This window comes from Bacterioplanoides sp. SCSIO 12839, assembly GCF_024397975.1.
Taxonomy (GTDB): Bacteria; Pseudomonadota; Gammaproteobacteria; order Pseudomonadales; family Oceanobacteraceae; genus Bacterioplanoides.
The window spans coordinates 832,501-890,171 of sequence record NZ_CP073745.1 but is presented as its reverse complement, the minus strand read 5'-3'; the positions used below and the strand labels follow the sequence as shown (position 1 = coordinate 890,171).

General features: G+C 48.0%; 52 protein-coding genes and 2 rRNA genes (2 of these 54 only partly in view). 17 read left to right on the top strand and 37 right to left on the bottom strand.

The window, feature by feature from the left end:
- A protein-coding gene (locus KFF03_RS04145; RefSeq protein ID WP_255859078.1) for a methyl-accepting chemotaxis protein crosses the window boundary here: on the bottom strand, positions 1–1,039 show its 5' portion. The gene continues 905 nt to the left of window position 1, outside the view; only the first 1,039 of its 1,944 coding nucleotides appear in the window; its start codon is at positions 1,037–1,039; the stop codon falls past the left edge of the window.
- A gap of 194 nt (positions 1,040–1,233) precedes the next feature.
- On the opposite strand from KFF03_RS04145, the gene KFF03_RS04140 reads away from it, so the two are divergent.
- The 3 genes from KFF03_RS04140 (at position 1,234) to KFF03_RS04130 (ending at position 5,633) form a co-directional block, all read left to right on the top strand.
- On the top strand, positions 1,234–2,427 hold the full coding sequence (locus KFF03_RS04140; RefSeq protein WP_255859077.1) for an aspartate aminotransferase family protein: 1,194 nt from the start codon (positions 1,234–1,236) through the stop codon (positions 2,425–2,427).
- A 9-nt stretch (positions 2,428–2,436) separates the two neighbouring features.
- Positions 2,437–3,345: an ornithine carbamoyltransferase gene (gene argF / locus KFF03_RS04135; protein WP_255859076.1), complete on the top strand. Its 909-nt coding sequence runs from the start codon at positions 2,437–2,439 to the stop codon at positions 3,343–3,345.
- Between the two features lie 164 nt (positions 3,346–3,509).
- Positions 3,510–5,633 carry a methyl-accepting chemotaxis protein gene (locus KFF03_RS04130; RefSeq protein WP_255859075.1) on the top strand — a complete coding sequence of 708 codons (2,124 nt, stop codon included), beginning with the start codon at positions 3,510–3,512 and terminating at the stop codon, positions 5,631–5,633.
- A 75-nt stretch (positions 5,634–5,708) separates the two neighbouring features.
- Here KFF03_RS04130 and KFF03_RS04125 read toward each other — a convergent pair whose 3' ends face one another.
- Positions 5,709–7,610: an acyl-CoA synthetase gene (locus KFF03_RS04125; protein WP_255859074.1), complete on the bottom strand. Its 1,902-nt coding sequence runs from the start codon at positions 7,608–7,610 to the stop codon at positions 5,709–5,711.
- Between the two features lie 118 nt (positions 7,611–7,728).
- Here KFF03_RS04125 and KFF03_RS04120 point away from each other — a divergent pair, with 118 nt between their 5' ends.
- Together KFF03_RS04120 and KFF03_RS04115 are read left to right on the top strand one after the other, a co-directional pair.
- A complete protein-coding gene (locus KFF03_RS04120) occupies positions 7,729–8,613 on the top strand; it encodes a LysR family transcriptional regulator (RefSeq protein ID WP_255859073.1) in 885 nt (294 codons plus the stop codon).
- Positions 8,614–8,742: 129 nt separating this feature from the next.
- On the top strand, positions 8,743–10,341 hold the full coding sequence (locus KFF03_RS04115; RefSeq protein ID WP_255859072.1) for a sterol desaturase family protein: 1,599 nt from the start codon (positions 8,743–8,745) through the stop codon (positions 10,339–10,341).
- 51 nt (positions 10,342–10,392) lie between these two features.
- On the opposite strand, the gene KFF03_RS04110 is transcribed toward KFF03_RS04115, so the two are convergent.
- The 4 genes from KFF03_RS04110 to KFF03_RS04095 form a co-directional block, all read right to left on the bottom strand.
- Positions 10,393–11,412, bottom strand: a complete 1,020-nt coding sequence (locus tag KFF03_RS04110) for an AraC family transcriptional regulator (RefSeq protein WP_255859071.1) — start codon at positions 11,410–11,412, stop codon at positions 10,393–10,395.
- Between the two features lie 163 nt (positions 11,413–11,575).
- The gene (locus tag KFF03_RS04105; protein WP_255859070.1) at positions 11,576–11,962 is read right to left on the bottom strand and encodes a hypothetical protein; all 387 of its coding nucleotides are present in this window, start codon (positions 11,960–11,962) and stop codon (positions 11,576–11,578) included.
- Between the two features lie 12 nt (positions 11,963–11,974).
- Positions 11,975–12,445 (bottom strand): hypothetical protein, encoded by a 471-nt coding sequence (locus KFF03_RS04100; protein ID WP_255859069.1) that lies wholly within the window; start codon positions 12,443–12,445, stop codon positions 11,975–11,977.
- 13 nt (positions 12,446–12,458) lie between these two features.
- Positions 12,459–13,688, bottom strand: a complete 1,230-nt coding sequence (locus tag KFF03_RS04095; RefSeq protein ID WP_255859067.1) for an NADH:flavin oxidoreductase/NADH oxidase family protein — start codon at positions 13,686–13,688, stop codon at positions 12,459–12,461.
- Between the two features lie 212 nt (positions 13,689–13,900).
- On the opposite strand from KFF03_RS04095, the gene KFF03_RS04090 reads away from it, so the two are divergent.
- Complete coding sequence (locus KFF03_RS04090) at positions 13,901–15,364, top strand: coniferyl aldehyde dehydrogenase (protein ID WP_255859065.1); 1,464 nt, start codon at positions 13,901–13,903, stop codon at positions 15,362–15,364.
- A 118-nt stretch (positions 15,365–15,482) separates the two neighbouring features.
- The gene (locus KFF03_RS04085) at positions 15,483–16,406 is read left to right on the top strand and encodes a LysR family transcriptional regulator (protein ID WP_255859064.1); all 924 of its coding nucleotides are present in this window, start codon (positions 15,483–15,485) and stop codon (positions 16,404–16,406) included.
- 18 nt (positions 16,407–16,424) lie between these two features.
- Here KFF03_RS04085 and KFF03_RS04080 read toward each other — a convergent pair whose 3' ends face one another.
- Complete coding sequence (locus tag KFF03_RS04080; RefSeq protein ID WP_255859063.1) at positions 16,425–16,925, bottom strand: peroxiredoxin; 501 nt, start codon at positions 16,923–16,925, stop codon at positions 16,425–16,427.
- A gap of 126 nt (positions 16,926–17,051) precedes the next feature.
- Between KFF03_RS04080 and KFF03_RS04075 the strand changes: the two genes are divergently transcribed.
- Genes KFF03_RS04075 through gloA form a run of 3 tightly spaced genes read left to right on the top strand, consistent with a single transcriptional unit; the run spans position 17,052 to position 18,886 of the window.
- On the top strand, positions 17,052–17,753 hold the full coding sequence (locus tag KFF03_RS04075; protein WP_255859061.1) for a DNA-3-methyladenine glycosylase I: 702 nt from the start codon (positions 17,052–17,054) through the stop codon (positions 17,751–17,753).
- A gap of 50 nt (positions 17,754–17,803) precedes the next feature.
- Positions 17,804–18,439 (top strand): endonuclease III, encoded by a 636-nt coding sequence (nth, locus tag KFF03_RS04070; protein ID WP_255859060.1) that lies wholly within the window; start codon positions 17,804–17,806, stop codon positions 18,437–18,439.
- A gap of 54 nt (positions 18,440–18,493) precedes the next feature.
- Positions 18,494–18,886, top strand: a complete 393-nt coding sequence (gloA, locus tag KFF03_RS04065) for a lactoylglutathione lyase (protein WP_255859059.1) — start codon at positions 18,494–18,496, stop codon at positions 18,884–18,886.
- 14 nt (positions 18,887–18,900) lie between these two features.
- Here gloA and KFF03_RS04060 read toward each other — a convergent pair whose 3' ends face one another.
- The 9 genes from KFF03_RS04060 to KFF03_RS04020 all read right to left on the bottom strand — a co-directional run bounded on the left by KFF03_RS04060 (position 18,901) and on the right by KFF03_RS04020 (position 26,373).
- Positions 18,901–19,419, bottom strand: coding sequence for a cytochrome b (locus KFF03_RS04060; protein WP_255859057.1), 519 nt, complete (start codon positions 19,417–19,419; stop codon positions 18,901–18,903).
- 75 nt (positions 19,420–19,494) lie between these two features.
- Positions 19,495–20,355, bottom strand: coding sequence for a Pnap_2097 family protein (locus tag KFF03_RS04055; RefSeq protein WP_255859056.1), 861 nt, complete (start codon positions 20,353–20,355; stop codon positions 19,495–19,497).
- A gap of 39 nt (positions 20,356–20,394) precedes the next feature.
- The gene (locus tag KFF03_RS04050) at positions 20,395–21,663 is read right to left on the bottom strand and encodes an MSMEG_0569 family flavin-dependent oxidoreductase (RefSeq protein ID WP_255859055.1); all 1,269 of its coding nucleotides are present in this window, start codon (positions 21,661–21,663) and stop codon (positions 20,395–20,397) included.
- Between the two features lie 62 nt (positions 21,664–21,725).
- Complete coding sequence (locus tag KFF03_RS04045; RefSeq protein ID WP_255859054.1) at positions 21,726–22,019, bottom strand: MSMEG_0570 family nitrogen starvation response protein; 294 nt, start codon at positions 22,017–22,019, stop codon at positions 21,726–21,728.
- Positions 22,012–23,046 (bottom strand): sll0787 family AIR synthase-like protein, encoded by a 1,035-nt coding sequence (locus KFF03_RS04040; RefSeq protein WP_255859053.1) that lies wholly within the window; start codon positions 23,044–23,046, stop codon positions 22,012–22,014. Before KFF03_RS04040 ends, KFF03_RS04045 begins: the two co-directional genes overlap by 8 nt.
- Positions 23,037–23,696 (bottom strand): MSMEG_0567/Sll0786 family nitrogen starvation N-acetyltransferase, encoded by a 660-nt coding sequence (locus KFF03_RS04035; protein ID WP_255859052.1) that lies wholly within the window; start codon positions 23,694–23,696, stop codon positions 23,037–23,039. The genes KFF03_RS04040 and KFF03_RS04035 overlap by 10 nt, the downstream gene beginning before the upstream one ends.
- The gene (locus KFF03_RS04030) at positions 23,693–24,817 is read right to left on the bottom strand and encodes an MSMEG_0568 family radical SAM protein (RefSeq protein ID WP_255859050.1); all 1,125 of its coding nucleotides are present in this window, start codon (positions 24,815–24,817) and stop codon (positions 23,693–23,695) included. Before KFF03_RS04030 ends, KFF03_RS04035 begins: the two co-directional genes overlap by 4 nt.
- Before the next feature lie 4 nt (positions 24,818–24,821).
- Positions 24,822–25,874 (bottom strand): Nit6803 family nitrilase, encoded by a 1,053-nt coding sequence (locus tag KFF03_RS04025; protein ID WP_255859049.1) that lies wholly within the window; start codon positions 25,872–25,874, stop codon positions 24,822–24,824.
- Positions 25,875–25,890: 16 nt separating this feature from the next.
- A complete protein-coding gene (locus KFF03_RS04020; RefSeq protein WP_255859048.1) occupies positions 25,891–26,373 on the bottom strand; it encodes an MSMEG_0572/Sll0783 family nitrogen starvation response protein in 483 nt (160 codons plus the stop codon).
- Between the two features lie 263 nt (positions 26,374–26,636).
- Between KFF03_RS04020 and KFF03_RS04015 the strand changes: the two genes are divergently transcribed.
- A complete protein-coding gene (locus tag KFF03_RS04015; protein WP_255859047.1) occupies positions 26,637–28,037 on the top strand; it encodes a PLP-dependent aminotransferase family protein in 1,401 nt (466 codons plus the stop codon).
- A gap of 14 nt (positions 28,038–28,051) precedes the next feature.
- Here KFF03_RS04015 and KFF03_RS04010 read toward each other — a convergent pair whose 3' ends face one another.
- Together KFF03_RS04010 and KFF03_RS04005 are read right to left on the bottom strand one after the other, a co-directional pair.
- The gene (locus KFF03_RS04010) at positions 28,052–30,028 is read right to left on the bottom strand and encodes a methyl-accepting chemotaxis protein (protein ID WP_255859046.1); all 1,977 of its coding nucleotides are present in this window, start codon (positions 30,026–30,028) and stop codon (positions 28,052–28,054) included.
- A 230-nt stretch (positions 30,029–30,258) separates the two neighbouring features.
- A complete protein-coding gene (locus KFF03_RS04005) occupies positions 30,259–31,464 on the bottom strand; it encodes an NAD(P)/FAD-dependent oxidoreductase (protein WP_255859045.1) in 1,206 nt (401 codons plus the stop codon).
- 92 nt (positions 31,465–31,556) lie between these two features.
- On the opposite strand from KFF03_RS04005, the gene KFF03_RS04000 reads away from it, so the two are divergent.
- Positions 31,557–32,384: a 1-acyl-sn-glycerol-3-phosphate acyltransferase gene (locus tag KFF03_RS04000; RefSeq protein WP_255859044.1), complete on the top strand. Its 828-nt coding sequence runs from the start codon at positions 31,557–31,559 to the stop codon at positions 32,382–32,384.
- A 47-nt stretch (positions 32,385–32,431) separates the two neighbouring features.
- On the opposite strand, the gene rnhB is transcribed toward KFF03_RS04000, so the two are convergent.
- The 15 genes from rnhB to rpsB all read right to left on the bottom strand — a co-directional run bounded on the left by rnhB (position 32,432) and on the right by rpsB (position 46,982).
- Positions 32,432–33,055, bottom strand: coding sequence for a ribonuclease HII (rnhB, locus tag KFF03_RS03995; protein ID WP_255859043.1), 624 nt, complete (start codon positions 33,053–33,055; stop codon positions 32,432–32,434).
- Positions 33,052–34,185: a lipid-A-disaccharide synthase gene (lpxB, locus tag KFF03_RS03990; protein WP_255859041.1), complete on the bottom strand. Its 1,134-nt coding sequence runs from the start codon at positions 34,183–34,185 to the stop codon at positions 33,052–33,054. Before lpxB ends, rnhB begins: the two co-directional genes overlap by 4 nt.
- A 23-nt stretch (positions 34,186–34,208) precedes the next feature.
- Positions 34,209–34,979 carry an acyl-ACP--UDP-N-acetylglucosamine O-acyltransferase gene (gene lpxA, locus KFF03_RS03985; protein WP_255859040.1) on the bottom strand — a complete coding sequence of 257 codons (771 nt, stop codon included), beginning with the start codon at positions 34,977–34,979 and terminating at the stop codon, positions 34,209–34,211.
- Positions 34,976–35,440 carry a 3-hydroxyacyl-ACP dehydratase FabZ gene (gene fabZ, locus KFF03_RS03980; protein WP_370647449.1) on the bottom strand — a complete coding sequence of 155 codons (465 nt, stop codon included), beginning with the start codon at positions 35,438–35,440 and terminating at the stop codon, positions 34,976–34,978. The genes lpxA and fabZ overlap by 4 nt, the downstream gene beginning before the upstream one ends.
- Positions 35,440–36,462: a UDP-3-O-(3-hydroxymyristoyl)glucosamine N-acyltransferase gene (lpxD, locus tag KFF03_RS03975; RefSeq protein WP_255859039.1), complete on the bottom strand. Its 1,023-nt coding sequence runs from the start codon at positions 36,460–36,462 to the stop codon at positions 35,440–35,442. The genes fabZ and lpxD overlap by 1 nt, the downstream gene beginning before the upstream one ends.
- Positions 36,463–36,474: 12 nt before the next feature.
- A complete protein-coding gene (locus tag KFF03_RS03970) occupies positions 36,475–36,972 on the bottom strand; it encodes an OmpH family outer membrane protein (RefSeq protein ID WP_255859038.1) in 498 nt (165 codons plus the stop codon).
- Positions 36,973–37,017: 45 nt separating this feature from the next.
- Positions 37,018–39,585, bottom strand: a complete 2,568-nt coding sequence (gene bamA, locus KFF03_RS03965) for an outer membrane protein assembly factor BamA (protein WP_255859037.1) — start codon at positions 39,583–39,585, stop codon at positions 37,018–37,020.
- Between the two features lie 27 nt (positions 39,586–39,612).
- Positions 39,613–40,953: an RIP metalloprotease RseP gene (rseP, locus tag KFF03_RS03960; RefSeq protein ID WP_255859036.1), complete on the bottom strand. Its 1,341-nt coding sequence runs from the start codon at positions 40,951–40,953 to the stop codon at positions 39,613–39,615.
- On the bottom strand, positions 40,950–42,140 hold the full coding sequence (gene ispC / locus KFF03_RS03955; protein WP_255859035.1) for a 1-deoxy-D-xylulose-5-phosphate reductoisomerase: 1,191 nt from the start codon (positions 42,138–42,140) through the stop codon (positions 40,950–40,952). The genes rseP and ispC overlap by 4 nt, the downstream gene beginning before the upstream one ends.
- A 14-nt stretch (positions 42,141–42,154) precedes the next feature.
- The gene (locus KFF03_RS03950; protein WP_255859034.1) at positions 42,155–43,000 is read right to left on the bottom strand and encodes a CDP-archaeol synthase; all 846 of its coding nucleotides are present in this window, start codon (positions 42,998–43,000) and stop codon (positions 42,155–42,157) included.
- A complete protein-coding gene (locus tag KFF03_RS03945; protein WP_255859033.1) occupies positions 42,993–43,757 on the bottom strand; it encodes an isoprenyl transferase in 765 nt (254 codons plus the stop codon). The genes KFF03_RS03950 and KFF03_RS03945 overlap by 8 nt, the downstream gene beginning before the upstream one ends.
- A gap of 28 nt (positions 43,758–43,785) precedes the next feature.
- Entirely contained in the window at positions 43,786–44,343 is a 558-nt protein-coding gene (gene frr, locus KFF03_RS03940; protein WP_255859031.1) for a ribosome recycling factor, read from the bottom strand.
- Complete coding sequence (gene pyrH, locus KFF03_RS03935) at positions 44,340–45,080, bottom strand: UMP kinase (RefSeq protein WP_255859030.1); 741 nt, start codon at positions 45,078–45,080, stop codon at positions 44,340–44,342. The genes frr and pyrH overlap by 4 nt, the downstream gene beginning before the upstream one ends.
- Positions 45,081–45,283: 203 nt before the next feature.
- A complete protein-coding gene (gene tsf, locus KFF03_RS03930; RefSeq protein WP_255859029.1) occupies positions 45,284–46,135 on the bottom strand; it encodes a translation elongation factor Ts in 852 nt (283 codons plus the stop codon).
- Positions 46,136–46,232: 97 nt separating this feature from the next.
- Positions 46,233–46,982, bottom strand: a complete 750-nt coding sequence (gene rpsB / locus KFF03_RS03925) for a 30S ribosomal protein S2 (protein ID WP_255859028.1) — start codon at positions 46,980–46,982, stop codon at positions 46,233–46,235.
- A gap of 270 nt (positions 46,983–47,252) precedes the next feature.
- Here rpsB and map point away from each other — a divergent pair, with 270 nt between their 5' ends.
- Positions 47,253–48,116: a type I methionyl aminopeptidase gene (gene map, locus KFF03_RS03920; RefSeq protein ID WP_255859027.1), complete on the top strand. Its 864-nt coding sequence runs from the start codon at positions 47,253–47,255 to the stop codon at positions 48,114–48,116.
- An 11-nt stretch (positions 48,117–48,127) separates the two neighbouring features.
- Complete coding sequence (gene glnD, locus KFF03_RS03915; protein WP_255859026.1) at positions 48,128–50,854, top strand: [protein-PII] uridylyltransferase; 2,727 nt, start codon at positions 48,128–48,130, stop codon at positions 50,852–50,854.
- 139 nt (positions 50,855–50,993) lie between these two features.
- Here the strand turns inward: glnD and KFF03_RS03910 are convergent, their stop codons facing one another.
- Entirely contained in the window at positions 50,994–52,337 is a 1,344-nt protein-coding gene (locus KFF03_RS03910) for a DEAD/DEAH box helicase (RefSeq protein ID WP_255859025.1), read from the bottom strand.
- A 78-nt stretch (positions 52,338–52,415) separates the two neighbouring features.
- A complete protein-coding gene (locus KFF03_RS03905; protein ID WP_255859024.1) occupies positions 52,416–53,048 on the bottom strand; it encodes a nucleoside deaminase in 633 nt (210 codons plus the stop codon).
- Between KFF03_RS03905 and KFF03_RS03900 the strand changes: the two genes are divergently transcribed.
- The 3 genes from KFF03_RS03900 (at position 53,035) to KFF03_RS03890 (ending at position 56,424) form a co-directional block, all read left to right on the top strand.
- On the top strand, positions 53,035–54,063 hold the full coding sequence (locus tag KFF03_RS03900) for a hypothetical protein (protein ID WP_255859022.1): 1,029 nt from the start codon (positions 53,035–53,037) through the stop codon (positions 54,061–54,063). The two genes, KFF03_RS03905 and KFF03_RS03900, sit on opposite strands and share 14 nt — an antisense overlap.
- 226 nt (positions 54,064–54,289) lie before the next feature.
- The gene (locus KFF03_RS03895) at positions 54,290–55,372 is read left to right on the top strand and encodes a BMP family ABC transporter substrate-binding protein (protein ID WP_255859020.1); all 1,083 of its coding nucleotides are present in this window, start codon (positions 54,290–54,292) and stop codon (positions 55,370–55,372) included.
- A gap of 86 nt (positions 55,373–55,458) precedes the next feature.
- Positions 55,459–56,424 (top strand): isopenicillin N synthase family oxygenase, encoded by a 966-nt coding sequence (locus KFF03_RS03890; RefSeq protein WP_255859018.1) that lies wholly within the window; start codon positions 55,459–55,461, stop codon positions 56,422–56,424.
- Positions 56,425–56,492: 68 nt separating this feature from the next.
- On the opposite strand, the gene rrf is transcribed toward KFF03_RS03890, so the two are convergent.
- Together rrf and KFF03_RS03880 are read right to left on the bottom strand one after the other, a co-directional pair.
- Positions 56,493–56,608, bottom strand: a 5S ribosomal RNA gene (gene rrf / locus KFF03_RS03885).
- A 165-nt stretch (positions 56,609–56,773) separates the two neighbouring features.
- A 23S ribosomal RNA gene (locus KFF03_RS03880) occupies positions 56,774–57,671 on the bottom strand; it runs 1,990 nt beyond the window's last position.

Here is a 57,671-nt window from a genome sequence, read left to right as displayed (position 1 = left end):
TGACTACTTTCAGGCGGCGCGTCAGGTCTCCTTCCCCAGAAGCAACTTCTTCCAGGCCTTTGGTCACAGCCTGAATCGGGCGAGAAATCAGGTTACTGGTCCACATTGCCAGCACCGCAAAAGCCGCCAGCAGCACCAGTGCAATAACAATAATGGTATTACGCAAACGAGCCGCACTGGCAAAAACCTCGTGCTCTGGAATAACACCAACAAATTTCCATCCCAGCTCTGGTGAGGTGTAAACCGTTGCAAACCATAATTCGCCATTCAAAGTCACTTCAAGCAGCCCACTGGCGTTAAATAGTTGCTGATAAACGTCGCTCACCTCATTCACTTTTTTAAAGTTATTTTCTGGAGCACCACCATCAGCTAAAACAGCACCGGTTTCTTCTATCAGAATCAGATATCCCTGCTCTCCAAACTGCACCGATGTCACCATTTCAGTCAGCTTTGCCAGTGTGACATCCACACCCACAACCCCCGTCAAACCGCTGTCAGTCGTGAAGGTATGCAAATAGTCCAATAAAGGGGCACCGGTATTCACATCTTTATAGGCCGGTGCACGAACGGGCACACCAGGCTTTTCTTTTGCCGCAAGATACCAAGGGCGCTTGCGCGGGTCGTAGTTACCCAGTTCATTTGTCGGATATTGAATATAAGCACCATCATCCAGCCCGAGAAAAACATACGCTAAATCAGGGCGGCTGTTGCCAAACTTTTTAAATAAAGCAAAGGCATCGGCTTCAGGGCTACCGTTCTCCTTCTCCGGCATTGCCTTTGCGTTATCAAAGTATTTTGTTGCAGAGCCATCCAGAGCCTGAACTTCGCGGGCTGTTGCTAAAAAGACAGCATCTTCCGCCAGACCATTCAGATAAAGACTGAATGCCTTATCGATATGGCGAATTTCTGCGCTACTGCGATTTTCAAACTCTTTGACCGCACTGTCCTGCAACTCAAGCACGGCCAGCACGGTAATGACCGCCAACGGGATAATAACCGCTGACAACATGGCAGCAGTTAAACGGGTACGAATATTCATAGTGATCTCTCACACACAGCATTTCGATTAAGATTAGTCTGTTTTTCGACCAATAAAATTATCAATACTGATAAATATTCGACCTCTGGCGTATATTTACAAAGCCCCTTGCCTTCCGTATTATTTATCCTCCGAGGGCAGCAACAGCTGCCTTTTTGCGTTTTTAAGGATTCAACGAATTAGGATTTGAACCTATGTCCAACACTACGCCTAGCGCCGGGCATGCCATCATGAACACCTACGGGCGTTTACCGGTGACTTTCACTTCTGGCCAGGGCAGCTGGCTGAACGGTGAAGATGGAAAGCAGTATTTGGATGCACTCAGCGGAATTGCTGTATGTGGTCTGGGCCATGCTCATCCTGCAGTTACCAAAGCGCTGTGCGAACAAGCAGATAAGCTTATTCATACCTCCAACCTATACGGTATTGAACGTCAGCAAGCGCTGGCGGAAGCACTGCAACGCGTGTCTGGCATGGATAATGTGTTTTTCTCCAATTCGGGTGCTGAGGCAAACGAAGCGGCGATTAAAATCGCCCGTAAATACGGCCACGATAAAGGCATTCATGAAGCCAAAATTGTGGTCATGACTCAGTCATTCCATGGCCGTACTCTGGCGACGTTGTCGGCCACCGGCAATGCTAAGGTTCACGAAGGTTTTGGCCCACTGGTCAGCGGTTTTGTCCGTGTCCCCTACAACGATATTGCAGCGCTGGAATCAGTGATCAAAGCCGATCCACAAATTGTTGCGGTATTAATCGAACCGGTTCAGGGCGAAGGTGGTTTAGCGACAGCGTCTGCCGACTACCTGCATGCGGTACGTGCACTGTGTGATCAGCACGAACTGTTAATGATGCTGGATGAAATTCAGACCGGTAACGGTCGTACCGGCAGCTACTTCTGCTACCAGCAATTTGGCTTTATGCCGGATGTATTAACCACCGCCAAAGGCCTGGGTAATGGCGTACCGATTGGTGCCTGTTTAGCGCGCGGTAAAGCCGCAGAGGTTTTACAGCCTGGTAATCATGGCTCTACCTACGGCGGTAACCCGCTGGCCTGTGCCGCGGCCTTTGCTGTGGTTCAAACCATCGAACAGGACAAGCTGAGCGAACACGCCGCTGAAATGGGCGACTATTTACGCGCTCAATTTACGGAAAAACTGCAAGGCACCGGCAAATTAAAAGAAATCCGTGGTCGTGGTCTGATGATTGGTCTGGTGATGGATCAGGATTGCCCACAGCTGATGGCTCAGGCCGTTACCGAACAACAATTATTAATTAACGTCACGGCAGGCAATGTGATTCGTTTATTGCCGCCATTAAATCTGAATAAAGAAGAAGCCGATCAGATTGTTGAGCGTGTCGCTGCCCTGGTAGCAACGCTTAACTGAGTAAAGAATATGAGACACTTTTTAACCTTATTAGATCTCTCTCCAGAAGAACTGAATTGGGTCATTAATCGCGCCATTGAGCTGAAAAAAATTCACCGCTCTGGCGAGATTCATGAGCCATTAAAAAATAAAGTACTGGGTATGATTTTCGAAAAATCATCGACCCGTACCCGTGTATCCTTTGAAGCGGGCATGGCACAGCTGGGCGGCAGCGCGATTTTCTTATCGCCACGCGACACTCAGTTAGGCCGTGGTGAGCCAATCGAAGACAGCGCACGCGTTTTATCCCGTATGGTCGACGTGGTAATGATCCGTACCTTCGATCACGAAACCGTCGAGCGTTTTGCCGCGTTTTCTCAGGTACCGGTTATTAACGCCTTAACCGATGATTTCCACCCATGTCAGCTGCTGGCCGATGTACAGGCCTATGTTGAACACCGTGGCAGCATCAAAGGTAAAACCGTTGCCTGGATTGGTGATGGCAACAACATGTGCCATTCCTACATCAATGCCGCACGCCAGTTTGGCTTCACCTTAAATGTGGCTTGTCCGGAAGGTTTTGAACCTGCCGAGCACCTGGTGAACGAAAACGCGGCTCGTGTAAACGTAATGCGCGATCCGAAAGAAGCGGTTAAAAACGCTGACCTGGTGGTTACCGACGTTTGGGCCTCTATGGGTCAGGAAGACGAGCAAGATGATCGTCTGGCTAAGTTCCAGGATTATCAGGTTTCTCCTGCTCTGCTGGATCTGGCGAACGACGATGTTGTCTTTATGCACTGCTTACCAGCGCATCGTGGTGAAGAAGTCAGCGAAGACCTGCTGGACGACAAACGCTCGGTTGTTTGGGATGAAGCGGAAAACCGCTTGCACGCTCAGAAAGCACTGCTGGAATTCCTGCTGTGCCAGGAAGAGGAATAAAACGCCTTTTGCTGCACTAGCTAATAAAAAACCGGGCTCTTTAGCCCGGTTTTTTATTTCATCACTGTTTACAAAATTATCGACACACTCAACGTATAAACCATGCACAACTTCCCGAATCGTCTACGCTCAATTAAGACGATTAACCTACTTCGGGCAAGTTCATGAAAGCGCTTCCTCTAAAAACCAAGCTTCTGGCTATCACCATATCGATTATTGTTCTGATGTCTCTGGTACTGACCTGGCAAACCAGCCGTGGTATCTCAGCACTAAGCGGCGATATTTCCGATCAGGCCGAAAACACGCTATCGACTGCAGCAGTCAGCCATATCCAGGCTTCTGCACAGGCCTACAGTGAACTGATGTCTGGTTATATTAATTCTGCCTTCCGTATTCCGGTATCCCTTGGCGGAGTGATCGAAGGCAGCCCCAAAACCCCTTACCCCATGACTCGTGAGCAGGTGAACCAAATGATGGCGGATGCCCTGGCCGCCAATAAAGACGTCAGCTCACTGTATGCCCAGTTCGAACCTAATGGCTATGACAGCGGAGACGCCAGCTATATCAATTCAGGGTTAATACACTCCGTCGAAGAGTCTGGCTCGCTGGAGATTTATTGGGTCAGAAACCCGGATGGTAGTTTAGAACAGCAGAAAATTGACGACTCACAAGCAAAGTATGCTGATACCAAAAATGAATTTGGTATTCGTGAGTCGGAGTGGTACCTGTGCTCAATGGATACGCTACGTCCTTGCATCATGGAGCCTTATCTTTATGAAATCCGTCCGGGATACAGTGAGCTAATGACCAGCCTGACGGTTCCTGTGGTTATCAACGGGACTTTTCGAGGCCTAGTGGGCACTGACGTAAACCTGCCTCTGTTCCAGACCCTGGTCGATGAACTGGCGGCATCGCTCTACGGTGGCCAGGCTAAGGTCACCCTGTTGTCATCCATGGGTTTTGTGGCTGCATCCAGTTTTTACAAAGACAAATTGACACGACCACTGAGCGAATCGATGCCTCAGCTGGGCTCTAAACTGCAGCAACTTCATAACACAGGTGGCGTATTACAAACCGAAGATCATATCTTTGTTGCCGCTCCAATGACGATTAAAGCGGCTAACACACAATGGTCGCTGGTGATTGAATTGCCAAAAGCCGTCGCGTTAGCCAGTCTCGCAGATCTGCAACAACTGATCAGCGATAAAGAAACCTCAGTGGTCAGCGCTCAATTGATCGTAGCCGCCGTACTGACGCTGGTTGCATTTGGGTTAGTTTGGGTACTGGTGCAAAGCATTGTCACCCCTCTGCAGCAGTTAAACCGCCAGGTAAACCAGCTCGCCAGTAATGATGGTGACCTGACTCAGATGTTAACGCTCGATACTCATGCGGAGCTGATTGAGCTGAGCAATGGCTTCAATGGCTTTATGCAGAAACTGCGCGACATGATTGAAGCCCTGAAGGGTGTCAGCCGTGAAGTTCACCAGGCGTCCGAAACCAACCGGGGCATTAGTCAGACCACCCGCGAAAATACCAACAGCCAACAACATGAAGTGGATAATGTAGTAACAGCCACCCAGGAGATGTCGGCCACCGCTCTGGAGGTTTCACGGATTGCACAACAGACTTCTGGCCAGACTCAGGACATACAAAACACCGTTGTCGAGTCGCAACGTAACTTGTCGACCGCCGTTGATAGCGTGTTGGAATTATCAACCAATATGAACACTGCCAGTGAATCCATCACTCAGGTAGCTGCGCGTTCCGATGACATCAACCGCATCATGGTAGTGATTCGCTCTATCGCTGAACAAACCAACCTGCTGGCATTAAATGCGGCCATTGAAGCCGCACGGGCGGGTGAACAGGGCCGAGGGTTTGCGGTGGTTGCCGATGAAGTGCGTACGCTGGCTTCAAAGACCCAGGAGTCCACCGAGGAAATTGATGGCATGATCGTTAACTTACAGGATGAAGTCAGCAAGGCCGTCAGCATTATTGAAAGTGGCACCGAACAGGCAACCGGCAGTATGGAAACCACACGCCAGGCACACCAGTCGCTGCATCAAGTGGTCGAAGCGATCAATGGCATTACCGACCAGATCAGCCAGGTGGCGACAGCCGCTGAAGAACAAAGCGCCGTCAGTGAGGAAATTTCCAAACACCTGACCAATATCGGTGATGCCACTCAGGTATTGGCGAGCCTGGCTCAGGATGCCAACAGCAGTAGCCATCACGTAACCAACCAGTTGAATGTGCTGGACCAGCAGTTGAATGCGCTGAGAACCTGAGCAGCGATAAGGCAGAAAACAAAAGGCCCTGATGTTGACGAAACATCAGGGCCTTTTAGTTTGCATCAGTTCTGATCAGACAATGTCGTACTCAAACGCATACTGATCCAGTGCATGCAGCAACTCAGAAGATGCCTGAGCCAGTTTCACCTCGGCCAACAAACCACGCTGAGCATGTTGCTTGACCTCCAGCGACTGAATCGACGCGCCTTTAGACGATGCTTCTGCCCGAATGACGTGCTCAATTTCCAGCATCTGCAATGCGGGTTTGAAGATTTTACCTACCGGGGTCACTGGCATCATTTCCAGTACCTGAATGGCTTTTGGCCAGGCGGCTTTTTCTGAAATATTGTCTTTAGCAAATGCCACCAGCTCATCAACAGTGCATTTAGCACCGTCTTCCAACTCCACATACACCACGGGTAGCTCACCGGCGTATGCATCCGGACGGCCCACGGCAGCGGCTAAACGTACTTTCGGATGTTCGTGCATGGCTTCTTCGATAGTTTTTGGATCAATATTATGACCGCCTCGAATAATCAGCTCCTTCTTACGGCCAGTCAGCCAGAAATAGCCATCCGCATCCTGACGACCTAAGTCACCGGTGTTAAGCCAGGTTTCGCCGTTACGCTCAATCCAGATACCTTTGTTATGGGAAGGTTCCATATAACCCGCGAATACATTCGGGCCTTTAATGGATACAGCGCCCACTTCGTTCACGTCAGCATCACGCAGGTAGTTGCCGTCATCATCCAGCACAATACACATCATGTCCTGATAGGGCAGACGAATACCAATCGAGCCAATGGTGTTTTCAGACAAGCCTGGGTTCAGACTGGAAGCACAGGTTCCTTCCGTCAGACCATAACCTTCAATAATCGGAATACCAGTACGGTCCTGGAACTGACGGAACAGCTCTTTGGGCATGGGCGCTGCGCCACAGAATGCCGCCTCCAGACTGGAAAGATCACGTCCTTCCATTGGCTGATTCAGCAATGCCGCATACAAGGTTGGTACCCCGGAAAACGCCGCAACATTGAAGCGCTCAACAATTTCCCAGAAACGTGGAATCACCCCTTCCCCACGATACCCCTGTGGTGTTCCCAAAATGACTTTTGCGCCACGCATCCAGCTGGCTAAACCAGTCACAATCTGACCGTTAACATGGAACAGTGGTAAACCACAGAAAACACTCACACCTTCGGTGAGTTGAGCTGAAATCATCCGACCAACCGCCCAGGCGTCATACACTTCAGCGCTGTGGGGGCGTCTGGCAATTTTCGGCAAGCCAGTCGTTCCACCCGTACAGAAGCATGAAGCAATGTCATTACCCCCGGGCATGCTGAACTCAAGTCGATCAGCCCGGTATTTTTGTAGCTCTTTATTGAAGTTTTTCACTTTTACGGAGCTTTTCAGGCGGGAAATTGCAGCGCTGCCAGAAATAAAGGCACTTTTGAAGCCACTCAGGTAAGTGGATAAATTGATCTGGAAGATACCTTCCAGCGTATCCACACCCTCACAAGCCTGCAGACTTTTTTCCCAGATATCACTACCCGGAGTCGGTCCCAGCGTTACCAGCCAACGAACACCAGCGGTTTTTAATAACGACGAAAGCTGTTCGGCTTCCAGCAGCGGGTTCAGGCTCAAAACGGTTCCGGCAGCTTCACCACCCCAAATCGCATAATGAGTCTCTGGCAGGTTCGGCAGAATCAGTGCCACCATATTATTCTGATCAATGCCGTGTGCGCGGAACATGTTGGCACAACGGGTAATATTACCGAATAACTCGTTGTAACTGATGCTGACAAAGTCATCCATATTGTCGGCAGACAGGAAAAAATCCATGGCTGCATTACTGCCGTATCGGGCAGCACTCTGCTTCAGTACTTCATAGGTCGAGTCTGGCAAAGACAGGGTGTGATACGGGGCCAGTTCTACTTCTTCTACGGCACTCAGCGATTCAAGGTTATTATTCATATAGTTACCTGTTAATCGTAAAATTCAGCTCAGCTGAGCTTACTGATTTCAAAGCACTCTCAAAATTGATAGTTTTTTGGTAGGGTTCACTAATATACGAATAGCCTGGAATGGAACAATGCTCGAGTCGTACGATATTCACATCATCAGAACCATCACCGATAACGGCAGCCTGAGCAAAGCCGCAGATGTTCTCTGCATGTCACAGTCGACTCTGAGCAAGCGTTTATCAAGACTGGAAAGCACTCTGGGGGTGTCGTTATTTTACCGCCATAACGGCGGTATGAATCCCACTCCCGCGGCTCAGTATATGATTGAACAGGGTGATAATATCCGTGATCGCCTGAGCAGCATCGATCGCCACGTCAAAATGCTGGGATCACTCACCAGCGGTGATCTGAATGTTGGTATCGGGCCAATTATCGAACAGGTGTTATTTCCGGAACTGTTAATCCGCTTCTCCGAGGTGACCCGCAACATTCGAGTCAAACTGATCACTGGCTCCACCGAGCGTCTGACCAAACTGCTATTAAGCGGTGAGATTGATGTCGCTATTGGCCCATTTGTGCCTGATCATATCAATGAAAACCTGAGTTTTTCACCGGTCACTCAGGATCAGATCGTCTTTGTTGCCCGATCTGAACACCCGATTTTTCAGCAGGACAAACCATTTTTACCGCAGCAATTGAAAAACTACTCATCCATTGGCCCTGAAATTCCACCCAATGTACAAGTCAACGTACCGGAAGAAATGCTGGCCAACATTCCAACCATTACCTGCGGTAATTACAACACAGCCAAATCACTGACCATGCGCTCTGATTACATCACTGGTGGCCCTCAGGTGCTGTTTCAGCAGGAAATTGACTCCGGTGCACTGAAGACGATTCCTGGTATGCCAACTCCCCTATGGGAGTCGTACCTGCTGTTCAAACCTGAATCAGAGCACATCCCATCGGTGGCAAAATTTATCGAGGTAGTGAATTCTCTGAATCAGGCCTGAAGCACACATTTGTCGTAACCATCCACTTTTTGTCATCGCTCGCCAAAGACATTTACTCAGATTACGCCAGACTGATGGTCTGAGTCTGAGCCCTTCAGGTTCTGAACATATAACAAGAAGGATAATAATATGGTTGAGTTTGATTATAACCTTGGCGCCATCGGCATCCCCCTGTTTCTGATACTGATGCTGGCCGAGTACCTGGCATTAAAGGCCAAAGGGAAAAGCCTGCACACTTACAGCGACAGCATCACTAGCGGCTCGATGGGGGCCTGCTTATTAATCTCAGAGGCATTGCTGAAAGTTTATACCTTTGGCGTTTTTATCTGGATCTGGGAAAACTTCCGTCTGTTTGACTTCAGCAGCACCAGTATCATTACCTGGGTTATTTTCTTTTTTGGCGTCGATTTCTTTTATTACTGGTTTCATCGCATCGCCCACGAACGCAATATCTTATGGGGTGCACACGAAGGGCATCATCAGGGTGAAGAATTTAATTACACAACGGCCATTCGCCAAAGCGCTTTTCAATATGGATTTTCATGGATTTTTTATCTGCCACTGGCCTTTATGGGATGCCCGCCAGAAGTGTTCCTGGGCCAGTTCCTGATTCTTAAAGGTTATCAGTTCTGGATTCATACTCAGGGAATTAACCGCATTCCGCTTCTCGAAGGTGTTTTTTCAACGCCATCCAGCCACCGTGTACACCATGCCAAAAACCCGATTTATATCGACCGTAATTATGGTGGCACCATGGTCATCTGGGATCGTATGTTTGGAACCTGGCAACCTGAACTGGCAACAGAAGCTTGCCATTATGGTACAACCAACCCGACTCATACGCTGAGTCCGGTAAAATTAAACCTGCGTCATTGGGCGACCATGATCAATGATTCCCGTCATACGCAAAAGTGGTCTGATAAAATTGGTTTGTGGTTTAAACCAACGGGCTGGCGACCACAGGATTGTGTGGGTGCCGACCACCACCTGCAGCAAGAAGGCACTGCTGACCGCGAAAAATACGATCCATATACCACAACCGGTAAGAAAATTTATGCCGGTATCGCCAGCCTGTTAACCTTCCTTGCCGGTACGATGTTTATATTTTTATCACCACAACTGGAGTTGTGGCTGAAAATTTCAGGAGCGCTTATTCTGGTGAGCGGTGTCATTGTCACCAGTAGTTTATTAGAAAATAAATCCAATCTGATTCCTATTGAAATGATTCGCTTACCGGCCATGTTATGGTTCATCGCGACACTCTGGTCTTACCCCGTCACGACAACCGTTGTGAATACCATTGTGATGAATAAATCGCCGCAACAAACATTGGCCTATGCCGGAAATGTAAGCCGTTGGCCTGAATGGCATCCACAATCGGAAAAGGTAGTCACTCAACAAAGCAGTACTTTAGCGGCGGGTGATCAATTTGCCGAGCAAGTCAGCACCCCAATTGGCCAGAACGACTTAAGCTGGACGGTTGAACAATATCAACCCGGAATAATCTGGCAGGCCAGTGCCAAAAATCAAACCAATGGCAGCATCATCAATCTGACCTATACCGTTGCAGCAACCGATAATAATGAAACACAGTTTGAAAGAAGACTGGAATATACGCTGCCAAACTTTGTGTTAGTGGCAGCCAATGCGATGTACTTTAAAGAAATTATTGAAGAAAAATCTGAGAGGTCGCTACAGCGCTTGCAAACCGCCGTTAATAATCTGTGATCACACCCAGAGCCTGTTAACAGGCTCTCGCAAAAAGTAACGAAAACATCGTTACTTTTTGCTGTTTAAAACGCCTTCTTTTAAAGCTTTTTTGGGCGTGATTCCGAACCACCCTTTGAATATACGATAAAAACCACTTAATTCGGTATAACCCAATTGTTCAGCAATGGTTTTAATATCAGTGGCCTGATTGATTGCCGATAACGCATGCTCTTTTAACACTTCATCCTTTAATTTTCTGAAGCTGGTTCCGGCGTTTTCAAGTTGACGCTGTAACGCCCGGGGGTGAATGCATAATGCCTCAGCACAGCCTGTCACCTCTGCCCGCAACATACCATGATTCGATACATATCGGCGTATCTGCTGAATCATTGCCATGCCTTTATCTTTTTCCGCCAGTAAAGTATTCGCATACTCGAGGCACATACGGTACAAAGCGTCATCACAACCGGGAATCGCTTGTTTCAGCTCAGCTTCATTCAGTTGCAATTCAAACCCAACCTGCTTTCCCTCACTGACGACATGCAGTGATAACAAGCCGGATAGGCCATTAACAGGCGTGCCTTCAGGCACAATCAGTTTATTAATACGGGCTTTTTTACCAGACAGTGTTTTGATCACCATAATGCTGGCAACAGTGACCGATAAAATTTGTTGTATGGAAGCTGGCAACGCCGCTGGTGTTTCTTCATATAAGCAACGAATGCAACCTTCCGTGGTATTCTCATAACGGAACGCACCGTTTTCGCTGATTAAAGACTGGTATTTCGAGATATTATGTAATGCCGTGAGTAAATTCTCCGAATGCCAGATTAATGGTGCCAACACACCCACGCTACGATAATTAGGGCTCAAACCAATACGAGCACCCAACAAAGGATCATTTGATAAACGTGCCGCCCGATGCCATAAAATCCGTGCCGACAATAAATCAAGGCGGTCGTTTTCAGAAAAGCTCCCTTGATGAAAACCCGGTAACCCATGGGTGATCTGACTAACATCCAAACCGTGTTCAGAAAATTCATCCGTCAGCGCATTAATCCAGCTACTGGCGATGCATAAATATTTCATTACTGTTTACGTTTTGAAAATAATCAGGATCGTAGCAGAAAATTATCGACAGGGCTTTTGCTTATTTACAATAGTGTTCCAGGCTTGGAGCAATAAAAAAGCGCGCCACAACAGTCAGGGAGGTTGTTGATGCAGCGCGCTAAAGGGGAGATAAACTTAACAGTTAGTGTTGAGCGTTCTGCAACCACTCACACTGATCTTCTTCACCCGGTTCAGGCAGGATGTTACCTCCTTCCATTACCCAGGCTGCCGGCATCTCATAGATAGATAACTTCAGTAACTGTGGAGAGGTGTTCAGCAGTTTTACAATCTGACGACACATCTCATTTTTCAGTTCATTGTTCATATCTTTGGTGCGGCCTTTACGAACCGTTGCGAGAATGTGGTAAGCCATGTCATCCGACATCGGCACACCCTCAGAATAAACAACATTTACAAAGGTTTCCGGGGCACCCGTGATGCCACAATGAACATCCATAATCAGCTTAGCCAGCTGTTGTTTAACCGGAGCAGGAATCGGTGTTTTGGTCGATACAGTATATAACGGCATATCAAAGTCTCCTTACTGATTCAGGTTCATATTCATGGAAAAGTAACCATTAATAAGTTTTGACTTAAACATTTTCAGAAGCATACGTGCCATCTGCAGTTTCTTAATCTTTGGATTAATACGCTCCAGCTGCGCCGCTACCATGCCATCCGATACCGACATATCCGGAACCGTCAGGATAATTTCGTTAATATGGCACTGGGTTACATTCATCCACATTTCGCAGAATTCTGACATAAATGCATGACGCATTTTATCATCCGTACCGTCATCTACTGGCAAGGTCACCGTAGTGCTGGTTGACGCCTGTGCAGCCAGAAATGCCTGGCCGCGTGGAATCACAACCCAAATCGGCATAATGCGATATTTATTACCGAAGTGCTTTTTGTACAGAGCCTTTGCATTGGCTTCCAGCAGCAGCATTTCCTGCTTGCTTAAACCATTTTCCTGCATCATGCCCATCATTCTTATTGTTTTTGCCATATTACTGCTCTCCTTATGCGCGGACCTTTTTCACTTTCTGGCCACGACGCCAGAACTGATAGAACACGTTAATGACCGATAACAAACCACGTACTTTAGTCGCTGGCTTGCGGCCTTCACTGATACGATGGATCTGGTTGGTGTACCAGCTGATTTCCATAATCGCCATCGCATCTACTTTTTTAATACCAGTGGTGATTGGCTTAACCGGAGAAACATTGTTACTGGAGGTCAGCAGCTTATTGGCAAAGTCAGGCTCAACCACAAACGGGCGTGCCATCCCTACTACATCAATCGCACCGGATTCCAGCGCGTCTTCCATCGAAGACTGTGAACGGAAACCACCAGTTACCATCAGTGGTACCTTAATTTCTTTACGCAGCTTCTCAGCGTAATCCAGGAAGTAAGCTTCACGTGCCTTGGTGCTGGCTTTCTGCTCACCACGACGGTTAACCGGGTTTTCCCAGCTACCACCAGAGATTTCCAGCAGATCGATGCCAAGGCCATCCAGAACCTTAGCCACTTCGATAGATTCTTCTTCGGTGAAACCACCTTTCTGGAAGTCAGAAGAGTTCAGCTTAACGGAGATGTTGAACTTCTTACCCAGAGACTTACGAATGCCTTTATAAATTTCAGTAATAAAGCGCATGCGATTTTCCAGGCTACCACCCCACTGATCCTGACGCTGATTGTGTTTTGGCGACAGGAATTGGCTGATCAGGTAACCGTGTGCGGCGTGCAGCTGGATACCAGTGAAACCGGCTTTGCCCAGCACTTCAGCGGTTTTGATGAAGCGTGCAATGATGTCCAGAATTTCTGCTTCGGTCAGTTCGCGTGGCGGAATAAACATATCGCTCGCCAGCGGGATAGCAGATGGCGCAACTGGCGCATCATTCAGGAACTTAGGAGACTGCTTGCCCGGGTGGTTCAGCTGAGGCCAGATTTCAACACCCTGAGCGGTTGCAGATTTTGCCCACTGCTCCAGCAGGAATATATCTTTTTCATCTTCAACTGCAGCGGCCAATGGCTCATTTGCATGGCGCTTATCGACCATCACATTACCTGTAATCAGCACGGAACAGCCACCAGCCGCCCAGGTAGAGTAAAGAGTACGGAAGGCATTGGTCACAGAGCCATCGGCTTCCGCCAGTGCTTCATTCATCGAAGACTTACAAATTCGGTTTTTCAGCACGGTCCCGGAACGTAACTTCAGGGTTTGCGCGAGCGGGGTTTGACTTGTCATAAGAAGTCTCTCGTGTTGGATTTATTCTGTTGTTACAGACTAACGAAAGCACTCAAGGGGCAGAATTGAATTTATTTGAGCGGTGCACCACAAATTCTGGATAGCCTGCATCACGCCATTCCAAAACCCAAGTGCACCACCCCAATTTAATCAATTGTGAGGGGCCCATGGCGGCAGTACCCTGATGAAAAAAGAATACGATGGTGATCTCTATGAATCAGGCTGTATCGACCCTTCCAAGTCATGACACTGCCGGGCTGGAATATTTACTGGCAACTCAGAAAAAAGCGTTTCTAGCGGCGCCAATGCCTGAAGCCAAGCAGCGCATCCGTAATCTGGATAAGCTGCACAATGCGCTGCTGGATCACAAAGAACAACTGTTGAAAGCTGTCAGCCAGGACTTCAGCAACCGCAGTGAAGCTGAAACCTTACTGGCTGAGTTCTATGCCACCATGGATGGCATTGCGTACAACCGCAAACGCCTGAAAAAGTGGATGAAACCACAGCGCCGCCACGTACCATTAACGGTGATGCCCGCATCTGTAAAAGTCATCTATCAGCCGCTGGGTGTTGTTGGCATTGTGGTTCCCTGGAACTTCCCCATCTTCCTGGGATTATCGCCATTGATCGGAGCTCTGGCAGCAGGCAACCGGGCAATGATCAAAACCTCTGAATTTGCTCCGGCGACCTCCAGAGTCATGAAACAATTATTAGCCTCTGCTTTTAACGAATCTGAAGTTGCTGTTGTCGAAGGCGGCGTAGAAACCAGTATTGCTTTCACTAACCTGCCGTTTGATCACCTGGTATTCACCGGTGCCACGGAGGTGGGCAAACAGGTTATGTCTGCTGCAGCAAAAAATCTGACCCCCGTCACTCTGGAATTAGGCGGTAAATCACCAGCGATTATTCATGATGATTTCCCGCTGAAAGAAGCGGCCAGCCGTATTGCATTTGGTAAGGGCATTAATTGTGGTCAGGTATGTGTGTCACCCGATTATATTCTGGTTCCACGTGGCAAAGTCGATAGTTTTGCCAAAGAGCTGAGCGAGGTACTGGCTAAGCGATACCCTTCCATTAAAAACAATCCGGATTACACCGCGATTATTAATGATCGCCAGCATCTGCGTCTGCAAAGCTACCTCGAAGATGCACAAGCCAAAGGTGCAAAATTACACACGGTTAACCCGGCCAATGAGTCGCTGGATGGCAGTCGTAAGATGCCGTTTACAATTGTCACCGATGTGACAGACGACATGCTGGTGATGCAGGAAGAATTATTTGGCCCGATTATCCCAATACTGCCCTACAGCAGCATGAATGAAGCCATTCATTATGTGAATTCCAAACCACGTCCATTAGCACTGTATTATTTTGATTGGAACACTCAACGCTCCGATGAGATTTTGTCTCAGACTCATTCCGGTGGAGTCTGCATTAATGACACCATGAGCCATGTGATGGCGGATGATATTCCGTTTGGAGGCATCGGCCCATCTGGCATTGGCCATTACCATGGCCATGAAGGTTTCCTCAATTTCAGCAAAGCAAAAGGCGTGGTTCGCAAAGGCCGGATTGATGCAGCCTCTTTTGTTGCCCCTCCCTGGAATAACAGCATGTTTAAAGGGCTGAAAAAGTATATGGATTTCCGCTTCCGTAAACGCAAAATTCATAACTGATCAGCCGTTAAAAATCGACACGATCAAGAACCCTTGTGTTATTTTAAACAAGGATTTCTCTGTTATTGCCAGCCCGCATATTGCTGGCCTGGCAATAACCGTTTTACAAGGCCTGTTCATGATCGATTCGTCTGAAATTATTCTGATAAAAACCATTGCGGATTGCGGCAGTCTCAACAAAGCAGCCGATGTATTGTTCCTTTCTCAACCCACCATCAGCAAACGTTTAAGCCGACTTGAAGACACACTGAAAGTCACCCTGTTTCATCGCCACAATGGTGGTATGACGCCAACTCAGGCAGCCAGTTACCTGATTCAGAAAGGTAAAACCATCGAAAGCCAACTGAATGCCATGACCCGCCATATTCAGTTATTGGCACAACTGGACAGCGGTACGTTGAATATTGGTGTGGGTCCGATTATTGAGCAGATTTTTATTCCCACACTGCTGAAACATTTCTCGGAACAAACCGGCTGCATTCGTACGCGGTTAATCACGGGCTCGAACCAGAAACTGACCGAGTTATTGCTGAAAGGTGAAATTGATCTGGCCATTGGGCCTTTTGTCGAAGCCGACGTTCCGGATGAGCTGATCTGCCACCTGGTTAAACAAGATGAGATTATTTTTGTCGCCAGAAATGAGCACCCTGTGTTTGCGCAAGCAACACCCTATTCCATCAACCAGTTGACGGAATACCCTTCGATTGGGCCGGATATTCCCTCCGATATCATTCCGAATCTGCCTTCCCAATTGCTGGAACGCTTTCCGACCATTGCCTGCGATAATTATGCGACCACCAAATCGCTGGTATTAACCTCCGATCACATCACGGGTGGCCCAAGAGCTTTATTTACTGAAGAAATTAAACGACAACAGCTGCGGGAGATTTCAGGTCTGATCGGCCCGGTTTGGAAATCCTATTGTGTATTGCGTCCCGAGACGCAACATATTCCCACCGTCAGGCACTTTCTTACAATGGTGAATGAGCATATTTGTCACGAGCGGCCACTCACCATACTGACGGAAACCCCTGGTTTGTGACCGGCCACCATGTTGCGGTTATTTCTCAGCTAATAAGGTTTCCGCCATGTGTTTCAAACCAGGTTCTTCCGGGTCTGATGTCATGGTCACCGCCCGTAAACGCCCCTGACGATCAATAAAGAAGGTCGTTGGTGTGCCTCGCACCTGGTACATAGCCGCAACACGACCGCCTTTGACCAGTGTCATAAAATCCGAGCCACGACGTTTCAGAACTTCCTGCGGCTTGGCATCCACATCTTCGTTAAAACTGATGCCTAATACTTCTAAACCTTGCGCCTGATAGTCATCCAACAAGGCATCCAGACCCGGTTGTAAGCGTTTGCAGTACGGGCACCAAGTCGCCCAGAAGTGCAGCACCACGACTTTGCCACGATAGTCACTGAGAGAAACGGCTTCACCAGCGGCATTCTGCAACGTGAACTCAGGCGCAGGCTGAGGTTCCGCACGTGTAACTGCAGCCAGAACCGTCAGAACCAGAATGACCAAAGCCTGAGCCATCGACAGTTTAGATTTCATCATCGTACTCCAAAGAATCGTTTCCCATCAGACTAACCCTATGGTCAGAAGTTCCGTTCGATGCATGACTCCACTATCATGACAAGCAATCATGGCCTATTAGCCATACATTCACTATGGATATGTAAGATGGAAAACTACCAGGACATCTATCAGCGTGCCGCCCAGCGCAAAGGCGGTGAAGCCGTGGTCGAAAGCCTGTTGTCTCAACCTGCGACTCCCACGCAACTGAAAAAGCTCAGTGGCGATGATTGGCTGGAAGAATTTACCCGCAAAATTTTTCAGAGTGGTTTTTACTGGCAAGTGATCAATAACAAATGGCCAGGATTCCGCGAAGTTTTCTGGGATTTTAATATCGACAAACTGCTGCGTATGCCGCCGGAAATGCTGGAAGAAAAATCCTCAGATGAACGTATTGTGCGTAACTACACCAAGGTCAAAACAGTACCCGTTAATGCGGCAATGATTTATTACCATCAGCAGGATCACGGTGAGCCCTTCAGCCAGTTTGTGGCAGATTTTCCCAGCGATCGCATCATTGAACTGTGGGCGCATCTGAAAAAACATGGCGCACGTTTGGGCGGTAACACCGGCGTTTATGCACTGCGTGCATTGGGTAAAGATACTTTTGTTTTATCACGAGATGTCGAGGCCCACCTGCGCGCCAATCAGATTATTGATGGCGGTTTACAAACCAAAAAATCATTAACAGCCGCCCAACATTATTTTAATGAACTGCAACAACAAAGTGGCCGCTCGCTACAGGAGCTCAGTTATCTGATTGCACTAAGCGTAGGCGATAACTATGTAGGCCTGGAACCCGCCTCATAACATTAAAAATAGCAACACTAAAAATATAACGATACATAAAACCGATTAGCATGAATAAACAAAAACGTACGGAGATTTTTACCCGCCTACGGGATGAAAATCCAAATCCGGAAACTGAACTGGAATACAACTCGCCGTTTGAGTTGTTATTAGCGGTTGCCCTGTCGGCACAAGCGACCGATGTTAGTGTGAATAAAGCCACACGAAAGTTATTCCCGGTGGCCAATACGCCTCAGGCGATTCTCGACCTGGGTGAAGATGGATTAAAGGAATACATCAAAACCATCGGTCTGTTTAACAGCAAAGCCAAAAATGCCATCAAAATGTGTGACATGCTGGTGACGTTACACAACAGCGAAGTTCCACAAGACCGTAAAGCACTCGAAGCCTTACCCGGCGTTGGCCGAAAAACCGCCAACGTGGTGTTAAACACCGCCTTTCGAATTCCGGTGATGGCAGTTGATACCCATATTTTCCGGGTATCCAATCGTACTAAAATTGCACCAGGTAAAAATGTGGATGAGGTCGAAGACAAACTGATGCGTTTTGTACCAAAAGAATTTTTGATGGATGCGCATCACTGGTTAATTCTACACGGTCGTTATACTTGCGTGGCACGCAAGCCGAAGTGTGGGTCGTGTTTGATTGAGGACCTATGTGAGTTTAAAGACAAAACCGAAGATTAAATTGTTCTGACGGCTTCGTTTACGCTTCAGATAATAATTTAGAATGAGAGAAAAATGAGAATTTTACACACCATGCTGCGCGTCGGTAATTTAGAACAGTCCATTGCCTTTTATACCGAAGTAATGGGCATGAATTTAATTCGCCAACGTGATAACGAACAGTACCGTTATACTCTGGCTTTTGTTGGCTACGGCGATGAAAGTGATGGCGCTGTATTAGAATTGACCTATAACTGGGATACCACAGAGTACGATTTGGGTAACGCTTATGGTCATATTGCCATCGAAGTGGATAACGCTGCCGCTACCTGCGATGCCATTCGTGATAACGGCGGCAAGGTTAGCCGCGAAGCTGGGCCGGTTAAAGGCGGTACCACGGTGATTGCGTTTGTAGAGGACCCGGATGGTTACAAGATTGAATTGATTGAGAAAAAAGCCGCTCAATAGAGCGGCTTTTGGGGTTAATTTTTAAATAACATACGTTTTAAGGTGTCATCTTTCATTTTGAAGTGATGCAACAAAGCAGCGCCAATATGCGCAAGCAATAAAAACATCAGCGCCCAGGCTGTTAGGCCATGTAACGCTTCACCGACCTCATGTAAATCATGGTTTTCAGCAAACACCATCGGCAACTCTAACCCAAATAGTGCAACCTCGTGTCCACCGGCCTGCGACATAATCAGTCCACTGATTGGCATCACCAGCATACATACGTACATTAACCCCTGCACAGCTTTTGCCTTGATCACATCACCACGTGGCGTACCTGATAATGGCGCAACCGGGTTACTGATCCGCACAGGTATGCGAAGTAAAATCAGCAACAAGGCAATCACGCCGAATGATTTATGCAGATCGTAGATTTCCCACTTTTGTGGACTATTTTCCATATCTTCCATCACAATTCCCACGACCAACAGGGTTAAAATAACCGCTGCAGATGACCAGTGAATCAATTTTGTCGGTAGGTTATAGCTCATCAGGAACCCCTCTCATATTCCTTAATAATTATAGGGTTAAGAGTATATGAGGCAATTGTTAAAGCTATAGGGGGTTTACGCTTCTTTGCGATAAATAGGTAGTTGTTTAGCAAGTACTGCCTGAGATTTTTGGTAAATAATATCCATTAACACAAAGCCATCAGAATTACGTTTTATTCTCATTTCGACAGCCATGGTATTCGCCTTCATGGTACAGCTCGACAATTCAACGATTAAGCTATCACCGATGTTAATATTGCCGTAATAGAACAAAGAGCGCCGCTGAGTTATCCACAATGAGGCATGATTCCCCATCTCAGAAATAAATGCCTGCTCTGCTCTGTCTGCAACTTGTTGAAACGCGGCAAAGTATAAAAAATCAGCACCATTAAAATCGCTATAAGGACAGGGTTGATAAATAAAGCGCCCAACAATCGCAGGTTGATAGTGCCGAAGTTGTTTATGCTGCTTTAATAACAAAAATGCCTGTGCTGATAATGAAGGATTATCCGCTGATGCTGACATCACTATTTCCGTTTTTGCCACACTCTGGTTATTACCACACTCCTCCCGATAAACAAACGTTGATAACATCATGACCCGGGCGACGACCCGATCAGCTTTCATGATGACATGGCTGGATATATTACGGCTGGCAGATAAACGTGTTAGCTCTGTTGCCATCTCCAGCTCGTCATTTTCCTGAACCGCATCCAGGCGAGCGTTATTGACCTCCACACACACAAACGCGGCATACACCTTATTACCACGACGATCATAAAATTCGGGCACCAATTTGCCACAAGCCTGGGCCAACGCTAACCAGTGCTGATGGCCACATTCTTTTAATAACCACTGTTCACTGAGCCCCACTGCCGATAAGTGAGGCATGCCAATCAAATAACGCGACAACAAATGATTACTCGTGATCGTCATAAGCACACCTCACTTCAATCTATGGGTTAACAACAAAGATCAGGCACAAACACTCTGGTCTGCATCCGCTAACGCGGACTCAATGGCTTCGCTTAAATACAGTGAGTCTTCGGCAATACCGGAGAAACGACCCGATCCCCAGGTGTGTAACCAAGGCAAGCCAATAAAATAAACACCCGCCGCCTGAGTAATACCACGTTGATGCACCGGTGCGCCTTTACCGTTAAATACCGGTGCATCCAACCAGGTAAAATCAGGGCGAAAACCAATACACCAAACAATGGAGGTAATACCTGAGGCGGCTAAATCCAGTTGTTCACGTTCGGTTTCTGGTTGCCAAACGGGTTCATACTGATAACCCTCCGGTGCATCAATATTGTTCTCGGCGATGTAACTATCCACACGACTATTAATATTGTTGTAAACCGAGTCAGCAAACTCTAAGTTCTCGTTTAAATCAGCTTGAAAGGTTAAGTTCTGGCCATCAAAATTATCCAGCGTGCCAAATAATTCCATGCCTTCTAAGGCGAATTTACGCAAATCAATTTCACGCCCGCCGTCACGTCCAGTAACGTAATGATTGGTGTTATCACGCACGCCTTCACGTAGTGGATGCTGATCGACTGAGGTGCGGTAATAACCCATTTCATCCAACCACTCGACCACATCCTTACCACGATATTGGCGTGCAACCCGAGGGGCATTGCCCACCGCCAAAAAGACTTTTTTACCTTCCAGATGTAAGTCTTCTGCAATCTGCGCACCCGACTGACCCGAGCCCACCACCAGCACACTACCTTCTGGTAACTGGCCTGCATTTTTATATTGGTTCGAATGAATCTGCACCACAGTTTCCGGTAAACGTTCGGCCATACGTGGAATAATGGGTTGATGATAACCACCACTGGCAACCACGAGCTGATCACAACTGAATTCACCTTTGCTGGTGACTACCTGATAATCACCCGATTCATTTTTAGAAACTCGCTGAACTTCCACCCCTTCCATCACTGGCGCTTTTACTTTGTCGGCAAAACGCTGCAAATAACCGATGGTTTGTTCACGATTCATAAAACCTTTTGGATCATCACCATCATAAGGGTGATCAGGCAAATCACACTGCCAGTTTGGCGTTACCAGCGTAAAAGAATCCCAGCGCTGGGTTTTCCAACTGTTCATTAGCTGATTTTTTTCCAGCACCAAGTGCTCAATATTTTTTTTCTGCAAACGATAGCTCATGGACAAACCAGCCTGACCACCGCCGACAATTACAACTGGGTAATGTTGTTTAATCATTTCAATACTCATTATTTTTTACCTACTGCTGTTTAGTTTTTAAATTCTGATTTTCAAAAATAAGTTTTAAGAAATTAATTAATATCGCAGACAATCACGCTGTCAGACGCGAGATCATCTTGCTGTTGAAAGTGCTGACAACGCCGTTTAATCGTACCCAGCTGATCCATCGCACTGGAGCAGGCATAACCGTATTTGGCTCTGACCCGTTCACTGGCTGCACTTAATGCCCGCTCGGCGACCTGTTCAAATTCGCTCACGCTATAAGCGTGATTAATCTGAAAAAATTCGTGAATAACGGATGACGGTGAATAACAGGATTCTTTGGCACCATCCGGCCATTGCACGTTAAATCGGGTTTCAGGCATAGCTGCACTCCTTATTGTCATATTCGTGAATTTTTGAAAGCTGATCTGAAGAACGGTTATCTGGTACCGGCACCAGATACGCCTGTTGGATTAAGTTCCAGAATTCGGCCTGTTGCTGCTGATAAGACACAGTCACTGATGAGGAATCATTAATTTCACCAATCACGGCGGCATCGATATCGCGCTGTTGAAACAACGCCAGTACCGCTTCGACGCAATGTGGCTCACAACTGATCAGATAACCAAAACTTGGGAAGCTGCATAACCAACCTTCCCAACTGACTGCTGCTGGTTTGGGAATGGCTTCTAGCTGAATATCCACACCACGCCGAGAGCAATCCATAAACATGGTGGCCGTGCCTAATAATCCGGCCTGGGAAATATCTTTTGCCCCGGTCACACCTGCCATCGCGGCAACTTCAGGCAAGAGCGCAATATCCTGTTGCAGCTGACCCGGTGGTGCTGTGGTGGCGGCATTCCAGTTTAAAAAGGGCGCTTGGTATTGGCCGCGCAAATCCACCGCACACAGCAGCACGTCCCCAGGCTTGGCGGCAAAGCTGGACAACACATGCTGCGCTTGGCCGACAATCGCCACCGATAACTGATCGGATGAGGTGTTCTGACAGGTATGCCCTCCAACCACTGGCACACCATAGGCTGCAGCCGCATCCGCGATGCCTTGCATCAGTAATTGCAATGACGCATCGTTTTGCGCCCAAATGGCATTGGTAACAGCAACGGGTTTGCCACCCATCGCAGCAATATCACTGCAATTCACCATCACTCCACACCAGCCGGCAAACCAGGGATCGTGGGCGACAAATTCGGGAATAAAACCTTCCATCGCAAACAGGTTAAAACCAGAATCAGTGGCGATAACCGCCGCGTCGTCGCCGTTGGGGTGAACGGCATCGCCATTTGGATGAGAATCGGAAAAGCGATCCAACACTGGCTGTAAGGCCAGTTTGGATTGCACCCCTGAATCCTTACGGACATGGGCTAATAGTTGTTGCAGATTTAATTCCATAACGTGGTCCCCCGATAATGCTGAGGCATGCCTTCGCCATAAGAGCCTTCTATATAAGGCAGATGAAGCGGGCTTTTCTGACGGCGGCCTTCAACCCAAAAACCCTGAGCCGGATCGTCTAATGCGGGATAACACGCCAGCTGTGCCTGCATCTGCACATGCTCAACGCCCTGTACCTGCTGATTCCCGACAGAGAGCCAGTTAAGACGCTGAAAGAATTTTTCATTCTGTGGTTGCACCAAGGCATTAAACTGCTGACAACCCAAAGCGCTTGCGCTACGCACCGCCAACTTAATCAGGCCACTGCCCAGCACAATCTGACGGCGCGCCTGCGGTTCTACCGCCAGCCGCCCACCCCACCAGACTCCGGGCTGAGACTGATAAATACGCACCGTACCGACCACCTGCTCTGACATACCAGCCACTTGCTGAATCGCCACCAGCACCTGAGCGTCACGGTCAATCACGTCGATATCATGGTCTTCGAACAACCCTTGTTCGTCACAAAACACTTGTCGGCGTAAGCGTCGCGCCTGTTCGATTTCCCAATCGTTCTCAGCCCATTTGATGCGGAAATGGTCTTGTTTAACCGTCATCCACTGATCATCAGCTGACAACTCGTGGGCCGATAAATCGTGAATCACACTCATGCCGAAAGCTCCTTCTCATAGCGCGAGAGCGGACTACAAGCACCACACTTCACACATCCGGCGTTGGATTTTTCTGAGGTGATGCCCGCTTCCACCAGCATGGCGGCTAACGGCTTGAGCAGACTTTCCATAAAGGCTTTACTTGGTGCAGGGTGATCTTCCAGTGGGGTGCCTCGAATCGGCACAAACGGCACCACAAACGGGTAAACCCCCATCTCCACTAACTCCTGGCAAAGGTCGAGGATGGCGTCTTTGCTATCCCCTAGTCCGGCCAGAATGTAAGTGCTGACTTGGCCACGACCAAAGACTTCGACGGCGGCGGCAAAGGCCGCCATATATTCTTCCAGCGACACTTCGGCTTTACCGGGTGTGATCGCTTTACGGACTTCGGGCGTAACCACTTCCAGATGCATACCCAGCGAATCAATACCGGCCTGCTTCATTCGGGCAAACCAGCTGTGGTCTTTTGGCGGCTCACACTGGCCCTGAATCGGCACATCCACTTCGGCTTTGATGGCAACGGCGCTGTCGCACATCACTTTGGCGCCTCTATCGGGTGTGGCGGGTGTGCCTGTGGTCATCACAATGTGTTTGATGCCATCCAGCTCCACGGCGGCTTTAGCTACTTCCGCCAATTGTTGTGGCGTTTTTTCGGCAATGGTGCGCCCGGCGTTAAGCGATTGACCAATGGAACAAAAACGGCACGCTTTGCGGCGGCTTTCATAACGAATGCAGGTTTGCAGCACAGTAGTCGCCAATACATCGGTGCTGTGCAGCGTGGCAATTTGCTGATACGGAATACCGTCGGCGGTGCTCAGGCTGTAGAAATTTGGTGTATCCGCAAAGGTAATATCCGTCAGGGCAATACGCTCACCGCCGGGCTGTTGTTTCACCAGCGTGTTGTCTTCCAGCACATAAGGCGATTGCCATGCGGTTTGGGTATAAACCGGCACCATCAGTGTGGTGCCATCCATCGTCAGCGCCTGATGATCAGACGGCCCGGCACCACCCCGGCGGCTCACATGAGTGTTATCCGGTGCTACCAGACGCACGCCGTGAGTCTGAATATCGGTTAATAATTCAGAGCTAAGATCCGTTTTCAGTGCTGACAAGGCGCTCATAGGATTACTCCTGGGGTTCTGGTTGGAGTTGGGATTGAGGTTGGTAAGAAATCGGCTGTACGGCTTCTGCTTCATGAGCAGCTTCGGCAAACAACGATTCTGATAATGAAGTTGAAGGCGGTGAGTACATCGGCTCGCTATAACGCGCCGGTGCATCCTGAATACGCAGGCTGAGCAATTCCGGGCGGGCGTAATGACCAACGGAGTCCATCATGCGCTTACGCTTATCAATCAGCGCCATATCCAGATCGGCAACAATAAAACCTTCGCCTTCGGTCATGGGTTCACATAAGTGTTTGCCTTCCGGGGAAATAATGGCGGTGTTACAGCCGTGGCGCAGAGACTTCTGCAGATCCGGATCGTCGGTCAGGCTGTTAATCTGTTCATCGGTCAACCAACCGGTGGCATTCACCACAAAACAGCCAGATTCCAGCGCGTGATGGCGAATGGTCACATCCATTTGTTCGCCAAAAATAGGCCCCACTAACGAACCGGGAAATTGTGCACAATGAATCTGCTCGTGCTGAGTCATCAGGCTGTAACGCGCTAATGGGTTGTAATGTTCCCAACACGCCAGTGCGCCTAAACGCCCGACCTGAGTGTCGACCACTTTCAGGCCTGAGGCATCGCCCTGCCCCCAGATCATGCGCTCGTGGTAAGTTGGGGTAATTTTGCGGCGTTTTAATACCAGTTCACCATTGGCATCAAACACCAGTTGGGTGTTGTATAAGGTGCCGTGATCGCGTTCATTCACACCCATCACAATCACCATCTGATGTTGGCGGGCTTTATCACTTAACGCTCGGGTAGTATCGCTGGGAACCTCGACGGCCTGCTCATACAGTTTTAAATGCGGCTTTCCCTGTTTGACCGGCGGCAAAATAAACGAAAAGTAGGGGTAATACGGCATAAAGGTTTCGGGGAACACAATCAGTTCCACTCCTTTTGCCGCGGCATCGTCAATCACCTTCAGTACTCTGGACAGCGTACCGCTCAGACTCTCCAGATCGGGAGCAATCTGAACGGCAGCAGCGCGAATAATCGATTTATTTAACATCGCTGCTGCCTCCCGATTACATGGTCCAGGTATCAACAATTACCGCGTTATCACGGATGTGTAGCAACTTGATATCCAGTACATCGAGCGGGTTGATTGGGCGAATACCTTCAATCAGATTGTGCTCGCCATGGCCGTACAAAGCTTGCAGTGCAAAACGACAGGCGTAAACCTTGCCGCCTTCGGCCATAAACTTCTTCAACTGGTTGTTAAAGTTCATATGACCCGGAAACGCTTCATCACCAATGGTTGGGAAACCACGCTGCACTCCCAGATTCACACCCGGGCCATACAACACAATCGAGGTTTCGTAACCTTTACGTTGCAAACGAGTCGCTTGCAGCATATTGACGAAGCCAATTGAGCCTTCAAACGCAACCGTGTGGAAAGTGACCAGCGCTTTTTCGCCAGGCTGGGCTTTTACGTCTTCAAAGACTTTTTCTTCGTAATCAACAAAAAAATCACCGTCTTTATTTAATGGGAAATCAACTTGAGGCATTTCATATTCTCCGCTGGTTATTATGTAGAAATCGATGTTGTTCGATTTCCAAACGGATATTGCACAGCGAGTGCCAATGATTGCTTTTTAAAAAGCAATCAATTTGCAATAAAGCTCTACCTGACTCTTTTACAACTGACAAAAATTTTTAAATCTTGTGATTTACCGCCATTTTTGTCAGGATTCAGCTCAAAATTGATCGCACTAAATGATTGCATAAACACAGGCAGACTCACTATTTAAGTGCATGAGTGGTAAAGAAGATGTACAAGACACACATTGAACGCTGGAAAAAAGCGGTTGCCGAAAAGGGCAAATACCCAACCTATAAGTTGCTCGCGGATCTGATTGAACAAGACATCGAAAGTGGCAGCCTGCAGCCACAAGACAAAATTCCAACCATGCGCGATCTGGCCGAAGCCCTGGCAGTGAATTATTCCACCGTGTCACGCGCCTATACCGAAGCACGCAAGCGTGGCCTGATTGAAACCGTAACCGGCGCCGGCACGTTTGCTAAAGGAAAGGTACCGGCGATCAAGCCCAGCCTGGCACCTTATGAGCTGACCATGAACATGGTGATTGAACCAGCGATTCCGACATTAATTGAAGAAGTAAAAGACGTTGCCTTCAGCACCATCAGTCAGAATGAACTGTATAAGCTGTTTCGCTATCAGGAGCATGGCGGTAACCCGCACACCAAAGAGCAGGTCAAAATACATTTGCTCAATAAAGTGCCAGATGCCGCTCTGGAACAGCTGGTGTTGTCGCAAGGCGTGCATCAGATTCTGACGGCACTATTAACCCAGCTGTGTGATGACCACCAGGTGATTTGTGTAGACTCCCTGACCTACCCGGGCATTAAGTCCAGCGCTGCCCAGCTGGGTAAACGTTTACATTCACTGGAGCGCGATAACGACGGGCCAACTGCCTCCTCTTTTGAAGATGCCTGCCGTACCCATGATGTTGCCGCACTGTATATCAATCCCACCATGCATAATCCGACCTGCACCTCAATTTCACGCAGCCGCCGCGAAGCATTAGCGGATGTAGCGTTACGCCATAATGTGCAAATTATTGAAGACGATGTGTATGAACCGCTCGCTAACAGCCCGCTGCCATCGTTTGCCATGCTGGCCCCACAGCTCACATTTTATGTTTCCAGCTTGTCCAAATGTTTTTCCCCTGGGGTGCGTTTTGGGTTTGTCGCTTGCCCCACAAAGCGCCAGGCCGAACATACCAATGGAGCGCTACGCTCATTAAATGTAATGACCACGCCGATGATGGAAATGATGGTGTGTAATTGGTTAAGGCAAGGCACCGTCAAACGTATGATTCAGTCGGTGCAACGCGAAGCCAACGCCCGCCAGCAAATTATTCAGCAAGAGTTAAAAGGGATTCCATTAAATATGGCAGACAATGCCTTTCACTTTTGGCTGAAATTCCCGAAACAAGTGGATTGGCATCCGGCGGAATTAGCCATTGATTTACGCACCCAAGGCATCAGTGCGGTTGCCAGTATGGCGTTTGCCACTGACAACCATCCACCCCATGCCATGCGTATTTGTTTTGGCGGGCCATTTAACCGCGAAGATATTCGCGAGCAAATGGTGAAACTTAAAGAAACCTTAATGCAGCCTGCGCATCTGACCCAAACGCGTTATTAGTTTTTATTAAACGTTTACGAAAGACTATTCACTTTATATTGACTGATGGTTGTACGCATTTGCTCAGCGATATCGGCCAGGTGAATACCTGACTGAGCAATTTCCGTGGCACTGGCAATGGTTTCACTGGATTGCTGATTTATATTCTGCAACCGCTCGGTAATATTCTGAATCGATTGCGTTTGCTGCTCAGACTGATTTGAGATATCGGTAGATGTGGATTCCAGCTCCTCCATCGCCTGCACTATGCTAGTCAGGGTATCAGCAACATTGGTTGCCATGCTGACTGCTTCCGACGCGGTGTCAGCACTCCTGTTGATCACATTGGTTGAACGTTCTGAGCCAGCCTGAAGCTCCTGTACTATTTCGGCGATTTCAATGGTCGACTGTTGCGTCCGACTTGCCAGATTACGAACTTCGTCAGCAACAACAGCAAAGCCCCGGCCTTGCTCACCCGCGCGTGCTGCTTCAATCGCAGCATTCAGAGCGAGTAAATTCGTTTGTTCTGCCACCGACTGAATAACATCCACCATACCGGCAATATTACCCACCCGTTCATTAAGATTGGCTAATACATCACGCAAACCGAGAATATCACCAGACAATGCTTCAATCTGACCCGCCGCATGCGTAACGGCGTCATGCCCTTCGCGTGTTTTATCTGACACCTCATGAATCTGCGCCGCACTGCCAATTGTCGCACTATTTACCTGACTGGCATTGATACCCACATCGTCGGCGCTGCCAGAGATTTGAGCGATTTCCTGTTGTTGCTGTTTCAGGCTGGCTTCACTCTGGACAATAGAGCTACTGGTTTGTGTCGCCGCGCTGGCAATTTGATTCGAAAAACTCTGGAAAGACAATAAATCTTCACTAAAACGTTTGACCAATTTATTAATATTCGCCGCCGTTTTGCCTAAGCTGTCATCGCTGAATTTAACAATGGGATTACTCAGATCACGCTGTTGAATATAGCGACTGACACTCTCTTCAATCTCAGTTGATTGGCGCTGAATCAAACCAATCGTCATATGAATTAAAAAGGTGATAACAACCGCAATAATCAATACCAATACTTCAAGAACAATCACCATAATACTGTTGTCATAAAGACTTCGGGTATTTTTCAGAATATGTCCAATAACCTCATCCTGAATGCCTTTTAAAAGATTAATCCGGTCGGTAGCAACAGCAAACCAATCGGTGGGGTTAATGCCATAATATTGATCTTTTTCAGCAACCAATTGGCGAAAACGCTCAACCGCTTTTTCCTCTTTTGACGACAATTCATCTAACAAAATCTGCTTCAGGTCACTGGGGGCTTTTGCGGTTGCGGAGTGCAGGTAAATTTTTTGTGCCGTAACCAATTCAGAAAAACGTGTCTGCAAATCCTTCGTTAACACATCTCTGGCAAAGATATTACTGAGCACCGCACGTTCGATACCGGCTTTTTCTTTGGCATAAGCAAAATTATACAAAGTCACCAGCTCTTCAGAGGTAATTTCATTGGTGGAGAATTCCAGTAATTGGATATTCACTTCCAATAACGCCTCATTATTTTGGGTATAAAAACGAATGGCCTCTGCCAATGGAATCTGCAGGAGATCTACGCGATTACGAATAGCGCTTAACTGATCAAGACTGTTTTTTACGTTACCGATGTAACGGGTGATTTCGTCAGCGTAGGTATATAATGAAAAGATATCTCTTAGCTCCTGCAAACGTTGGTCGGTTAGTTGACGCTGAGAAGGCAATGACTCTTTAAATTTTTCACCTTTGGATCCTAAAAAGCCTGCCGATTGACCACGCTCTTTTTGCAGTTCGTGTACCAGACTGTTGGTCGCTTTAATTAAGTCGGCATGATGCATCAGATCAGCATTGGCCTGCATGTGTTTGTAAGCACTGATGCTGTCAACCACCAGCACAATAATCAGGATCAGGCAAGGAGCTATAATCAGAGAGGCTAAATGTTCAGACAACCAGGCACGCATAATTCGGTATCCGCTTGAGACTATGTGAAGTGCCGCTGAATATTCCAGAGGCGTTCTAGTCCTTTAAGCCTAGCAAAGACCAATGATTCTACTGGGTTATTCTTATATTTTTTTGTCTGCTACAGGGTCACCGCTATGCTTGGCACCAGAGCACTGATTAACTTGTTGATTTGCCTCAATAAAGTTCATCAGCCCAATTGTCGGCTTTGCCAGAGCACCTGCGAGTAGAGTTACACCTGCTCGGCCGCAGCAACAGCACTGGCCCAGGCCCACTGAAAGTTAAAGCCTCCAAGGTGTCCGGTGACATCCAGTACCTCACCGATAAAATACAGCCCGGGTTGAGACTTCACTTCCAGGGTTTTCGACGAGACTTCATCGGTATCAACACCGCCCAGCGCAACTTCGGCGGTACGATAACCTTCGGTGCCAGAGGGCTTCACTCGCCATTGGTGAATACGATTGGCAATGGCATCCATATCATCCCCACTCAACTGCGCCAGCGAATAACCCAACCATTGCGGGTGATGTTGCTCCAGCCATAACTCGGCAAATTTCTGAGTGAAATGCTCAGCTAACCAATTCTTTAAGCTAACTTTAGGACGCTGGTGCTGTTGTTCACGCAGGCGTTCTGCCAGGTTAAACGATGGCAATAAGTCGATATCGAGCTCATCCCCTTCCTGCCAATAAGAAGAGATTTGCAGAATCGCCGGACCACTTAACCCTCTGTGAGTAAACAACAAGTCATCGTTAAAGTTCTTATCATTGCAGCTTACACTGACGTTAACCGATGTGCCCGATAAGGCTTCACATAAAGCCTTCGTATGATCGGTAAGCATAAAAGGCACCAGGCCAGCACGAGTTGGATAGACCTTTAGACCAAATTGCCGGGCAATATCGTAGCCAAAACCGGTGGCTCCCAAGGTGGGAATCGATGGCCCACCAGTCGCTATCACCAATGACTGGCACTGAACCTTACCAGACGATGTCAGGAGCTGATAACGCAGCCCTTCTTCATTGTCTGCCAGTGCTTCAATTTGTTCGATGGCGGTTTTCAGCTGAATGCTGGCCCCCGCCTGTTCACACTCATCCAATAACATATTGAGAATATCGCTGGCCTTATTGTCACAAAACAGCTGGCCGTCTTTTTTCTCGTGGTAAGGGATGCCATGTTTATCAACCAGTGCAATAAAGTCCCACTGGGTATAACGACTCAGGGCAGATTTACAGAAATGTGGGTTGTGCGACAGATACCGGTCAGGCTCAACATAATAGTTGGTGAAGTTACAGCGGCCGCCGCCTGACATCAGAATTTTTTTGCCTGCTTTATTGGCATGATCCAATACCAGGACGTTCCGGCCTCGCTTGCCCGCCTCGGCGGCACACATTAATCCGGCCGCACCGGCACCAATGATCACAACTTCGTATTTCTGCAGCATTTGGCCGTTACACTTTGTTCTTAAAGGGTGAATCTGAGGCTGTTATTATGCCACAGTTATAACCGTCCAAGCGTTAACCAAGAGAGTCGAAAATGCAGTTGTTTGATCGTCAGGGCCTGATGAAAGCGACCCAATTGTCGCCACGAAAGCTGAACCTTCTGATGCGTCTGTTAAAAGCCCCCACGCTGGATCGTATTTATGCACAACTGAACCAAAAAGAAGGCATCGACATGATTGAAGATTGCCTCAATTACCTCAACATTGAACTGGACTACGATCTCGACGCACTGGAGCGCTCTATTCCGTCAGAAGGCCCTTTTATCACGGTTTCTAATCATCCCTTTGGGTTTCTGGATGGCATCATTCTGCTTTTGATCATTGGCCGTAAACGCAAAGACTTCCGTGTCGTCGCCAATTTTTTGCTGAGCTACTTTGCTCCGATAGCCGATCTTTTTATTACAGTAAATCCCTTCGAAAACTACACTCCAAAAGGTGAAAGTGGCTCAAAACGTATGGGAGGTGCGAAAAAATCCATGGCTCAACTTGAACAAGGGTTTGGGTTGGGAATATTCCCGGCAGGCGAAGTATCCACCTGGTATAAAGGCCAGCATGGTATTCAGGATTGTGATTGGTCACTGTCCAGTATGCGGTTAATTAAAAACGCGCAGGTGCCTGTGATTCCGGTGTATTTCCATGGACAAAACAGCCGCAGCTTTCATCTGTTAGGAAAAGTACACCCGGCACTAAGAACCTTACGAATCCCCGCTGAATTTCTGAAAAAGAACAATTCCACTATTCACATTGGTTTTGGTGAACGTATTGAAGCAGAAGAGATTCTGATGTGTGATACCCCCAAAGCTATTCGAGAGCTGTTACGTGGTCGGGTTTATCAACAGAAAGAGAAGTTTATAGGTAAATAATGGAGCGCTGATTGCGCTCTTATTTTAAACCACGATAGAAAAGAAAATCAGAGAAGTTTTTTCACCGGTGCATAAGAGCGGCGGTGAATCTCACACGGGCCATGCTCAGCCAGTGCTTCCAGATGAGCTTTGGTGCCATAACCTTTGTGTTTAGCAAAGCCATACTCAGGATAAAGTGCATCGAGCTTAATCATTTCGCGATCACGCTGCACTTTTGCTAATACCGACGCTGCAGAAATTGCCGCCACCAGAGCATCGCCTTTAATAATGGCGGTGGCATCCATTGTTAATTCAGGCAGTTTATTGCCATCAATTAATGCATGTTGGCAATTTTCCTGTAGGCCATCAATAGCACGACTCATGGCTAACATACGGGCATTGAGAATATTGATGCGATCAATTTCTTCTACCGTTGCACGAGCGATGCAGTAGTCGATGGCTTTCTCACGAATTTCATCAAACAAGCGTTCGCGCTTTTTTTCCGTGAGCTTTTTAGAGTCGGTTAATTCCGGTATCGGCTGATCCGGATCAAGAATCACCGCCGCAGCGACAACATCACCACACAGCGGCCCTGCTCCCGCTTCGTCTACCCCACAGTACACCACAGAATTATCCAGCAGTTGCTGTTCAATATCGGTTTGTACTGTCGGAGATGCGTCAGCGTCACTCATGATTCGATCAGCTCGGCAATCGCGGCGGCCGCTTCGTCGTCAGCATTTCGCTTCAGCTGGCGGTGAATAAATAAGAAAGTTTCATGCAACTGATGCATATCGTCACTGTCTTCTAAACGTGCCAGTAAAGCCTCAGACAGATTTTCTGGCGTTGCTTCGTGCTGAATAAATTCGGGCACCAGTTCACGACTGGCCAACAAATTAGGCAAGGAAATATACGGTTGGGTGACCAGACGTTTGAGAATTTTGTACGTCAATGGCGCCACGATATAACTCACCACCATCGGCTTTTTCAACAGCATGGCTTCTAATGTGGCGGTACCCGAAGCTAACAAAATAGTATCAGCTGCGGTCATACAGGTTTGAGACTGACCCAGAATCACTTTAATCGGCAAATGACCCGGGTATTGAGCTAACAAAGACTCAATCTGATTACGACGGTCGACACTCGCTGCCGGAATAATAAATTGCAGATCGGTGCGCTTCTGCTGCATGAGTTCGGCAGTTTTTAAAAACACCTCACCCAGACGTTCCACCTCACTGCCCCGGCTGCCGGGCATTAAACATACGACCTGACGGTCTGTATCTAAACCCAACTGTTGACGTGCAGGAGAAGCCGGTGTTTCTAATGCAATTTTATCCGCCAGGTGATGGCCAACGAACTTAACCGGCACATCATGCTCTTGATAAAATCTGGCTTCAAACGGAAATAGCGTCAGCATTAAATCAACGGCTTTAGCAATTTTTAATACGCGCTTTTGTCGCCACGCCCAGACAGAAGGGCTAACGTAGTGAGCCGTTTTAATACCCGATTCACGCAACTTTTGCTCTAACGTTAAATTAAAATCCGGCGCATCAATACCAATAAATACATCAGGTGGATTGGCGCGCCAGCGTTTAATTAAATCACGGCGTACCTTTAATAATTCGAATAAACGGCCTAAAACTTCCACCAGCCCCATCACCGACAAACGTTCCATCGGTACCAGGCTGTTAAAGCCATGCTGCATCATCAGCGGTCCACCAATGCCTTCAAACGTAGCATGGGGATAACGGTGTTTTAATTGCTCGATCAGGCCTGCCCCGAGCATATCGCCCGAGGTTTCGCCCGCAACAATGGCTATGCGCATAAGTAGTCTGTTTTATTGGAAAGTTAGCGGATAATGCCGCGATTACCAGCCTGGATGCTATCAAATAAAACCTTAACGGCTTCATCTTGCTGAGCTGCAGGCTCAAGCTGTTCAAGAGCTTCTTTTAGCGTCAGGCCCTGACGGTACAAGGTTTTATAAGCCGCACGCAGGTGGTTAATGTTCTCTTTACTGAAACCGCGACGCTTCAGACCCTCAACATTAATGCCATGCGGTTTTACCGGATAACCCTGCGTCATTAAATACGCCGGAATATCTTTCAGCACAACACTGCCGGTGCCACACATCGAATGCGCACCAATATGACAGAATTGATGCACCTGAGTGGCACCACCCAGAATGGCATAATCACCAATTTTTACGTGACCTGCGATGTTAGTATCATTGGCGAGAATGCAGTTGTTACCAATAATGGCATCGTGGGCAACATGCACGTTGACCATAAACAGGTTATTACTGCCAACTTCTGTATGGCCTGCATCCTGAATGGTACCGCGGTGAAAAGTACAGGCTTCGCGAATAATATTGTTATCACCGATCGATAACGTGGTGGGTTCACCTGCGTATTTTTTATCCTGGCACTCTTCACCAATACTGGCGAATTGGAAAATCTTATTATTTTTTCCGATTTTAGTTGGCCCACGTACAACAACGTGCGGGCCAATAACCGTTCCTTCACCAATCTCAACATCAGGACCCACAATAGAAAATGGGCCAATTTCAACGTTATCGGCAATAGTGGCAGAAGGGTCTACGATTGCTCTAGGGTCAATCATGCTTGCTCCAGATGTCGTTCAGCACAGACGATATCTGCTGAGCAAACGACTTTTTCATCTACAAGGGCGCGGCACGCAAACTTCCATATGCCACGGCGATGGCTAATATGTCTGGCTTCCAGAGTCACCTGGTCGCCAGGTACAATGGGTTGTTTAAAACGAACATTATCGGCACTGGCAAAATAATACAGCGTATTTTTTGCGTATTCCGGGCCCATCATGGTTAAACCCAGAATACCAGCGGCTTGTGCCATTGCTTCAAGGGTCAATACGCCAGGCATAATCGGGTGGCCAGGGAAATGACCATTAAAGAAATCTTCATTAATGGTGACATTTTTCAGAGCACGAATGGTTTCCCCATCCTCAGCTTCTAAATTTACTTCTTTAACACGATCAACCAACAGGAATGGATAACGATGTGGCAAAAATTCCTGAATTTGTTGAATGTTATACAAGGACATCAAACTTCACCTTTCTGGATCTTTTCTAACTGTTGCAGGCGTTTCGCCATGGAATCCAGTTGTCGGAAACGAGTCGCACTACGGCGCCATTCTTTCATTGGCATTTGTGCCGTACCCGAGCCATAAGCCCCTTTTTCAGTAATAGATTTACTGATCAGAGCCATTGGCCCGATATGGACACCGTCGGTAATGTTCAGGTGTCCTGCCAGACCTGCGCCACCGGCTACGGTGCAATACTGCCCCACCGTTGTACTGCCAGCGATACCGGCACAACCAGCAATCGCCGAGCCTTTACCAACACGAACGTTGTGAGCAATCTGAACCAGATTATCAATAATCACATCATCTTCGATCACGGTGTCATCCAATGCACCACGATCTACTGTGGTATTTGCACCAATCTCAACATCGTTACCAATTCTGACGCCACCGAGCTGACAAATTTTATGCCACTTGCCCTGATCAGGCGCAAAACCAAAGCCATCAGCACCAATAACAGCACCAGAGTGAATCGTAACCCGATCACCCAATACCACGTTGTGGTACAGAGTGACATTTGGGTTTAGCTGACAACTTTCACCAATTACACAATGGTCAGAAACAACCGTTGAGGCACCAATTTCTGTGCCACTGGCAATCTGGCAATGCTCCCCAATAACAGCATTGGCACCAACAGAAACGCCGTCAGCAATCACAGCCGTATCGGCGATAACGGCAGTCTCATGAATACCCGCAGAAAATGCCGGCCGGTTATTAAATAACTGGCTTGCCTGAGCAAAACTCAGATACGGATTCGCCGAAATTAATGCGCTGCTGGTTACCAGTTCTGCCTGATCTTCAGCAACGATTACAGCAGACGCCTGACTTTCAGCCAGCTGACTTTGATAGCTAGGGTTGGCCAGAAAACTGATCTCACCTACCTGTGCTTCTTTCAGCGTATTCAGGCCCGTTATCATTGTGCCGGCTTCACCCTTCAGAGTGAGGCCCAGCTTTGTCGCTAATTCACCCAGTGTTATTTTCATACCGATATCCAATTATTGCTTGGCATTCAGGCGTTCCAACAACAACTTAGTAATATCCGCTTTTGGCGACACATAGATCGCTGCACCGGATTGTAAGACCACATCATACTGAGCTTCGTCGATGATTGCTTTAAGCAACTTTTCAAGTTCAGGCAATTGTGCTTGGAAAAATTCTCTCTTCCATTTTTGTTCCATTTGCTGCAGCTTCTTGGCAAAAAACTGGAACTCGGCCTTTTTTTCTTCAAAATCATTAGCAGAATTACGACGCTCTTCATCGCTCATCACGTCTGCATTTTTCTGGACCTGTTCCTGTAAATCACGCAAGGCTTTTTCCAGGCCTTTCAGCTTTTCAATATCGGCCTTGTTATCCGCTTCAAATTGTTTGATGGACGTTTTTGCCGCTTCCGATAAAAACAGAGCCCGTTCCATATCGACGACAGCAACCTTACTACCTTCTGCCATTGCTGCGTTCATCAGCAGCGTTGCTGCCATTGCTAAAATCCAGCGCATCCTCATGCTCCTTAATTGTTTTTTGTTACTTATAAAATTCAGGGGTTAAAACACTTGTCCCAACGAGAACTCGAACCCTTCGGTGTCATCACCATCCTGTTCATTCAGTGGGATTGAATAGGTAAAGGTTAATGGTCCAATCGCGGTAATCCATGTCAGGCCTGCCCCAACACTAGTGCGGATATCCGATAAATTAATACCTTCATCACAATAAGGGTGATCTGAAAGTTCAGGTACATCTGGGTCTTGTGGATCATAACACTGATCAGTAAAGACATTACCAGCATCAAAGAAGAACAGGCTACGAACGGAACTGCGATCTTCAATAAACGGTAATGGATAAATCAGCTCAACACTGGCCTCAGTAAGAATATTCCCGCCCAAGGTACGCTCTTCTTCGAGAAACAGTGGTGCCTTTACAACCGTGCCGGAACTGTTCGTGGCAAACACAGGTCGATAACGATTTGGATTCGAGATGCTGACCGCCGCCCCATCAACGTCTGTTGTATAAATCACGCCGGGTGCACTGCTGTCCACCAGTGGACGACCTAAATCATCCAGCTCAAATACGGGGTTGCCTGCGGAGTCGGTCTGAACTAAATCGACCGGCGTATAATCTGGTAAACCTTTCGGACCTAAGCTGTTAGCACGATAACCCCGAACCGAGCCAATACCACCAGAACGGAAGTTTTTGAAGAAAGGTAACATTTCATCGTCACCATAACCGTTACCGTATCCTAATTCAGTACGCAAACGAATCGACCACTCATCAGCAATTGGGAAATAATAGTTAGCGTTGTAACCCAGTTTGTAATAGGTCAGATCACTACCAGGAACCGAAATATCACCTGAAATACGATGTTCAGTACCCGCTGTTGGGAACAAGCCACGGTTCAGGTTGTTGTAACGCCAGTTCAGGCCCAGTGTATATTCATCAAAGTCATCACCTTCCCGGGCAACAAAGTCTTCAATCTCAGCCGGAACCGTTGTGCCCAAAAACATTTTGGTATTGTCGTAACCAACTGATAAGGAAACCCGCTGACGATGCGAAATCGGATAACCAAACGTCATGCTGCCGCCTTTCACATTGGTCTGGTAATCACTCAAGGTACCCAGCTCACTGAAATCAGTTTCACGATGGAATAAGCTGAAACCACGGCTAACACCATCAATGGTGTAATAAGGGTTGGTATAAGAAAAATTAGCAGACTGAACCGTACGGTTTTTCTGCAAGCTCAGACTCATGCGATTACCCGTGCCGAGAAAGTTATTCTGGCTGATGCTTGCGCCTAAAATAGCACCACTGCTACCGGCATAACCGATGTTGAAGTTAAGGCTGCCGCTGAGTTGTTCTTCAACGTTGTAGTTCACATCAATCAGGTCATCAGTACCGGGTACCGCTGGCGTTTCAACATTGACGGTTTTAAAGAAACCTAATTGGTTTAATCGGGTTTTACCGGCATCGATTTTATCAGTTGAGGCCCAACCACCTTCCATTTGGATCATTTCACGACGCAACACTTCGTCTTTGGTGCCCTGGTTACCGGTAAAATTAACGCTGCGAACATAGGTGCGCTTGCCCGGCTCCACAAAGAAAGTCAGATCTACTTCTTTTTCTTCGTCGTAAATTTTTGGAATGCCATCCACCTTGGCGAAGGTATAACCGTCGTTACCCAGACGCTTACTCATCAGATCACTACTAAACGTCACGCGTTGACGGGAAAACGTATCACCCGACTTTAACAGATAAAGACGAGTAAACTCCTCCTCATCCAAGACCAGATTACCCGCCAGTTTTAACTCACGAATGCTGTAAATATCACCTTCGGTCACATTAATCGTGATGTAAACGCCATCTTTATCCGGCGAAATAGACACCTGAGTGGATTCAATATTAAAGCGGATATAACCACGATCAAGATAATAGGAGCGCAGCGTTTCCATATCACCGGACAGTTTCTCACGGCTGTATTTATCATCACTGGCATACCAGGACCAGAAGTTGGTGGTTTGCAGTTCAAATTGTTTCAGTAACTCTTCATCGGAAAAAACTTCGTTGCCAACGATATTGATGTGCTCAATCGTGGCAACATTGCCTTCGTCGACCTGAATATTCAGAGACACCCGGTTACGTGGCAAACGCACGACTTCGGTTTCAATAGACGCATCGTAACGACCCTGGCCGACATACTGACGCTCCAGCTCCAGAGAGATACGCTCCAGTGTAGAACGCTTAAACACCAGACCTTCAGCCAGACCAGACTGCTTCAGACCATCCAATAGCGCTTCGGATTGAATGGCCTTGTTACCTTCAATCTCAATACCAGTAATGGTCGGTAGCTCCACCAGTTTCACAATCAGAACCTTACCATCACGTAATAGTTCAACATCATTGAACAAACCGGATTTGAACAAACGTTTTGACGCATTCACCAAGCGAGCACTATCAACCTGATCACCAACATTTATCGGGAAACGTTCAAACACGGTTCCTGCCGAAACACGCTGCAGACCTTCCAGACGAATATCTTCAATCACAAATGACTCAGCCTGAGCAGCAGAGACAAAGCTGAGTGATAAAGTAAAAAACAGCGTAAACAGCAAACAACGCATTAATACAGTTTTCCAAAAAGGCCGGAATTACAACCGGCTGATATCATTATAAAAAGCAACAGCCATGAGGCTGAACAACAAAAACATGCCCACTTTAATGGCGGCAATCTGCACCTTCTCAGGCAAAGGTTTTCCTGTCAGCATTTCTGCGCTGTAAAACAGGATATGCCCGCCATCTAACATAGGAACAGGTAATAAATTCAAAACACCCAGTGACACACTCAACAACGCCAGGAAGCCGATAAAGCTTTCCAGCCCCCCTGATGCAGATGAGCCCGCTACTTTAGCAATGGTAATAGGGCCACTCAAGTTCTTAACTGAGACATCGCCACGGATCATCTTCCATAACGATTCAAGGGTAAAACCAATCAGGTTCCAGGTTTTCTCAACCCCCAAAGACAGAGCCTGCAAAAAACCAGCTTGTGACGTACGTAACCAGTCAGCAGGAATCTCCGGCACCTGCACACCAGCACCAACAAAACCAATCACTTCTCCATCATCCAACTCTTTGCGAGCCGGTGTCAGGCTGAGTACCTGAGTTTGGTCATCTCGCTCAATAAGCAGAGCCAGTGTTTGTTCCGGAGCCGCCTGAACAATCTCCACCCACTGATACCAATCGCTTATCGGGGTAAGGTCGACTTCCAGAATAATATCACCGGTTTTTAAACCGGATGCCAAGGCACGACCGTCTTCGGATAATTGGCCGATCTGAGCGGGAATATCCATGCGGCGTGGTTCAATTCCTAAACCGTCAATAGGGTCTGGGGCTTCACTGTCAGATAACCAGGCCGATACACTGATATCAACACGACGCTGAGCACCGGACTCCGACTCAACAACCACAGGGAAGCTGGCATCTTCACCAATAAAATTCACCAGCTGCCAGCTGACTTCCTGCCAACTGGTGGTTTCTTCACCATCGATGGCAATAATTTCATCACCGCTGCGTAATCCGGCCACTGCTGCTGGGGTGCTATCTTTGACCTCGCCCACCACTGGCACCACACCTGTGGTTCCGGCAACAAACAGAATCCAATAAGCAATAATGGCAAATAAAAAGTTAGCTATCGGACCAGCGGCGGCAATGGCGATACGTTGCCAGGCTGTTTTTTGGGTAAACGCCTGATCCAACAAATGCTCAGGCACCGGACCTTCACGCTCATCGAGCATTTTGACGTAACCGCCTAATGGAATGGGAGCAATGGCGAATTCGGTATCGTGCTTATCTTTCCAGGAGAACAGTGGGTTACCAAACCCCACTGAAAAACGCAGTACTTTGACGCCACAACGGCGTGCAACCCAAAAATGGCCATATTCATGGATAACCACCAGCACACTGATGGCAATGATAAAATACAGCAGAGTCACAGGGATTCCTCGGTCATAAGCTGTTGTGCGCAGTTGCGAGCCCAGCGATCAGCATCTAATACGGTTTGCAACTGTTCAATCTGCTGCACAGCATGACGTTTCATCACTTGTTCAATCAAGTCAGGGATCGCTGTAAATGACAGTTCTTGGCGTAAAAAAGCGTCAACCGCCACTTCATTGGCAGCGTTTAATACCGCGGGCATGGTGCCACCAGCGGCAAAGGCTTCTTTCGCCAGACGTAAACACGGAAAGCTGATTTCATCCGGTGGCATAAAATCGAGCTGTGCAATCTCGAATAAATCGAGTGACTTCACGCCTGCTTCGACACGTTCAGGCCAGGCCAAGCCATAAGCAATCGGTGTACGCATATCCGGCTGACCGAGCTGGGCAATCACTGAGCCATCGCAATATTGCACCATAGAATGAATCACACTTTGTGGGTGCACAACGACCTGAACCTGTTCAGGCAAACAATGAAACAAGAAGCAGGCTTCAATCAGCTCTAGCCCTTTGTTCATCAAGGTGGCGGAATCAACAGAAATCTTAGCGCCCATTGACCAGTTAGGATGTGCCACCGCCTGCTCAGGCGTTACGGCCGTTAAGTCATCACGGCTTTTACCCCGGAATGGCCCGCCAGAAGCGGTCAACAGAATCTTGTCGATGCCATGAGCACTGAGCTCACCGGTGTATGATTCCGGCATGCTTTGAAAGATGGCGTTATGTTCACTATCAATCGGTAACAGCTCAGCCTTGCCTTGCTCTACCGCCTGCATAAACAGCGGCCCCGCCATCACCAGGCTTTCTTTATTGGCCAGTAAGACACGCTTACCCGATTGTGCCGCCGCTAATGATGGTAATAACCCGGCCGCGCCAACAATGGCCGCCATCACCTGATCAACCTCCTCATGGGAAGCAACCATCGCCAGCGCTTCATCGCCACTCAGGATCTCGGTGGCAGCGCCATCAGGGGGCAATTGGTTATTAAGCTGCTGTGCCGCCTGAGGATCGACCATCACCGCGTAACGTGGCTGAAACTCGGCAATGTCGGCCAGCATCTGTTCAACACTACGGGCGGCTGTTAACGCAAAGGCACGGTATTTATCCGGATGACGACGAATCACATCCAGCGTGTTCTGGCCAATCGAGCCTGTCGCACCTAATACCGTAATGTTTTGAATGGAAGCCATCTGTCAGCCATTGTTCAGCCGTTCAGGCCCCAGTTAAAGATCAGCATACAGAAAGCAAACACCGGCACTGCGGAGGCCATGCTATCAATACGATCCAGCACACCACCATGACCCGGCAACAGCTGTGAGCTGTCTTTGATTCCACGATGACGCTTCATCATGCTTTCGACTAAATCACCCAGTACGGATACCACCGCGGTAATCACAGTAATCAGCAGCAGTGATACAGCAAACTCGCTGTCCACCGATTGAATCTGATCATTGATGTACGCCAAAAATGCCACTGCAACCAACAGACTGGTCGCGAATCCTCCCCAGAATCCAGCCCATGACTTGCCAGGACTGACGTTTGGCGCCAGCTTGGATTTCCCCCACTGACGACCCGCAAAATACGCACCGGTATCAGCGCCCCAGATAATCAGCATCAGATAAATAATCAGTAACGAGCTGTGCGGCTGTTGCTTTAAATGCATAAAGCCCACCCACATAGGAACCAGCACACACAAACCCAGCAAGGCACGGATCGGGCGGGAATTCCATAATTCGGTACCGCCCGGATATTGTTTCACTAACGCAAATGCGACGACCCACCACAGCGTGCCAACCGCCAGGAAATAAATCAGATATTCCTCATTCACTTTGAGAAAACGTGCGGTAGCATACAAACAGGCAAACACCACAAAGGCATAAGCGATACGGCTGATATTTTTGGTATAGCCCGCAATATTGGCCCATTCCCAAGCGCCAATCGTGGCGATGGCAGCGATAAACAAAGCAAATTGCTTCAGTGGCAAAAAGAAAATGCCAAAAATCATTAACGGGGCTAACACCAGAGCGGTGATGACACGAACTTTAGTCATCGGAAGCTTCCTTGAGCTGATCGTCAGTGCGGCCAAAACGACGAGTGCGATCGGCAAATGCAGCTAACGCTTTTTTATATTCTTGTTCTTTGAAATCAGGCCACAAGGCATCGGAGAAGTAATATTCTGCATAAGCGGTTTGCCACAGCATAAAATTACTGATGCGTTGTTCTCCACCGGTACGAATCATCAGATCCGGCGCCGGGAATTCGTTCAGCCAGGTGTATTGATGAAAAACGGCTTCATTGATATCGCTAACGGCTAAGCGGCCAGCCTGAACTTCTTCAGCAATCCGTTTTGATGCCTGCACAATATCCCACTGACCACCATAGTTAGCGGCAATGACCAGGGTCATGGCGGTATTGTCACGGGTTTTTTCCTGAGCTTCGTGTACCAGAGTCTGAATCTGATCGTTAAAGCCGGATAAGTCACCCATGACCACCAGTCGAATATTATTTTTGTGCAGTTTTTTGACTTCGCGCTGAAGTGCCACGGCAAACAGTTGCATTAAGGCACTGACTTCATTGGCAGGGCGCCGCCAGTTTTCACTACTGAAGGCAAACAGGGTTAAAACTTCCACCCCTTCTCTGGCCGAGGTTTCAACCACAGCTCGTACTGCATCAACACCCGCTTTATGCCCAGCAACTCCGGGCATAAAACGTTTTTTTGCCCAACGATTGTTGCCATCCATAATAATTGCAACATGCTTAGGCACCTGGCCCTGAACGGCCAGGTTATCATCAATACTGGTAGACATAATAAAGAGTCGTCTGAGTGCTTGTGACTTAAACTTGCATCAGATCCTTTTCTTTATCTGCTAACAGTTTGTCTACCTGAGCGATAAACTTATCGGTCAACTTCTGAATCTGATCTTCGCCACCGCGTTGCTCATCTTCAGAGATCTCTTTTTCTTTCAGCAGATCTTTAATATCACCATTGGCATCGCGACGGATATTACGGACGGATACCCGACCTTTTTCCGCTTCTGCGCGTGCTTGTTTGATGTACTCTTTACGGGTTTCTTCGGTCAGCGGCGGCATTGGGATACGAATTACATCACCGGAAGTTGCCGGATTCAGACCCAGATTGGCCTTCATGATGGCTTTCTCAATCGCTGGGATCATGTTCTTTTCCCACGGATTTACCGCCAGGCTACGACCGTCTTCAACGATGATATTAGCCACCTGAGCAATCGGGGTATCAGAACCATAGTAATCAACCATCACACCATCCAGAATGGCTGGATTAGCACGACCGGTACGAACCTTTTTAAAAGCGTCGACCATAGCTGCAACACTTTTGGTCATCCGCGCTTCAGCATCTTGTTTGATTTCATTAATCATGCGTTTTGCTCCTCACTCACAATCAGCGTACCGTCATTGCCGCCGGTCATTAATCGCGCCAGTACACCGGTTTCATTCATATCGTAAACACGCAGTGGCATGTTGTGGTCACGCGCCAGACAAATAGCGGTTAAATCCATCACACCCAGTTGTTTCTCTAACACTTCCTGATAGGTCAGGCAGTCGTATTTTTCTGCGCTTGGATCTTTTTTCGGGTCAGCAGTATACACACCATCAACATTGGTTGCTTTTAAAACCAGATCGGCATTGATTTCGATACCACGCAAGCAGGCCGCTGAATCGGTAGTAAAGAATGGGTTACCGGTACCCGCCGAAAAAATCACCACATCACCAGAATCCAGTGCACGAATGGCACTACGACGATCGTAATGATCCACCACTCCACTCATTGGAATTGCCGACATCACACGGGTTGGCATATTGGCACGCTCCAGTGCATCACGCATTGCCAACGCATTCATAACGGTTGCCAGCATACCCATGTGGTCACCGGCAACACGATCCAGACCGGCTTCACTTAAAGCCTTACCGCGGAACAGGTTACCGCCACCAATTACCAGCCCTACCTGAACACCGATACCTCGCAGCTGCGCAATTTCAAGCGCCATACGATCAAGGACTTTAGGGTCAATACCGAAGTCCATCTCGCCCATTAAGGCTTCACCGCTGAGTTTCAGCAAAATTCGTTTGTATTTAGCGCTTTTCTGTTCGGCCATACAGAAGTTCTCCAAGTCAGGCAGGTAGTCAATGAGTCGATTTTAACGCCATCGCGGCGCATAACCAGCGTACACGGGTTATCATAAAACGTTGAATATTCTGTGTATATTCAGACACAAATATGCCGGGACAAGCCCGGCATAGGATTGCATCACCATGGTGACATCAATAGCAAAGTGACATCAGTGATGCATAACGGTTATTAGCCGTTCAGCTGTGCAGCCACTTCTGCAGCGAAGTCAACTTCTTCAACTTCGATACCTTCGCCCACTTCGATACGAACGAAAGAAACAACCTCAGCACCTTCAGCTTTAGCCAGCTGAGCGATGGATTGGTCTGGGTTCTTAACGAAAGGCTGTTCCAGCAGGCTGTTTTCTTTCAGGAACTTCTTGATACGGCCGCCCATCATCTTCTCAACGATTTCAGCTGGCTTACCTTCCATATCAGGCTGAGCCTTGATGATGTCTTTTTCTTTCTCCAGGTCTTCTTGTGGCATATCTTCTGGAGCCAGAACGCGAGGATTAACCGCAGTTACATGCATCGCGATGTCTTTAGCAACGTCTGCATTGCCGCCTTTCAGCTCAACGATGGCAGCGATTTTGCCGTTAGCGTGAACGTAAGCACCAACCGTTTCACCTTCAACCAGGAATGCACGACGAACCGTGATGTTTTCACCGATTTTCTGAACCAGTGCCATACGATCTTCTTCCAGCTCACCTTCGGTCAACTTGGCAACGTCAGTTTCTTTAGTTTCAGCCAGTTTTGCAGCAACTTTGTCCGCAAAACCACCGAAGTTTGCATCGCCAGCAGCGAAGTCAGTTTCAGAGTTAACTTCAACGGCAACCATACCGCCTTCAGTTGCAACAACGCGTACTTTACCTTCAGCCGCAGTACGACCAGCTTTTTTAGCCGCTTTCAGGCCAGAGTTTTTACGCAGATCTTCGATCGCCTTATCAATGTCGCCATCGTTCGCTGTCAGTGCTTTTTTACACTCCAGCATGCCCAGGCCAGTACGCTCACGCAGCTCTTTTACTAATGCAGCAGAAATTGCCATATCAAATTCCTCTAAAAATTTTGTGCAAATTTTTTATTCAAAAACCGTTTATCCAAAAAAAGGGGGCAAGCCCCCCTTTTTCGATCGAGCCGTTAGCTTATTCAGCGGCGTCTGCTGCTGGCGCTTCTTCAGCTACTTCAACAAATTCGCTTGCTGGAGCACCGTTCGCTTGCTTACCGTCCAGAACTGCATCAGCCATTGCTGTTGCGTAGATCTGAATGGCACGGATCGCATCGTCGTTACCTGGGATAACGTAGTCGATACCATCTGGGTTAGAGTTAGTATCAACAACACCAACAACCGGGATACCCAGCTTGTTTGCTTCCTGAATAGCGATACGCTCGTGGTCAACGTCGATCACGAATACCAGATCAGGCAGACCGCCCATTTCTTTGATACCACCGATGGAGCGCTCTAATTTTTCCATCTCGCGGGTACGCATCAGCGCTTCTTTTTTAGTCAGCTGCTCAAAAGTACCGTCGTTTTGTTGCGCTTCCAAGTCACGCAGGCGCTTAATAGACTGACGGATAGTTTTGTAGTTAGTCAGCATACCGCCTAACCAGCGGTGAGCAACGAACGGCATGCTTGCACGCTCAGCTTGCTCTTTCATGATTTTACCTGCTGCGCGTTTAGTACCAACAAACAGAACTTTGTTGTTTTTAGCAGCCAGGCCTTCAACCAGGTTCAGTGCTTCGTTCAGAGCCGGAACAGTGTGCTCCAGGTTGATGATATGAATCTTGTTGCGAGCACCAAAGATGTACTTACCCATTTTAGGGTTCCAGTAACGAGTTTGGTGACCAAAGTGTACACCTGCTTTCAGCAGGTCACGCATGCTTACTTGTGCCATGATATTTACCTTATTAACTTGGGTTAGGCCTCCACGTACCCATCTTGCCGACCCGCTTCATAACTATGATTAAGGCACCCCGGCAACACGTTGTGATACGTGTGTGTTTTAGTATTCCTGGATGCAATGACATCTCAGGGCGAAATTCGCGGGCGCTTTATATCACTTTTAAGCAGCAAAGGCCAGAGCTGTCGCGCTATTTAGCAGAAACCAACGGCATCAATAATACTAATCACCAGAAACCATAGGAGTTGAACACTCTGTTCAGCCTTGCCGTCGATTGGAATCCTTTGCTCAACCCCATTACAATACAGGCCATCCAACTTTTTAAGATCCAACCGGAGCAACTCCACGGCTATGAACGTCACCATAAAAACCGCCGAAGAAATCGAAAAAATGCGCATTGCAGGCCGCTTGGCTGCAGAGGCTCTGGAGATGATTGGTGAGTACGTCAAACCCGGAGTGACCACCGGCGAACTGGATCGTATTTGTCACGACTATATAGTCAACGAACAACAGGCCATCCCAGCCCCTCTGAATTACCGTGGTTTTCCAAAGTCGATCTGCACATCGGTGAACCATGTTATCTGCCATGGCATTCCAAGCGACGATAAAGCCCTGAAAAAAGGCGACATCATCAACATTGACATCACTGTTATCAAAGACGGTTACCACGGCGATACCAGTAAAATGTTTCATGTCGGCGAGCCACTGGCTCCCAATAAGCGCTTAGTCGATATCACTCAGGAATGTTTATACATGGGCATTGAGATGGTGAAACCAGGGACTCGCTTAGGCGATATTGGTGCAGCGATTCAGAAGCACGCCGAGAAAAACCACTATTCTGTCGTTCGTGAATATTGCGGCCATGGCATTGGTAAGGAATTCCACGAAGACCCTCAGGTTCTGCACTATGGCAAAGCCGGTACCGGTTTTGAGTTGCAAGAAGGCATGACCTTCACCATTGAACCCATGATCAATCAGGGCACCCGTTTTAATAAGCTGTTAAAAGACGAATGGACCGTGGTCACCAAAGACCGCAAGCTATCCGCTCAGTGGGAGCACACTATTCTGGTTACCGCTGATGGCTACGAAGTATTGACCAAGCGCAAAGAAGAAACTCTGTTCTGGTAATACCCTATATCATGTCCGATATTCAACCACAGGCAAAAAACATGGATGTTGCTGCGACTCAGCTGATGACAATTAACCCGGAACAGCTTTTGGAGCAGTTGTCTCAGTCACCTTCCCCACTGCCTGTGGTTAAACCTTTACTGGCCGAGCTACTTGAGAATGCCCATCAGTATTTTCGCCAGACACTGGATGCCGACATTCTGGTTCCCCATCGCGCCCGCCAAATTGACGTTATTCTGAACTGCTTATGGCAACATCAGGGGCTAAGCAGCAATAACCTGGCACTGGTCGCAGTGGGTGGTTATGGCCGTGGGGAGCTACACCCTCATTCCGACATTGATGTTCTGTTGTTATGCGCCGATGAAGATACCATCAACAACAATGCTGAAAACCTGCAAGCCTTTATTACCCTGCTCTGGGATCTCAAACTGGATATCGGTCACAGTGTTCGCACATTACAGGAATGTTCCGACGAAGCCGCCAAAGATCTGACCATCATCACCAATATGATGGAGAGTCGCTTATTAGCCGGTGATAGCGACTTGCTACAACAGCTTCATCAGCGCACTCAGGTCGATCAACTCTGGCCTGCCGATGCCTTTTTTAATGCAAAATGGCAAGAGATTCAGGATCGCCATAAAAAACACAAAAGCTCTGAATACAACCTCGAGCCTAACGTTAAAAATTCACCGGGCGCCCTGCGTGACATCCAGACCATCAGCTGGGTCACCATGCGTCATTTTGGTAAAGGCAGCCTGCAGGCACTGGAAGACAAAGGCTTCCTGAATGAGTTTGAGCACCAACGTCTGGCGTTGAGCATGCAGTTTTTATGGCGTACTCGTTATGCCCTGCACATGGTTGCCGGGCGTGAAGAAGATCGCCTGCTATTTGATTTACAACGGGACGTAGCAGAAGTCTTAGGGTTTGAAGACGATAACCGTCAACTGGGTGTTGAAAAATTCATGTCCCAGTTCTATCGCAACCAGTTAGCAACACTGGAGCTGGCGGATTTATTACTGCTGCATTTTAACGATGACTTTGTGAAATGTGGCGAACTGGGCGATATCATCCCGCTTAACGAACATTTCTTTTTGTGCAATGGCTATCTGCAGCTGAATGACCTGGAATTATTTGCCCGCGAGCCGTCCTGGCTGCTGCGGGTATTTAACCTGATGGCGCAGCAACCTGATGCCAAAGGTATCCATACCAACACCATCCGGGCACTGCGTGAACATCGCCATCTGATTGATGAAGACTTCCGCACCAACCCGGAACATAATCGATTATTTATGGAACTGGTCCGGAATAAGGCCTGTGTCGTACGTGAGTTATCACGCATGATGCGTTATGGCATTCTGGGCCGTTATATTCCGGAATTTGGTCAGGTTATCGGCATGATGCAGCATGACTTATTCCATATCTACACCGTCGATGAACACAGCCTGCGCATGGTACGGATGCTGCGCCAATTCCGCTTTGGTGAAGATGTTCGCGAGCGCTTCCCGGTGGCCTCTCGTCTGATTCACCGGGTGCAAAAGAAAGAATTACTCTACCTGACGGCTTTATTACACGACACCGGTAAAAGCATCGAAGGTGACCACTGCCTTAACGGTGGTGACATTGCCCGTCATTTCTGCCGTCAGCACAACCTGCGACCAACCGACAGCCATATCGTTGCTTGGCTGATCGAAAACCACTTATTGATGAGTCATGCTTCGCAGCGCCTCGACCTCAATAACCCGGAAGATATTCATCAGTTTGCACTGGAAGTAGGCGATCAGAGCCATCTTGAGATGCTGTACCTGATTTCGGTGGCTGACTTATTCACCACCAATCCTAAGTTGTGGACCAGCTGGCGCGCAGAACAAATGCGACAGTTGTATCACAACACCAAAGCAGCATTACGTCGTGGTTTGGCAAACCCGAAAAACAAAGACGATGTGATCAATGAAATCCAGCAGGATGTCTACGATCAACTGAGTGCCCAGGGCTTATCCGATGAGCGCATCCAACAACTGATTGGCGAGCCAGGTGACGATTATTTCCTGCGCGAAGGGGCTGACAATATCGTCTGGCACTGCAGTGAAATCCATCAACATGGCAACAGCAATAAGCCACTGGTTTCAATTCGCCAAACCTGTAACAACGAGTTTGAAGGGGCAACCCAGATCTTTGTTTTTATGAAAGATCAGCCCAACCTGTTTGCGGTTACCACGGCCACGCTCGACCAGCTCAATCTGAATATTCAGGATGCCCGCATCATGACTTCCGAGGGCGAACAAAACGCCGTCGACACCTACATTGTACTGGATGAAAACAACCAGCCTATTGAAGATCAGCAACGCCTGGAAACCATCCGCGCCACTCTGGAAGAAGCGCTGTCACAGCCGGATGAATTCACCACCATCATCATGCGTCGCACACCCCGTATGTTGAAGCAGTTTGAAGTGGAAACTCAGGTGACCATGAGCAATGACCCCATGATGCAGCGCACCGTGTTAGAAATAACCGCCGCTGACCGCCCTGGCTTACTGGCGCGTATGGGGGCAATTTTTGCCGAGTTCGGAGCACAAATGCAGGGAGCAAAAATCCTGACGGAAGGCGAAAAGGTATCGGATATTTTTTATATCGTTGATGAAATGGGCAATCCGTTCTCGGATGTGGAGCGTTGTGAAGATCTGCAGGAAGCCATCCTTATGGGGTTGGATGAGCAGGTCGAAGCGCAATCGGCTGTTTGAGCATACTTACTCAGAAATCCCATAGCCTTGAGTATTAACAATCACAACACGCCGTAAATCCATCCTTGGAGGCTCTACTATGGCATCCCTGCCATAGAAGGTTGTTCCTTGTTAACACCCAACGCTTTGGTTTTGTTTTTTATTTCTTGCGCTTAATTGGCGCAAAACCTTCAGTATCCATCAGATTAGATGGCTTGGCATCGGTCTTAGGTCTGGATGGACGCGGCCCGGCCTTCTTCTTAGCAGAGGGTCCTTTCTTTGCCTTTTTCGCCGCCAATTTGCGATCTGCTGGTTTTAGCTTTTTCTTACCACCCGCTTTGCCTGAAGCCTTCAGGTTTTTCGGGCCACGGTATTTGCCTTTCAGCTCTTTAATTTCGCGTTCTTCCATATTTTGCTGAAGGTAACGCTCAATTCCCGCTTTCAGGTTCCACTCGTTCGGAGCAATCAGACTTACAGCTAAACCCGCCCGGCCAGCACGCCCGGTTCGGCCAATCCGGTGAACGTACTCGTCACCCTTACGCGCCAGATCGTAGTTAATCACCAGATCCATACCTTCAACGTCCAGACCCCGCGCAGCCACATCGGTGGCCACCAGAACATTGCGCTTACCCTGACGCAGTGACTGCATCACGTAGTTGCGTTCATCCTGCGTCATTTCGCCGTGCAGGCTGGCAAGATCGTCACGATGACGTCGCAGGAATTCAAATAAGCGCTCCACTTCATCGCGCTTATTCACAAAGATGATGGCTTTATCGAATTTCTCATTGGATAACAGCCAGGTAACCAGACGGTCTTTATGGGCGTTATCATCCGCCAGAATACGCTGTTGAATGATATAGGAGTGACGATCCTGAATACTGCTGGTTGTGATTTCTTCAGGGTCATTGAGCATGGCTTTGGCAATACGGCCAACACCTTCATGGCGTAATGTTGCCGACAACATAAAGGTTTGACGCTCAGTCTTACAGCGCCCCACAATCATGTTCATATCTTCGGCGAAGCCCATATCCAGCATACGATCCGCTTCATCCAGAACCAGAAACTCCAGATCACCCAGCTCCGCCGTATCACGCTTCAGATGATCCACTAAGCGCCCCGGTGTTGCGACAATGATCTCTGGGTTCTTACGCAGAATTGAGGCCTGATATTTGAATTCTTCACCACCGGTAAGAGAGCCCACTTCCAGTCGCGTTAGCTCGGTAAACACCTTACAGGTCTTAAATACCTGCTTAGCCAGCTCACGGGTAGGCACCAAGATTAAGGCACGTGTTGCTGAATTTGGTGCATCCTGCTGCAGCATCTTCTGCATCATCGGAAGCAGATAAGCTAAGGTTTTACCAGAGCCGGTTTCCGCACAGACCTGCATATCTTTGCCGGCCATCGCCAATGGCAGAACTTCAGTTTGAACATCTGTCGGTTCGGTAATTTTCAGCTTTTCCAGACCCAGCATTAAACGCGGGTTAAATTCGATATCAGCAAACAAAGGGGAAACTCTCGATAGAAATGATCTGATGGTAATCAGGAGCAGTATAACAGCCGTGGCACGTATTTACTCTTCCCGTCATTTGCCGGCCCAAGCATTTTTCACCTGCTGACGCATTTCATCACGATCCTGAAGCTCGCTAATCAGCCTTGCTGCAAGGGTTTTCCAATAATCATTCGCCTCCATAGGCTCAACGGTTACCCGACTAGCCAGATTCCGCCAGGCAGGTGGTAATAAATGAAGGTGATCTGCAAATCCACCATCTGGATCTTTAGCTAAATAACGAACACGCTGAATACCGGATAACAGAATGCGCCCGTAGCACATTAAACATGGCTCCAGGCTGACATAAAGCGTCAGCTCAAGGCGGTTTTGCATAGGCAGGTTATCTTCAAGCTGGTTCAGTAACACCATTTCAGCATGTCGGTCACTGTGATATCCACAACTGAATACTGAGTTCGCCGCCGTGCATAACAGCTCATCATCAGCATTAGTCAGGAGAGCTCCAACGGCATAATTCCCTTGCTCATGAGCCGAAATTGCTAACTCACAACACAAACGCGCCCAGGTATCATCTCGATTTTCAGGACACGGCGCCTGATTTATTAATTGGTCAAATTTCATTGGATTAACCGTGACAGTTAATAATCCATTCATTACGATAGTACCAATCAAATAACAATAACAGGTAATCACCATGGCTATGCTCATACGCGCCATAGTATTCAGCATGCTCGCTGTTACAGCTGTGGCTCAAGCTGAAGAGATTCAAAACCCCATCATTGATTTTGAGTGGCAGTCATTCCCCTACGAATCTGAACCTTATACCTACACACACGAACAACTCCAGGAAAACTGGTTTTGGCTGACCCGAGCGACAGATTACCCTTTTCCTGACAGTAGTTATTTAAAAACAGTCCTTCAGGGGAATGAGAATCTGAAGCTTAAGACACCACCTTTTGAATCTCTGGAGCAGTTAGCCAGCGATCTGCAAAGTGCGTGGATTGCATTTTTTAAAGGTGATTTTCAAACAGCAGCCAAACAGGGTTACAAATTAGGCCCCTTAGGTCATGGTGTTGCTTTTTATGCTCAAGCGACTTATGGCCTTCGGCTCGAAGACAACAAGGAAAAGCGCCATGCTCTGTGGGAAGATATTATTGAACGCAATACAGAACATGCCGAATTAACAAAACACGACATCATGGCGCAATATTTTGCCTTTTACGCCATGGCACGCCTGAGTGAAGAGATTTCTGCTCCGACTGTTTTGAGCCGTGGTTATATGGACACCATGTCACATGAGCTGGGCGCAATGATTGAGGCCGAGCCTTATAACGTATTTGTCTTGGCCGCCAAAGGCTCCATGGATGCCGGCATCGTTCGTAAAATGGGCCGTTTCATGGGCCGTATGGCCTACGGTGCTAACGATGAAGTTGTGGAAAACTATTATAAAGCGGCACTTGGTCAAAATCGTCAGATTGCTAATGTCCATCTCGAGGCAGCCCAAAGCTTTCTCTACATTCATAAAAAGAAAGCTTTGGATCGAGCATTAGAGCAAATGCGTACTGCTGCAGAGATCAAACCCATTTCAGCGATGGAAAAACTCGATAGCTTCCACGCCCAACAACTTTTAAAAGAGCTGGAAGCCATTAAAGCCAACAACGGTGTGGGCCTACGGGATTATATTAAGCGTGGAACAGAGTCGGGCAAAACCTACTATTTATAAAACCGTCCAAATTCAGGGCAAGACCATGCCCTGAGCATGGGCATAGCAGGTTTGTTGTGCCCAAACACACGACATCACTTTCTCCAATATCGGGTTAATCAGCGGTCATACCGGTAGGGCCGCCCAGCATCTTATTGATATTATTGCATTTTCAATAAAAGCTGATCTGTTGGCCAGCTTGTTGCTAATCCTGTCTGGTACTCAATGTAACCAACAGGAACAAACCATGAAAACACCGCTGGTGAAACTGAAACACTTATTAGCAACCTCAGTACTGACCTTAGGAATCAATGCAGCCCAGGCTGACGACCCGTTAAAAGCGGGTTTTGTTTATGTCGGCCCCGTCAGTGACTATGGCTGGTCGTACGAACATGACCGTGCCCGCCTTGAGGTGGAAAAACACTTTAACGGCTCAGTCACCACATCCTATGTAGAAAAAGTGCCGGAAGGCGCGGATGCCGAACGAGTTATTCGCCAGATGGCTCAAAACGGTACGGATGTTATTTTTACTACGTCTTTTGGCTTTATGAACCCAACGGCTAAGGTCGCCAAACGTTTCCCCAATGTTGTGTTTGAACATGCTACCGGCTACAAACGTGATAAGAACCTTTCAACCTATGTGTTACGCACTTATGAAGGCCGCTGGGTATCCGGTATCGCCGCCGGTATGATGACTAAAACCAACACCATCGGCTATATCGCCTCTTTCCCGATTCCGGAAGTCATCCGTGATATCAACTCCGTTTATATGGCCGCGAAATCGGTTAACCCGGATGTAAAAATAAAAATCATGTGGGTCAGCACCTGGTATGACCCGGTTAAAGAAAGTGAAGCTGCAAACGTTTTGATGGATCAGGGTGCCGATATTCTGATCCAGCATACCGATTCTCCAGCACCATTGATGGCCGCAGAAAAGCGTGGCCTGAAAGGCATTGGCCAGGCTTCCGACATGAGTAATTTCGCACCCAATGCCCACATATTCTCAATTCGTGATGACTGGGCTCCACACTACATCAGTGTGATTGAAAACGTAAAAAACGGCAGCTGGAAATCACAGGACTACTGGGGCGGATTTAGCGCAGGAATGCTGTCGATTGCCTCAATGAATGACAACCTGCCAGAAGATGTGAAAAAAGCCGTCTGGAAGAGCTATGAAGAAATCAAATCCGGGAAATTCAAGCCTTTCACCGGCCCGATCAAAAACAATAAGGGCGAGTTAGTGGTTGCAGATGGGCATTCATTGACTGACGAAGAGCTGGCAACCGTTAACTGGTATGTAGAAGGTATTGACGACACCATTCCACAATAACGCCAGGCCTCTCTTTCTTCTGAACAACCACACCTGAACGCCGGGCTCAGCCCGGCTCTCTCCTTTTGAGCTTCAAAGAGTTTACTATGAGCAGTATCCCAGTTATTGATATCACACCACTTTACTCTTCAGACCGGAATGATTGGCAAGAAACCATTCAGCAAATCGATCATGCCTGCCGTCACATCGGCTTCTTTGCTATTCAGGGTTTTGCGATTACACCAACTCAAATGCACACGATGTTTCAACTGAGCAAAGCGTTTTTTGCGCAAACGACAGAAAACAAACAGCAGATTGATATATCGAAAAGCAACAATCACCGAGGATGGGGCAGCCAGGGAGCCGAGCAGCTCGATCCAAACTCTCCGAGTGATTGGAAAGAGACCTTTGATATGGCATTGGATATTCATCCCGAACACCCGATTGTTACTCAATGCCCTGAGTTGTACGGCCCGAATCAGTACGGAGAACTCAAAGGCTTTCAGCAAACCGTGAACCAGCACTATGGCTTATTACTCGATATCGCTAAGCGCTTACTTCGGGTAATGGCGCTGGCTTTACACCTCGAAGAGGACCACTTCACCCGATACTTTGAAGGCGAACACATTTCGGTTTTCCGGATGATCCATTACCCGCCTCGCCCAACCAATCAGCCCGTCGATAACAACAGCATGGCAGCCGGTGCCCATACTGATTATGGCTGTATTACCCTATTGGCCCAAGACAATATTGGCGGCTTACAGGTACAAACCAAAGAAGGAGAATGGCTGGACGTTGCTCCACTCGAGAACACATTAATTGTGAATATCGGCGACTTAATGCAGCGCTGGACCAATGATCATTATCGCTCAACCGCTCATCGGGTTCGGAATTTAAAACCCGGCACTCATCGCTATTCGATGCCGTTTTTTGTTGAACCCAGATTTGATACACCCGTAGAAACAATCGCCAGCTGTATTACCGAGGATACACCACAACAATACGACAGCGTGACCAGTGGAGACTGGATTCTATCGCGCTTTGCAGCAACGTATGAATATCGCCAGGAATGATTATCAGGCTTTTCTTACAGGCAAGAAAAAACCCCGATCGCATGAGCGACCGGGGTTTTAGGATAAGAGCTTGACGATGACCTACTCTCACATGGGGAAGCCCCACACTACCATCGGCGATACTGCGTTTCACTTCTGAGTTCGGAATGGATTCAGGTGGTTCCACAGCTCTATTGTCGTCAAGCAAAGCTTGTTGCATCGTGATTGTCTTACGCGCTCTGCAATCAGTCAGCTAATAGGTTGGATACATGAGTATGTAATTAAGATTCTCTCGCGAACCGGCGGTGCCGATTATTTTTTACTCTATTTAAGAGTTTGGCTTGTTAACACCACCAAGTTTGGGTGTTATATGGTCAAGCCTCACGGGCAATTAGTACAAGTTAGCTCAACGCCTCACAACGCTTACACACCTTGCCTATCAACCAGGTAGTCTTCCTGGGCCCTACAGGGAACTCGAAGTTCCAGTGAGATCTCATCTTGAAGGGGGCTTCCCGCTTAGATGCTTTCAGCGGTTATCCTGTCCGAACGTAGCTACCGGGCAATGCCATTGGCATGACAACCCGAACACCAGAGGTTCGTCCACTCCGGTCCTCTCGTACTAGGAGCAGCTCTTCTCAAATCTCAAACGCCCACGGCAGATAGGGACCGAACTGTCTCACGACGTTCTAAACCCAGCTCGCGTACCACTTTAAATGGCGAACAGCCATACCCTTGGGACCGGCTTCAGCCCCAGGATGTGATGAGCCGACATCGAGGTGCCAAACACCGCCGTCGATGTGAACTCTTGGGCGGTATCAGCCTGTTATCCCCGGAGTACCTTTTATCCGTTGAGCGATGGCCCTTCCATACAGAACCACCGGATCACTATGACCTACTTTCGTACCTGCTCGACGTGTCTGTCTCGCAGTTAAGCCGGCTTATGCCATTGCACTAACCTCCTGATGTCCGACCAGGATTAGCCGACCTTCGTGCTCCTCCGTTACTCTTTGGGAGGAGACCGCCCCAGTCAAACTACCCACCACACAGTGTCCTCGATCCAGATAATGGACCTGAGTTAGAACCCCAAATTGACCAGGCTGGTATTTCAAGATTGGCTCCACGCTAACTGGCGTTAACGCTTCAAAGCCTCCCAGCTATCCTACACAAGACAATTCAAAGTTCACTGTGAAGCTATAGTAAAGGTTCACGGGGTCTTTCCGTCTAGCCGCGGGAACGCAGCATCTTAACTGCGAATTCAATTTCACTGA

Bases quoted from the DNA above. Each gene is read 5' to 3' on its own strand.
- KFF03_RS04090 (WP_255859065.1), top strand. From the start codon at position 13,901: ATGAATCAGGCTGTATCGACCCTTCCAAGTCATGACACTGCCGGGCTG.
- fabZ (WP_370647449.1), bottom strand. From the start codon at position 35,440: ATGTCCTTGTATAACATTCAACAAATTCAGGAATTTTTGCCACATCGT.
- KFF03_RS04030 (WP_255859050.1), bottom strand. From the start codon at position 24,817: ATGAGCGCCTTGTCAGCACTGAAAACGGATCTTAGCTCTGAATTATTA.
- bamA (WP_255859037.1), bottom strand. From the start codon at position 39,585: ATGCGTTGTTTGCTGTTTACGCTGTTTTTTACTTTATCACTCAGCTTT.
- KFF03_RS04025 (WP_255859049.1), bottom strand. From the start codon at position 25,874: ATGTTAAATAAATCGATTATTCGCGCTGCTGCCGTTCAGATTGCTCCC.
- KFF03_RS04050 (WP_255859055.1), bottom strand. From the start codon at position 21,663: ATGAGTATTGAAATGATTAAACAACATTACCCAGTTGTAATTGTCGGC.
- KFF03_RS03905 (WP_255859024.1), bottom strand. From the start codon at position 53,048: ATGAGCATAGCCATGGTGATTACCTGTTATTGTTATTTGATTGGTACT.
- KFF03_RS04075 (WP_255859061.1), top strand. From the start codon at position 17,052: ATGGAAAACTACCAGGACATCTATCAGCGTGCCGCCCAGCGCAAAGGC.
- KFF03_RS04035 (WP_255859052.1), bottom strand. From the start codon at position 23,696: ATGAGTGTGATTCACGATTTATCGGCCCACGAGTTGTCAGCTGATGAT.
- KFF03_RS04010 (WP_255859046.1), bottom strand. From the start codon at position 30,028: ATGCGTGCCTGGTTGTCTGAACATTTAGCCTCTCTGATTATAGCTCCT.
- glnD (WP_255859026.1), top strand. From the start codon at position 48,128: ATGTCCGATATTCAACCACAGGCAAAAAACATGGATGTTGCTGCGACT.
- lpxA (WP_255859040.1), bottom strand. From the start codon at position 34,979: ATGATTGACCCTAGAGCAATCGTAGACCCTTCTGCCACTATTGCCGAT.
- ispC (WP_255859035.1), bottom strand. From the start codon at position 42,140: ATGGCTTCCATTCAAAACATTACGGTATTAGGTGCGACAGGCTCGATT.
- gloA (WP_255859059.1), top strand. From the start codon at position 18,494: ATGAGAATTTTACACACCATGCTGCGCGTCGGTAATTTAGAACAGTCC.
- KFF03_RS03950 (WP_255859034.1), bottom strand. From the start codon at position 43,000: ATGACTAAAGTTCGTGTCATCACCGCTCTGGTGTTAGCCCCGTTAATG.
- lpxD (WP_255859039.1), bottom strand. From the start codon at position 36,462: ATGAAAATAACACTGGGTGAATTAGCGACAAAGCTGGGCCTCACTCTG.
- KFF03_RS04080 (WP_255859063.1), bottom strand. From the start codon at position 16,925: ATGATGAAATCTAAACTGTCGATGGCTCAGGCTTTGGTCATTCTGGTT.
- KFF03_RS04130 (WP_255859075.1), top strand. From the start codon at position 3,510: ATGAAAGCGCTTCCTCTAAAAACCAAGCTTCTGGCTATCACCATATCG.
- argF (WP_255859076.1), top strand. From the start codon at position 2,437: ATGAGACACTTTTTAACCTTATTAGATCTCTCTCCAGAAGAACTGAAT.
- rpsB (WP_255859028.1), bottom strand. From the start codon at position 46,982: ATGGCACAAGTAAGCATGCGTGACCTGCTGAAAGCAGGTGTACACTTT.
- KFF03_RS03945 (WP_255859033.1), bottom strand. From the start codon at position 43,757: ATGTCTACCAGTATTGATGATAACCTGGCCGTTCAGGGCCAGGTGCCT.
- tsf (WP_255859029.1), bottom strand. From the start codon at position 46,135: ATGGCAATTTCTGCTGCATTAGTAAAAGAGCTGCGTGAGCGTACTGGC.
- KFF03_RS04005 (WP_255859045.1), bottom strand. From the start codon at position 31,464: ATGCTGCAGAAATACGAAGTTGTGATCATTGGTGCCGGTGCGGCCGGA.
- KFF03_RS04045 (WP_255859054.1), bottom strand. From the start codon at position 22,019: ATGCCTGAAACCCGATTTAACGTGCAATGGCCGGATGGTGCCAAAGAA.
- KFF03_RS04000 (WP_255859044.1), top strand. From the start codon at position 31,557: ATGCAGTTGTTTGATCGTCAGGGCCTGATGAAAGCGACCCAATTGTCG.
- KFF03_RS04105 (WP_255859070.1), bottom strand. From the start codon at position 11,962: ATGCCGTTATATACTGTATCGACCAAAACACCGATTCCTGCTCCGGTT.
- KFF03_RS03970 (WP_255859038.1), bottom strand. From the start codon at position 36,972: ATGCGCTGGATTTTAGCAATGGCAGCAACGCTGCTGATGAACGCAGCA.
- lpxB (WP_255859041.1), bottom strand. From the start codon at position 34,185: ATGCGCATAGCCATTGTTGCGGGCGAAACCTCGGGCGATATGCTCGGG.
- KFF03_RS04140 (WP_255859077.1), top strand. From the start codon at position 1,234: ATGTCCAACACTACGCCTAGCGCCGGGCATGCCATCATGAACACCTAC.
- KFF03_RS04015 (WP_255859047.1), top strand. From the start codon at position 26,637: ATGTACAAGACACACATTGAACGCTGGAAAAAAGCGGTTGCCGAAAAG.
- rnhB (WP_255859043.1), bottom strand. From the start codon at position 33,055: ATGAGTGACGCTGACGCATCTCCGACAGTACAAACCGATATTGAACAG.
- frr (WP_255859031.1), bottom strand. From the start codon at position 44,343: ATGATTAATGAAATCAAACAAGATGCTGAAGCGCGGATGACCAAAAGT.
- KFF03_RS04125 (WP_255859074.1), bottom strand. From the start codon at position 7,610: ATGAATAATAACCTTGAATCGCTGAGTGCCGTAGAAGAAGTAGAACTG.
- KFF03_RS04060 (WP_255859057.1), bottom strand. From the start codon at position 19,419: ATGAGCTATAACCTACCGACAAAATTGATTCACTGGTCATCTGCAGCG.
- KFF03_RS04110 (WP_255859071.1), bottom strand. From the start codon at position 11,412: ATGAAATATTTATGCATCGCCAGTAGCTGGATTAATGCGCTGACGGAT.
- KFF03_RS04120 (WP_255859073.1), top strand. From the start codon at position 7,729: ATGCTCGAGTCGTACGATATTCACATCATCAGAACCATCACCGATAAC.
- KFF03_RS04115 (WP_255859072.1), top strand. From the start codon at position 8,743: ATGGTTGAGTTTGATTATAACCTTGGCGCCATCGGCATCCCCCTGTTT.
- KFF03_RS03890 (WP_255859018.1), top strand. From the start codon at position 55,459: ATGAGCAGTATCCCAGTTATTGATATCACACCACTTTACTCTTCAGAC.
- KFF03_RS04055 (WP_255859056.1), bottom strand. From the start codon at position 20,355: ATGACGATCACGAGTAATCATTTGTTGTCGCGTTATTTGATTGGCATG.
- KFF03_RS04085 (WP_255859064.1), top strand. From the start codon at position 15,483: ATGATCGATTCGTCTGAAATTATTCTGATAAAAACCATTGCGGATTGC.
- KFF03_RS04020 (WP_255859048.1), bottom strand. From the start codon at position 26,373: ATGCCTCAAGTTGATTTCCCATTAAATAAAGACGGTGATTTTTTTGTT.
- nth (WP_255859060.1), top strand. From the start codon at position 17,804: ATGAATAAACAAAAACGTACGGAGATTTTTACCCGCCTACGGGATGAA.
- KFF03_RS04100 (WP_255859069.1), bottom strand. From the start codon at position 12,445: ATGGCAAAAACAATAAGAATGATGGGCATGATGCAGGAAAATGGTTTA.
- KFF03_RS03900 (WP_255859022.1), top strand. From the start codon at position 53,035: ATGGCTATGCTCATACGCGCCATAGTATTCAGCATGCTCGCTGTTACA.
- KFF03_RS04040 (WP_255859053.1), bottom strand. From the start codon at position 23,046: ATGGAATTAAATCTGCAACAACTATTAGCCCATGTCCGTAAGGATTCA.
- KFF03_RS04095 (WP_255859067.1), bottom strand. From the start codon at position 13,688: ATGACAAGTCAAACCCCGCTCGCGCAAACCCTGAAGTTACGTTCCGGG.
- KFF03_RS03895 (WP_255859020.1), top strand. From the start codon at position 54,290: ATGAAAACACCGCTGGTGAAACTGAAACACTTATTAGCAACCTCAGTA.
- pyrH (WP_255859030.1), bottom strand. From the start codon at position 45,080: ATGGCCGAACAGAAAAGCGCTAAATACAAACGAATTTTGCTGAAACTC.